This window comes from Streptomyces sp. CB03238 (assembly GCF_002099185.1).
Taxonomy (GTDB): Bacteria; Actinomycetota; Actinomycetes; order Streptomycetales; family Streptomycetaceae; genus Streptomyces.
Window position 1 is genome coordinate 1 of record NZ_NBCN01000034.1, and the last position, 50,024, is coordinate 50,024.

General features: G+C 70.6%; 48 protein-coding genes and 2 pseudogenes. 5 read left to right on the forward strand and 45 right to left on the reverse strand.

Translation table 11 applies throughout. The annotated features are described in order from the left end of the window. Window positions 1-604: 604 nt before the first annotated feature. The 3 genes from BKD26_RS35695 to BKD26_RS35705 are packed head-to-tail and all read right to left on the reverse strand — an operon-like array spanning window position 605 to window position 3,233. Window positions 605-1,327, reverse strand: a complete 723-nt coding sequence (locus BKD26_RS35695) for an SDR family oxidoreductase (protein ID WP_084906881.1) — start codon at window positions 1,325-1,327, stop codon at window positions 605-607. A 41-nt stretch (window positions 1,328-1,368) separates the two neighbouring features. Then, complete coding sequence (locus BKD26_RS35700) at window positions 1,369-1,761, reverse strand: hypothetical protein (protein WP_084906884.1); 393 nt, start codon at window positions 1,759-1,761, stop codon at window positions 1,369-1,371. A 29-nt stretch (window positions 1,762-1,790) separates the two neighbouring features. After that, complete coding sequence (locus BKD26_RS35705; RefSeq protein WP_084906886.1) at window positions 1,791-3,233, reverse strand: MFS transporter; 1,443 nt, start codon at window positions 3,231-3,233, stop codon at window positions 1,791-1,793. Between the two features lie 193 nt (window positions 3,234-3,426). On the opposite strand from BKD26_RS35705, the gene BKD26_RS35710 reads away from it, so the two are divergent. Further along, a complete protein-coding gene (locus tag BKD26_RS35710) occupies window positions 3,427-3,810 on the forward strand; it encodes a helix-turn-helix domain-containing protein (protein WP_084906888.1) in 384 nt (127 codons plus the stop codon). On the opposite strand, the gene BKD26_RS35715 is transcribed toward BKD26_RS35710, so the two are convergent. The 7 genes from BKD26_RS35715 to BKD26_RS35750 all read right to left on the reverse strand — a co-directional run bounded on the left by BKD26_RS35715 (window position 3,807) and on the right by BKD26_RS35750 (window position 12,690). After that, a complete protein-coding gene (locus BKD26_RS35715; protein ID WP_107418113.1) occupies window positions 3,807-5,123 on the reverse strand; it encodes a hypothetical protein in 1,317 nt (438 codons plus the stop codon). The two genes, BKD26_RS35710 and BKD26_RS35715, sit on opposite strands and share 4 nt — an antisense overlap. Window positions 5,124-5,128: 5 nt before the next feature. Continuing rightward, window positions 5,129-6,028: an FAH family protein gene (locus tag BKD26_RS35725; RefSeq protein ID WP_084906895.1), complete on the reverse strand. Its 900-nt coding sequence runs from the start codon at window positions 6,026-6,028 to the stop codon at window positions 5,129-5,131. Between the two features lie 56 nt (window positions 6,029-6,084). Continuing rightward, on the reverse strand, window positions 6,085-7,842 hold the full coding sequence (locus BKD26_RS35730) for a thiamine pyrophosphate-dependent enzyme (RefSeq protein WP_084906897.1): 1,758 nt from the start codon (window positions 7,840-7,842) through the stop codon (window positions 6,085-6,087). Next, window positions 7,839-9,041, reverse strand: a complete 1,203-nt coding sequence (locus BKD26_RS35735) for an enolase C-terminal domain-like protein (protein WP_084906899.1) — start codon at window positions 9,039-9,041, stop codon at window positions 7,839-7,841. Before BKD26_RS35735 ends, BKD26_RS35730 begins: the two co-directional genes overlap by 4 nt. Next, the gene (locus BKD26_RS35740; protein ID WP_084906901.1) at window positions 9,034-9,915 is read right to left on the reverse strand and encodes an alpha/beta hydrolase; all 882 of its coding nucleotides are present in this window, start codon (window positions 9,913-9,915) and stop codon (window positions 9,034-9,036) included. The genes BKD26_RS35735 and BKD26_RS35740 overlap by 8 nt, the downstream gene beginning before the upstream one ends. A gap of 15 nt (window positions 9,916-9,930) precedes the next feature. Beyond that, the gene (locus BKD26_RS35745; protein WP_084906903.1) at window positions 9,931-11,595 is read right to left on the reverse strand and encodes a GH3 auxin-responsive promoter family protein; all 1,665 of its coding nucleotides are present in this window, start codon (window positions 11,593-11,595) and stop codon (window positions 9,931-9,933) included. Between the two features lie 102 nt (window positions 11,596-11,697). Beyond that, window positions 11,698-12,690 (reverse strand): aldo/keto reductase, encoded by a 993-nt coding sequence (locus BKD26_RS35750; RefSeq protein WP_084906905.1) that lies wholly within the window; start codon window positions 12,688-12,690, stop codon window positions 11,698-11,700. Window positions 12,691-13,004: 314 nt separating this feature from the next. On the opposite strand from BKD26_RS35750, the gene BKD26_RS35755 reads away from it, so the two are divergent. The 4 genes and pseudogenes from BKD26_RS35755 to BKD26_RS35770 form a co-directional block, all read left to right on the forward strand. After that, window positions 13,005-16,877 carry a type I polyketide synthase gene (locus BKD26_RS35755; RefSeq protein ID WP_143662761.1) on the forward strand — a complete coding sequence of 1,291 codons (3,873 nt, stop codon included), beginning with the start codon at window positions 13,005-13,007 and terminating at the stop codon, window positions 16,875-16,877. A gap of 240 nt (window positions 16,878-17,117) precedes the next feature. Further along, window positions 17,118-17,783, forward strand: coding sequence for a TetR/AcrR family transcriptional regulator (locus BKD26_RS35760; RefSeq protein WP_084906909.1), 666 nt, complete (start codon window positions 17,118-17,120; stop codon window positions 17,781-17,783). A gap of 382 nt (window positions 17,784-18,165) precedes the next feature. Continuing rightward, window positions 18,166-18,735, forward strand: a complete 570-nt coding sequence (locus BKD26_RS35765; protein WP_143662762.1) for a hypothetical protein — start codon at window positions 18,166-18,168, stop codon at window positions 18,733-18,735. A gap of 284 nt (window positions 18,736-19,019) precedes the next feature. After that, window positions 19,020-19,192 (forward strand): annotated as a pseudogene (locus BKD26_RS35770) (site-specific integrase); the annotation flags it as partial. Between the two features lie 435 nt (window positions 19,193-19,627). On the opposite strand, the gene BKD26_RS35775 reads toward BKD26_RS35770, so the two are convergent. The 35 genes and pseudogenes from BKD26_RS35775 to BKD26_RS35940 all read right to left on the reverse strand — a co-directional run. Beyond that, the gene (locus BKD26_RS35775) at window positions 19,628-20,155 is read right to left on the reverse strand and encodes a hypothetical protein (protein WP_084906913.1); all 528 of its coding nucleotides are present in this window, start codon (window positions 20,153-20,155) and stop codon (window positions 19,628-19,630) included. Then, the gene (locus BKD26_RS35780) at window positions 20,152-20,733 is read right to left on the reverse strand and encodes a DUF6349 family protein (protein ID WP_084906915.1); all 582 of its coding nucleotides are present in this window, start codon (window positions 20,731-20,733) and stop codon (window positions 20,152-20,154) included. The genes BKD26_RS35775 and BKD26_RS35780 overlap by 4 nt, the downstream gene beginning before the upstream one ends. 53 nt (window positions 20,734-20,786) lie before the next feature. Next, window positions 20,787-22,436: a DUF4192 family protein gene (locus BKD26_RS35785; protein WP_084906917.1), complete on the reverse strand. Its 1,650-nt coding sequence runs from the start codon at window positions 22,434-22,436 to the stop codon at window positions 20,787-20,789. Further along, window positions 22,433-22,960: a hypothetical protein gene (locus tag BKD26_RS35790; RefSeq protein WP_084906919.1), complete on the reverse strand. Its 528-nt coding sequence runs from the start codon at window positions 22,958-22,960 to the stop codon at window positions 22,433-22,435. Before BKD26_RS35790 ends, BKD26_RS35785 begins: the two co-directional genes overlap by 4 nt. Further along, the gene (locus BKD26_RS35795) at window positions 22,957-23,970 is read right to left on the reverse strand and encodes an N-6 DNA methylase (RefSeq protein ID WP_084906921.1); all 1,014 of its coding nucleotides are present in this window, start codon (window positions 23,968-23,970) and stop codon (window positions 22,957-22,959) included. Before BKD26_RS35795 ends, BKD26_RS35790 begins: the two co-directional genes overlap by 4 nt. A 91-nt stretch (window positions 23,971-24,061) precedes the next feature. Then, on the reverse strand, window positions 24,062-24,364 hold the full coding sequence (locus BKD26_RS35800) for a hypothetical protein (RefSeq protein ID WP_084906923.1): 303 nt from the start codon (window positions 24,362-24,364) through the stop codon (window positions 24,062-24,064). Window positions 24,365-24,425: 61 nt separating this feature from the next. Beyond that, window positions 24,426-25,067: a hypothetical protein gene (locus tag BKD26_RS35805; RefSeq protein ID WP_084906925.1), complete on the reverse strand. Its 642-nt coding sequence runs from the start codon at window positions 25,065-25,067 to the stop codon at window positions 24,426-24,428. 270 nt (window positions 25,068-25,337) lie between these two features. Then, window positions 25,338-25,973, reverse strand: a complete 636-nt coding sequence (locus BKD26_RS35810) for a hypothetical protein (protein ID WP_084906927.1) — start codon at window positions 25,971-25,973, stop codon at window positions 25,338-25,340. Beyond that, window positions 25,970-26,797 (reverse strand): phosphoadenosine phosphosulfate reductase family protein, encoded by an 828-nt coding sequence (locus BKD26_RS41780; protein WP_241519003.1) that lies wholly within the window; start codon window positions 26,795-26,797, stop codon window positions 25,970-25,972. Before BKD26_RS41780 ends, BKD26_RS35810 begins: the two co-directional genes overlap by 4 nt. Next, window positions 26,794-27,390, reverse strand: a complete 597-nt coding sequence (locus tag BKD26_RS41785) for a hypothetical protein (protein WP_241519004.1) — start codon at window positions 27,388-27,390, stop codon at window positions 26,794-26,796. The genes BKD26_RS41780 and BKD26_RS41785 overlap by 4 nt, the downstream gene beginning before the upstream one ends. Before the next feature lie 64 nt (window positions 27,391-27,454). Further along, entirely contained in the window at window positions 27,455-27,787 is a 333-nt protein-coding gene (locus BKD26_RS35820) for an HU family DNA-binding protein (protein ID WP_107418114.1), read from the reverse strand. 192 nt (window positions 27,788-27,979) lie between these two features. Then, window positions 27,980-28,774, reverse strand: a complete 795-nt coding sequence (locus BKD26_RS35825; RefSeq protein WP_084906933.1) for a hypothetical protein — start codon at window positions 28,772-28,774, stop codon at window positions 27,980-27,982. 30 nt (window positions 28,775-28,804) lie between these two features. Further along, a complete protein-coding gene (locus tag BKD26_RS35830) occupies window positions 28,805-29,212 on the reverse strand; it encodes a hypothetical protein (RefSeq protein ID WP_084906935.1) in 408 nt (135 codons plus the stop codon). A gap of 24 nt (window positions 29,213-29,236) precedes the next feature. Beyond that, window positions 29,237-29,959, reverse strand: a complete 723-nt coding sequence (locus tag BKD26_RS35835) for a hypothetical protein (protein WP_143662764.1) — start codon at window positions 29,957-29,959, stop codon at window positions 29,237-29,239. Window positions 29,960-29,993: 34 nt separating this feature from the next. After that, window positions 29,994-31,484, reverse strand: coding sequence for a DNA cytosine methyltransferase (locus tag BKD26_RS35840; RefSeq protein ID WP_084906939.1), 1,491 nt, complete (start codon window positions 31,482-31,484; stop codon window positions 29,994-29,996). A 210-nt stretch (window positions 31,485-31,694) separates the two neighbouring features. Further along, entirely contained in the window at window positions 31,695-32,318 is a 624-nt protein-coding gene (locus tag BKD26_RS35845) for a hypothetical protein (protein WP_084906941.1), read from the reverse strand. A gap of 86 nt (window positions 32,319-32,404) precedes the next feature. Continuing rightward, window positions 32,405-32,683: a hypothetical protein gene (locus BKD26_RS35850; RefSeq protein ID WP_084906943.1), complete on the reverse strand. Its 279-nt coding sequence runs from the start codon at window positions 32,681-32,683 to the stop codon at window positions 32,405-32,407. Window positions 32,684-32,785: 102 nt separating this feature from the next. Then, complete coding sequence (locus tag BKD26_RS39585) at window positions 32,786-33,706, reverse strand: helix-turn-helix domain-containing protein (RefSeq protein ID WP_107418115.1); 921 nt, start codon at window positions 33,704-33,706, stop codon at window positions 32,786-32,788. A gap of 87 nt (window positions 33,707-33,793) precedes the next feature. Further along, on the reverse strand, window positions 33,794-34,927 hold the full coding sequence (locus BKD26_RS35860; protein WP_241519005.1) for a PD-(D/E)XK nuclease family protein: 1,134 nt from the start codon (window positions 34,925-34,927) through the stop codon (window positions 33,794-33,796). Window positions 34,928-34,996: 69 nt separating this feature from the next. Beyond that, window positions 34,997-36,001, reverse strand: coding sequence for a phage recombination protein Bet (gene bet, locus BKD26_RS35865; RefSeq protein ID WP_179166831.1), 1,005 nt, complete (start codon window positions 35,999-36,001; stop codon window positions 34,997-34,999). A 24-nt stretch (window positions 36,002-36,025) separates the two neighbouring features. Continuing rightward, the gene (locus BKD26_RS35870; RefSeq protein ID WP_241519006.1) at window positions 36,026-36,367 is read right to left on the reverse strand and encodes a hypothetical protein; all 342 of its coding nucleotides are present in this window, start codon (window positions 36,365-36,367) and stop codon (window positions 36,026-36,028) included. Window positions 36,368-36,760: 393 nt separating this feature from the next. Next, on the reverse strand, window positions 36,761-37,333 hold the full coding sequence (locus tag BKD26_RS35875; RefSeq protein ID WP_084906951.1) for a hypothetical protein: 573 nt from the start codon (window positions 37,331-37,333) through the stop codon (window positions 36,761-36,763). Window positions 37,334-37,502: 169 nt separating this feature from the next. Beyond that, the gene (locus BKD26_RS35880) at window positions 37,503-37,961 is read right to left on the reverse strand and encodes a hypothetical protein (protein ID WP_143662765.1); all 459 of its coding nucleotides are present in this window, start codon (window positions 37,959-37,961) and stop codon (window positions 37,503-37,505) included. A gap of 91 nt (window positions 37,962-38,052) precedes the next feature. Then, the gene (locus BKD26_RS35885; RefSeq protein ID WP_084906957.1) at window positions 38,053-38,298 is read right to left on the reverse strand and encodes a hypothetical protein; all 246 of its coding nucleotides are present in this window, start codon (window positions 38,296-38,298) and stop codon (window positions 38,053-38,055) included. A 331-nt stretch (window positions 38,299-38,629) separates the two neighbouring features. Next, a pseudogene (locus BKD26_RS35890) lies at window positions 38,630-39,535 on the reverse strand (peptidoglycan-binding protein); the annotation flags it as partial. Window positions 39,536-39,701: 166 nt separating this feature from the next. After that, complete coding sequence (locus tag BKD26_RS35895) at window positions 39,702-40,142, reverse strand: hypothetical protein (protein ID WP_084906962.1); 441 nt, start codon at window positions 40,140-40,142, stop codon at window positions 39,702-39,704. Continuing rightward, complete coding sequence (locus BKD26_RS35900) at window positions 40,143-41,243, reverse strand: hypothetical protein (protein ID WP_084906964.1); 1,101 nt, start codon at window positions 41,241-41,243, stop codon at window positions 40,143-40,145. Further along, on the reverse strand, window positions 41,243-42,172 hold the full coding sequence (locus tag BKD26_RS35905) for a hypothetical protein (protein WP_143662766.1): 930 nt from the start codon (window positions 42,170-42,172) through the stop codon (window positions 41,243-41,245). Before BKD26_RS35905 ends, BKD26_RS35900 begins: the two co-directional genes overlap by 1 nt. A 13-nt stretch (window positions 42,173-42,185) precedes the next feature. Then, window positions 42,186-43,136 carry a phage tail domain-containing protein gene (locus BKD26_RS35910; protein WP_084906969.1) on the reverse strand — a complete coding sequence of 317 codons (951 nt, stop codon included), beginning with the start codon at window positions 43,134-43,136 and terminating at the stop codon, window positions 42,186-42,188. Beyond that, a complete protein-coding gene (locus BKD26_RS35915; RefSeq protein WP_084906971.1) occupies window positions 43,136-47,404 on the reverse strand; it encodes a phage tail tape measure protein in 4,269 nt (1,422 codons plus the stop codon). The genes BKD26_RS35910 and BKD26_RS35915 overlap by 1 nt, the downstream gene beginning before the upstream one ends. A 38-nt stretch (window positions 47,405-47,442) precedes the next feature. Next, complete coding sequence (locus BKD26_RS35920) at window positions 47,443-47,841, reverse strand: hypothetical protein (protein ID WP_084906974.1); 399 nt, start codon at window positions 47,839-47,841, stop codon at window positions 47,443-47,445. Further along, window positions 47,784-48,338, reverse strand: coding sequence for a hypothetical protein (locus BKD26_RS35925; protein WP_143662767.1), 555 nt, complete (start codon window positions 48,336-48,338; stop codon window positions 47,784-47,786). Before BKD26_RS35925 ends, BKD26_RS35920 begins: the two co-directional genes overlap by 58 nt. A gap of 2 nt (window positions 48,339-48,340) precedes the next feature. Next, entirely contained in the window at window positions 48,341-48,958 is a 618-nt protein-coding gene (locus BKD26_RS35930; RefSeq protein WP_084906978.1) for a hypothetical protein, read from the reverse strand. Window positions 48,959-49,090: 132 nt separating this feature from the next. Continuing rightward, complete coding sequence (locus BKD26_RS35935; protein WP_143662768.1) at window positions 49,091-49,534, reverse strand: hypothetical protein; 444 nt, start codon at window positions 49,532-49,534, stop codon at window positions 49,091-49,093. After that, a partial coding sequence (locus BKD26_RS35940) for an HK97 gp10 family phage protein (protein ID WP_206603751.1) occupies window positions 49,531-50,024 on the reverse strand: 494 nt, incomplete at its 5' end. The genes BKD26_RS35935 and BKD26_RS35940, both read right to left, overlap by 4 nt.

Below are 50,024 nucleotides of genomic sequence, written 5' to 3' on the forward strand. Positions count from 1 at the left end.
ACCCGCCGCAAACCCGCTCTGGCCTGCCCGAATACAGCCTTCTGCAACACGCTTTAGGTACAGCGCCGGCATGAGCAAGAAGCAGGCGCTGACCCGAGCCGCGGCGGAGGTACGGCCCAGGGACGTGACACCTACAACGCCTACTTCGACATCACCGTCCGGGACGAGTGCCCGGGCGACGGCTGGGCGGGCGGCCTCTACCTGAGCTACTGGAAGTACCAGAACGGCCAGTGGAGCTGGAACTCCGGCAAGCGGGTCAAGGTCAACGGAACGTACAACACCACGCTGTCCAACGTGGACGGCGTACAGATCAACGTGTGCAACTACTACCCGGAGAGGGCCCCCGCCGGCTGCAGCCGCGTCTGGTGACCTCTCGTCCCACCGGGGTGTGCGAGTCGTACACCCCGGTGGCGACGGGCCCTCGCGATACGCGAGGAACGCGATACGGGGTCGCCACCAAGGCAGGGGCGGTGACCGGCACGCGGATCACGTCGTCTGCGACGACCTCGGGCCGTCCGGAGAGATCTCCCCTCCAGCGGCCTCCATGGCCTGCCGCTGCGCGGCATTAGCCAGGGCCGGAGGAGGGTCTGAGGGGCGGGAGGCGTCAGGCGATGGTGCCGCCGCCGTCGACGTAGACCGTCGAACCGGTCGCGTACGCGTTGCCGGCCAGGAAGAGAACGGCCGACGCGATGTCGGAGGCCTCACCTACGCGGGCCACCGGCAGGCGCCGGGCGGCTGCCTCGTACATGCTGTCGCGGTCGGCCTCGGGCAGTCCGTCCCAGAGCGGGGTGCGCAGCAGGCCCGGCGACACGGCGTTCACGCGCAGGGGCGCGCACTCCAGGGCGAGGCCCCGGACGAGGGCTTCGAGGGCGGCGTTTATGGCGCTCTGGAGGGCGGAGGCCTTGCCGGGGCGCTGTGACAGATAGCCGGCCACCAGGGTGAGGGAGCCGGCGGGGTCGATACGGACGGCACGGGCGATGCGGTACGCACCCCAGAACTTGCTGTCCATGGCGGCGTAGGCGTCGGCGAGCGACAGGGTGTCGACCCGCCCCATGGGGGTTTCCCCCGCCGAGACGACGACGTGGTCGAACGTCCCGGCCAGGGCGGCGAACTCCTCGACCTCTGTGTCGGATCGGATGTCGAGGGCCTGGGCGGTGACGCTGCCGCCCAGCGGGGCGAGTTCGGCCAGGGTTGCCTGGAGTTTGTGCGGGGATCGGGAGGCGATGACGGTGTCGGTGCCCCGGGCGACGAATTCCCGGGCGGTGGCGAGACCGACACCGGAGGTGCCGCCGACGATCAGGGCGCGCCGGCCCGTGTGGTCGCTCATGGCTGAGTGTGCTCCTGTACGTAGTGGTGGGGACGTGGTGGTCAGGCCGCGGTGACGGCGCCGGGCCGGTCGTCGGACCGGGTGCGGGCGTAGGCGGTGCGGTCGAGTTCGGTGACCTGGACGGAGATGTCGCAGGCGGTCTCGCGCAGAGTCCGCGGGAAGGCGTCGGCGAGAACCGCGAGGGCGGTGCGGCAGATCGCGGCCTTCAGCTCCGGTGACTTGCCGGCAAAGGTGCGGACGTCGAGGTTGACGAAGGACTGCTCGTGGTCGCCGGCGCCGATGGCGTACGTGTCCATGCGGACGGCTCGGCTCTTGAAGTCCTGGACGCGGAATCCCGCGACGGCCGCCAGTTCCGTGTGGAGCCGGGTGAAGACGGCCGCGGGATCGAAGGGGTCGCGGGCGTTTCCCGAGTACTCGAGGACAAGGTGCGGCATGGCGTTCCTTTTCGTTGGGGGGCGTGGTGTCAGCGCGTCCCGGCCGTGTCGGCGGTACGGGCGGGCCTGCCGGCCGGGGAGGGGGTGGGGGCGCCCGCGCCCCGGATGCCGGTCGCGCTCAGTACGGCGCTGATGACAAGGGCCACGACGGCGGCGATGAGGGCGGCGCGCAGCCCGGACAGGAAGTGGCCCGAGGTCGCCTGTCCGACGAGCAGGCCCATCACGGCGACGCCTATCAGGCCGCCGAGCTGGCGGGAGGCATTGAGGACGCCGGAGGCGATGCCGGCGTTGGCCGGGTCCACCGCGCCGAGCATCGCGTTGGTCATGGAGGGCACGACGAGGCCGATGCCGAAGCCCGCGACGAGGAACTGGACGGCCATCGCGGCGTACGACGCGGATCCGACGACCGGGACGGTGGTCAGGTAGCCGACGGCGGCCAGGGTGTTGCCGGTGAGCAGCACCGTGCGCGCTCCGTACCGCTTGACGAGCGGCCCGCACGCGAGGTTGGCGGCCATGATCGCGGCGGTCATCGGGAGAAAGGCGAGGCCGGCGGTGATCGGGGAGTACGACCAGACCTGCTGGAAGAAGAGGCTGAAGACGAAAATGAGGCCGTAGAAGGCGAAGTTCAGCAGGACGCCGATGAGCGAGGTGGAGCTGAAGGCCTTCCGGCCGAAGAGGTGCAGCGGCAGCATCGGGTCGGAACTGCGCCGTTCCACCGCGATGAAGGCGATCAGAGAGACGAGGAAGACCGCCGCGCAGACGAGGACGAGTGGGGAGGTCCAGCCCTGGGCGTTCGCCTCGACGATCGCGGCGGTCAGGGTGCCCAGGCCGACGACGGCGAGCAGTTGGCCCGGCAGGTCGAGCGAGCGGCGTACGGACCGGTCGCGGGCGGGAGCGGGCAGCGCGTACATCTTGGTGAGCACGATGCCGACAAGGGCGATGGGGATGTTGACGTAGAAGATGGAGCGCCAGCCGAGCCAGTCCACGAGCACCCCGCCGACGACCGGGCCGACAGCCAGGGCGAGGCCGCCCGCGGCGGCCCACAGGCTGACGGCGCGGGTGCGCCGGGCGGGGTCGGGGAAGTTGGTGTTCACCAGGGACAGGGAGGACGGCACGATCATGGCGGCGCCGATGCCCTGGATGACGCGGGCGGCGATCAGGGCGACCAGCGAGGGAGCGGCTCCGCAGGCCAAGGACGTGACGGCGAAGAGAGCGAAGCCCCAGATGAAGATGTGCTTGGGGTCGAAGCGGTCCCCCATGGCGCCGGCCGTGAGCAGGAACGCGGCGAAGGTGAGCGTGTACCCGTTGATGACCCACTCGAGGCCGGAGAGGCTGCCGCCGAAGTCGCCGGCGAGGGCCTTGGTCGCGACGTTGACCACGCTGACGTCGAGGATGACGACGACGAAGCCCAGGCAGGCGGCGAAGAGGGTCAGGCCCGGCCGGGCGGTCGTGGGGGGTTGTTGGCGAGTCACGCTCGTCCTTTCGTCGATGCCGGGAGGGCATGGAGGCGGGAGTGTGGGAGGGCGGGCCTCGACGCGCTACGCGCTGGGCCCCGTAGACTGTTCGTCGTAGAGCGAACACGTCGGAGTGTACGCATCACGTCGAACACTCGGCAATCCGGCCCGGCGAAATCCGGGCACGGGCGAACGGGACGGAGAACCGGCCATGACAGCAGCGCACGCGCAGAGCGCGCCCGGAGGCGGGCGCCCCGCGAACCAGCCGGCGACGGCCGCCACCAGCCACCGTCTGCCGCCGGTGCACACGCATCCGCGGGACGTGCACCTGGAGAACGCCCTGCTCGCACTCGCCGACCCCGTTCGGCGCTCGCTCGTACGTGAATTGGCCGAAGCCGGCGACTGGGAGCGCTCGTGCGGGAGTTTCGACGTGCCGGTGACCAAGGCGACGCTCAGCCGGCACTTCGCCGTTCTGCGCGAGGCCGGGCTCCTGGAACAGCGGGACGCCGGCCCCAAGCGGCTCAACCGCCTGCGTCGGCCGGAGTTCGACGAGCGGTTCCCAGGCCTGCTCGATCTCGTGCTGGGTTCGAACTAGGTCGTCGCGGCGAGCGGGCCCCCGTCCGGGCCCCCGGGCGGCGCGGCGGGCGCGCCCGGCCGTACCGCGCGGTCGTGGAGTCCCTTCGCCACCGCCCGTACCGTGGCCGGGTCCGTGCTCGGCGTGCCGTACGCGAGGTCGAGGCCCAGCACGCCGCCGTAGGTGGCCACATGGAGCACCATCGCGTAGTTGGCGCCCGTGCGGTTGACCACGGTCCGGAACCCCGCCACCCGGTGCGCGTGCGGGCCGAGCGCGGGGTCGACGACCCCGACGTTCGTGATGCAGACACCCCGGGCGTCCGTCGCGGCCGCGGTCTCCTGGACCGCGCGGCGGATCGTGGCGTGATCCCGCCGGGGCGGCCGCCACAGGGCGTCCGCCCGCCGCAGCGCGGCGCCGTAATGGAGCGCGAGCGCGGCCGGGCCGCCGTCGCCGACCCGCAGCGGCACGTCGACCACGTTGATGAAGCAGCCGACGTCCGGGAGCGGGTCGGGTCCGGCGTACCGTCGGCGCAGCGAGACGGCCGTGCACAACGGGACGTCCGTGCGGCCCGTGGCTTGCGCGAACGACTCGGCCAGCGCGGCCGCCAGAAACTGATTGACCGTCACCTCACGGGCGCGGCACCACGCCTTGAGTGCCGGGCCGCGGCCGGGCGGGAGCGTGATCGGCACGAAGTCGGCGGCGCGCTCGCTCCACGGGGCGCGGGAGTGGAACGGTACGGATCCGGGCCGCTCCCCCGCCGACAGCGGCTCCGCCGGTCCGTCCCACGCGGGCGGACGGTAGGGCAGCTCGTCCGCGTTCGGGGCCGTCCGGCCCACGTCCCCGTAGGTGCCGGAGCCGCCCGGTGGTGCGGCCTCCTCACCGTCGAGGCGGTCGAGCAGGGCCCGTACGACGGCGCCCGTGGAGTGACCGTCGGAGATGGCGTGGTTGCGGGTGAAGAACAGGTGGGTGAGCCCGGTGTCCGGCTCACCGGCCACGAGCAGGCGCCACAGCGGTCCCCCGGTCTGAAGTTCGTCGTTGAGCTCACGCCTCAGCACCGCGTCCGCCGAGTCCGGCGTGGTGATCACCGCGTGCCGTATCTGCGAGGGGCCCGGCCCGGGTCCCTGCCGGAACCACAGCCCGTCGCGCCGCTCCTCGATGCGCAGCGACAGGACCGGCAGGTCGCGCGCCCACCGGCGGACGGCCCGGTCCACCCGGTCGGAAGGGAGCAGGCCCCGCACGGCGACATGCGTGGTGACCTGGGTGGTGCCGTGCATCAGGGCGTGGGTGTACGCGAAGGACGCCTCGACGTCGCTCAGCCTCCGGGTGGCGCCCATGGCCGTCATCCCTCCCCCGGCAGGGCGGCACACGGGCGGGCCCAGGCGAGCCGGTTGGACAGGAGTACCCCGTGGCTCGTCACATCGATGGTGACCCGGTCGCCGTCACGCATCCGGTGGCCGCCGTGGAAGCTGCTGCGGTCGGCCCCGAGGTACACGTAGTGCACGCGGCCCGGCCGGTGCAGGGCCTCGAACGCGAAGAGCCGGGACACCATGGTGGCCACGTCGTAGTGGATCGCGTCGGTGCCCGTCGTGAAGGGCCCCTTCCAGACCGGCGCACCGTCGCGCTCGATGGTGACCTCGCCCCGGACCGAGTGCGGCGGTTCGGCCAGGTGGAGCCAGGGGGCCACGGCGGCGTCGCAGAGCTTGGCGTACGACAGGTGGCCCGCGTCCGACTTGAAGCGCCCGATGTCCGTCAGGTCGTTGCCGAAGGTGTGGCCGACGTAGCGCGGGACGCCCGTCTCGTCCCCGACGTACACGAGGACCACCTCGGCCTCCTCGCACACGGCGACCGCGTCGGCCGGCACCGACAGCGGCTCGCCCGGGAGCTTCAGCGCGTCGCCGAGGCCCTTGACGAACCAGTTGGGCTGGTCCTGCGTCGAGGCGTCGATCTTGACGTTGTGGGTCATCATGAAGCCGCTGACGAGCGCGTCACCCACGTGCTCGGGCATCAGCGGGGGCCGCATCGTCACGCGATGGCGCTCGCTCGGCGGGACGTCGACGGCGGCCCTGCCGTCGAGCAGCGCGTCGAGGGCGGCGGCCGGGTCGCCGGCGGATGTGCGGAGCAGGAGGGCGGCGAGGTCGTCGCCGTGCAGCGGGTACAGGCGGAGTGCCTCGGCGTCACCGGGGACGCCTCGGCCGACGTACCGCTCGTCGTCGTAGGTGCATGCGAAGAGCACCGTCATGGTCGGATCTCCTGGGGAAGTGGGGGAGGGGTCGTCGGTGAGGCTGTGCCGCCCCGTCACTCCATGAGGATCTCGACGAGCACCGGCTTGCGGTGGGTCTTGAGGTGGGCCACCGCCTCGCGCACGGCCGGTGCGACACCGTCGATGCTCTCGACGCGGGGCAGGGCGTGGATCCCGTACGAGCGGGCCATCGTGACGAAGTCGACGGGGTTGTCGTAGAAGCTCGTGGCGATGTGCGCCCGGTCGATGTCCCGGTCGCGGTTGCCCGCGATGCGTTCGGCATGCTGGGTGGAGTTGAGGTACAGGCGGTTGTTCATGACCATCACCAGCAGCGGTACGTCATGGGCGGCGAGCGTCCACAGGGCACTGGGCGTGTACAGCAGGTCGCCGTCCGCCTGGAGGTCGATGCACAGGGTCTCGTCGTCCTTGTGGGCGAGCGCGGCACCGATCGAGGCGCCGAGGCCGTAGCCCAGTCCGCCGCCGCCGTTGAGACCGAGGTAGCTGCCGGGACGCTCCATGGGCCACAGCTTCTTGACCCAGCCGTCGATGGTGAGACTGCCGGTGTTGGTGAGGATCCACTCCTCGTCGCGCACGGCCCGGTGGATCTCGTCGACCGCTCCGGCCACGTTGATGTGCCGGCCCGCCTTGGTGGCCTCGGCCTGCCGGGCCCACTCGGCCCGCGCCTCGCTGTGGGCGGCGGCGAGGGCCTTGGTCCGTTCCTCGCGGCGTGCGGTGAAGGCGGCCGTGGCGAACGGTCCTTCCGGGTCCTCCGCCACCGAGCGCAGGGCCGCGATCGAGGCCGCGGTGTCGGCGGCGATGGAGCGGGTGACCGGCACGAACTGCTGGTAGTCCGCAGCCCACTTGCTGGTCAGCAGCTCGTTGAACCCGATGGTGACCACGTCGGCGCCGTTGGCCGGCACCCCCGCGTCGGTGAGCGGCAGGAAGGACCCGAGAGCCCCCACCAGGTCCTGCACCTCCAGGGCCACCACCAGGTCGGCCTCGGCGAGCACACCGGCACCGGTGTGACTGACGTTGAGCTGGTGAGTGTTGGGGAAGTTGAGGCGGTTGCCCCGGTCGACCACGGCCAGGCCGAGCGACTCGGCGAGCGCGACCAGAGGGGCGACGGTGCCGGGGTCGCGGCCCGAGAAGTCCACCACGAGCACGGGCGTACGGGCGGCGAGCAGCCGCTCGGTGAGATCACCGAGCGCCTCCTGGTCCAGCCCGGGAAGCCGGGCGGGCTCGGTGGCGTCGGCCGGCAGCAGCCGAACGCCGTCCTCCAGCGGCTGCTCCTGCACGTCGAAGTCCAGCGCGACGAAAACCGGAGCGTGCATCGGCGTGTTCATGAGCTTGAAGGCGCGGTAGAGGGACTCCACGGTGGCCCGCTGCCCGACCGGCTGGTCGCACCACTTCACGTAGTCCTTGACCACGGACTCGATGTTCTGGGAGGTGTGGATCCAGTCGATCCAGGGGCGGCGCTTCCCGGCGTCGACCGGGCCGTTGCCGCCGATGACGAGGAGCGGAACGCGGTCGCACCAGGCGTTGAAGACGGCCATCGAAGCGTGCAGCAGACCGACGTTGGCGTGGACCAGGACGCCCATGTGCCGCCCGGAGGCCTTGTGGTAGCCGTGCGCGACGGCCACCGCGATCTCCTCGTGGCAGGCCATCACGATGCCGGGCGCGATGTCGGCGTTCCCCTCGTGCACCAGGGAGTCGTGCACCCCGCGGAAGGAGGCGCCGGGATTGAAGACCACGGTGTCGATGCCCTGCTGGTGCAGGAACTGAACGACCAGGTCGGAGAAGTAGGAGGTTGTCATACGAGTTCCTCGGTACGGGACGCGGGGCGGGCGACGCGGGTCCAGGACGGGTCACCACCGGTCCGGCGCCCGGTGGCCCAGCGGTCGGCGAGTGCGTTGAGTTCCACTCCGAAGCCGTGGCCCGGAGCGGGGGTGAGGGTGTTGGTGGCCCGGCACACGGCGGGGCGCGGGGAGACGATCATGTCGGGGAAGAATCGGTCGGACTGACCCGCCTCGACGGTGAGCGCGTCCGCGTTGCGGAAGGCGAGGGCGCGGCCCGCGTTGATCAGTGGTCCCACTTCGGCGACCTGGACGCCGACCTGGAAGGCGAGCCCCTCGCGCCGGGCGAGTCCGGCGATCCTCGCGGCGCCCACCGGACCGCCGTTCTTGGCCACGCGCACGTTGAACGCGTCGCAGGCGCCGTGCTCCACGGCCCGGCGGGCGTCGTCGAGCGTACGGACCGACTCGTCCAGCATGATGCGCACGCCCGTGGCGGTACGCAGCCGGGCGAGCGCGTCCCAGGCTCCCCGGGCCAGCGGCTCCTCCACGAGGGTGAGCCCGGCGTCGAGCAGCGCCCGGACGTGGCCGGCGGCCTCCTCGGGGGACCAGCTCATGTTGGCGTCGACCATGATCGGCACCCGGTCACCGACGTGGGCACGGATCCGGGCGACCGCGCGGACGTCACGGGCGGGGTCGGAGGAGGCCTTGATCTTGACGAAGTGGAAGGGCCCCCGCTCGGCGAGGAACTCCTCGACGTCCAGGCGGAGGTCGAGCACCTGCGACACCGGCAGGGATGACGGCAGCGCGGCCGGCCGGGGCCCGGCGGGCACCAGCTCCTGGCCGCCGAGCCGGAGCAGCTTGCCCAGCAGGTCGAGCAGCGTGGTCTCCAGCAGGCACAGCAGGTTGTTGCCGCCGGTCACCCCGAAGGTGCCGGCGACACCGTCGCGGCGCAGCCCGGCGAGCAGCTCGGCCGGGTCGCCGTGGCGCAGACGGGCGACGATGTCGTCCAGGGGGACGCCGTACAGGGCCGCGGTGACCGAGTCGGTCGTCTCACCGGTCACGTATGGCCGGGGAGCGCACTCCCCGATGCCGCTCACGCCGTCGACGTCCAGTCGGAGCACAAGGCTGTCGGACCGCGAACGGCGCCGCGCCGGGTGGTCGAAGCCGACGGCCATGGGCAGTTCGACGCGGTACAGCACGGCCTCGAACGGTTCAGGCATTGCGGTCCAGCCCCTGGAGGAGGGTGAAGGTGGACGCCCAGTCCACGAGGCGCCCGCGCACGTCGGTGTAGAAGAGGTAGTGCTTGTCCGTGGCGAACCGGACCAGCGCCCCGTGGCTCTCGGTCATCCGGAGGAACGTCCGCTGCGCGTCGTCGAGGTCCACGATGGGGTCCGTGAGGCCGGAGACGAACGCCGCCGGCACGGGCGGAAGGGCCCGCCGCGGCTCCATGTAGAGCTTCTCGAGTTCCAGCAGCGTGGCCCTTGACCGGCGGGTCAGCTGCCGCAGGGCCAGATCGTCGTGGTCGATGAAGTGGCGGTGCCGCGCCTCGTCGGTGAAGTCCTCGGACCTGAGGCCCGCGTCCCACAGTTCCCGGCTCGTCTCGGCCGCGAGGGCCCGGCGCTGGTCCTGATCGAGCGTGGCGTGCAGCTTCCCCAGCCACGTCGAGCAGAACACGGCGGCGTCGTACCGGACGGTGAACTCGGGGTGGTGCATGAGCGCTGCCATGAACGACCCGCCCAGGCAGTGCCCGAAGAGCGACAGCGGCACGTCGTCGCCGATCGCGCCCCGTACGTGCTCCAGCGCGACCCGGTAGTCGGCGAGCACCGTCGCGGCGTCGGGCAGCTCGTGGCGGGTGCCGCCGCTGATGCCGCTGCCGCGGCGGTCGAGCACGTAGAAGGCGATGTCGTTGTCGGCGAACTGCGGACCCACCTCCCACAGCCACCCGGCGTGGGACTGGAGCCCGTGGAAGTAGAAGACCGCGCCCTTGGCCCTCCCCCGCGGCCGCCACAGGTGCAGCGCCAGCTCGGCACCGTCGACCGGCAGTCCGATGATCTCCCGGCGGATGTTCTGCGGTGGCCTCTTGGTCTCGATCACTTCGGTGGTCCCCCTTCAGCTGCCGACGATCGCGTCGACGAAGTCGATGTCCCGCTGGAACGGCTTGTACTTGTACTGGGTGGCGTTGCCGGCCTGGCGGCGGCTCTCGATGTACGCCGTGATGGCGTCCTGCGGCACGGTGCGGACCTCCAGCGGGGCGAGTCGTCCGCTGTCCCGCTTGGACGCGTACTCGATGTTGATCTCATGCAGGGCGCGGTCGACGGCGGCCGACAGGGTCCGGTCGAGCTCGGGTGACGGCCGCGGTACCTCCGCGACGACGACGTAGCCGGGCAGTTCGCCCCAGCGCGGCCCGCACATGTAGAGGCCGGTGGCGTGGCCGGACGCGTCGAGGCCGCGTGTGATGGCCTGGGTGACCTGGGCCTCGGTGATCTTCTCGCCGGTGAAGGAGTGGAAGATGCCGTCGCGGTGCACGAAGTGCACCCACGGGGTGCCGTCCACGATCCGGTCGACGTGGTAGATGTCGCCGGTCCACAGCCGGTAGAGGCCGTTGCCCTGGCTCATGACGAGGTGGTAGTCGCGCCCCTGCTCGACCTCGTCGACGAGCAGGGTGTCGATCCGGGCACCGGTGGCGACCAGTTCGCCGAGAGGCACCTCGGCGGGTACGAACTCGAAGAACGCCTGGCTGACGGCGAGCGGCTGGCTGTGCAGCGAGTCGTCCACCGGGATCGTGGTGACGCCTTCCGTGCCGCAGCTCATGAACGGCAGCTTCGCCACGCCCGGGAAGACGGCGTCGAGCTTGGCGCCATACAGCCCGGCGGAGGCGGAGAGCCAGCACGTGTAGAGCGTGAGCGAGGGCCACACGTCCGAGAGAGTGAAGTCCGGCTTCCGCAGGACGTCTTCCAGGTGGGAGGCGGCGGCCTCGTCCGGGGCGGTGTACGGGCGGCCGTCGAGGGTGCCCTCGCGCAGGTCGCGCACCAGGCTCTCGCCGTACTGCGCGAGGAGGTCGCGCAGCGAGATCAGGGTGCTGGGGTTGATGGAGGAGATGTGGTGCAGGTCCTTGCCGACGAGGTGGCGTATGCGGTGGTACATGCGGCCCTCGTGGTTCGACGGCACCTGCGGGCCGAACCACGGTGACTCGTACCACGGCGGGTTCCAGTCGCGGCTGTTGATCTGCGGGTGGCGGTTGCTGATGGCCTGGTGCTCGATGCCGTGTACGAAGTCGTAGACGTCCTCGCGCACGGTCTGCGTGTCGAGCGTGGCGTACGGGTGGGCGAGCAGCTCGGGGTGGTGCTCCAGGTAGGTGCCCCACATGGCCTTCATGGCCGGTATGCGGTACGTGAGCAGCCAGTGCAGGGTGTACGGCACCCGTTTGGGGACACCGGTCGTCCCGCTGGTCTTCAGCCATCTCATCACCGGGCTGCAGGTCAGGATGCCGCCCTTGGTGCGCGTCTCGCGCTCGATCTCGGGGACGAAGTCCTCGTAGCGCATCACGGGCAGGACTTCGCGGAAGCGACCGTGGTCGGCGGCGACGGAGTCGTAGCCGCGCTCCCGCCAGTGGACGGATCCGGCGCTCGTCTCGATGACGTCGGCGAGCACGCGCCGTTGTGCGGTGAGGGGGTCCTTCAAGTCGGCCAGCAGGGCGTCTCTGGCCTGCCGGCACTCCTCCATGAAGGGCTCGCGTCGTGCGTGCCAGTGCTGCTGCCAGCGCGGTGTCTCCATGAGTGCTCCTGTGAGGTCCGGACGGCGAAGGTCCGGAAAGCGGGGATCCGGTAACGGCGACGAACGTCGTGTGGCGTTCTGCGGAGGGGGACCGGGCGCGGCTCAGCGGTCGATGTAGGCCATCATCCGCTCGTTGTAGCGGGGCCCCGCGACCAGGTCGGCGCGGACGGCGGCCTCGATCTCGGCCAGGGTGTCCGCGTCCAGCGTCACGGTGGCGGCCCGGGTGTTCTCCTCCAGGTAGGTGCGCCGCTTGGTGCCGGGGATCGGGACGATGTCCTCTCCTTGGTGCAGCGCCCAGGCGATAGCGAGCTGGGCGGGAGTCAGGCCCCGGAGCTCGGCGAGCCGGCGGACGGTGGCGGCGATCGCCATGTTCTGGTCGTAGTTGGCGCCCTGCAGGCGCGGGTCGTGATGGCGGAAGTCGTCCTCGGGGTACTCCTCGGCGCGCTTGACGCCGCCGGTCAGAAAACCCCTGCCGAGCGGGCAGAAGCCGACGAGGCCGATGCCGAGTTCCCGCAGGAGCGGCAGGACGCCGTCCTCCAGGTTGCGCTCCCAGACGGAGAACTCGCTCTGCACGACGGAGAGCGGGTGGACGGCGTGGGCGCGGCGAATGGTCCTCTCGCCGGCCTCGCACAGGCCGATGTAGCGCACCTTGCCCTGCTCGACGAGGTCCGCCATGGCCCCGACGACGTCCTCGATCGGCACCTTCGGGTCGACGCGGTGCTGGTAAAGCACGTCGATGTAGTCGGTGTCCAGCCGCTTCAGGGACGCCTCGACGACCTCGACGATGTGCTCGGGGCGGCTGTCCGCCTCGGCCGTGGTGCCGTCCTTGAGCTTCATGGGGAAGCCGAACTTGGTGGCTATCACGGCTCGTTCGCGCCGTCCCTTGAGGGCGCGGCCGAGGAGCTCCTCGTTGTCGTACGGACCGTAGGCCTCGGCCGTGTCGAACAGCGTGTAGCCCAGCTCCAGTGCGCGGTGCACGGTGGCGATGGACTCCTGGTCGTCGGTGGCGCCGTACCACTGACTCATCCCCATGCATCCCAGGCCGAGTTCGGAGACCTCCAGGCCCTGGCTGCCCAGCTTCCTGCTTTCCAGCATGCGCACTCCTCGTGCTGCTCATGGGTGGTCGGTGGTGAGGGGCCGGGCGGGGGAGCCGAAGCCGGCCCCTCACGGCGGGCAACTCAAGCACAAAGATGAACTGGAGTTCAAGCAAGGACTGGAGGATAGTTGAATCTTGACGCGTTCTTGGGACTACGGGCCGTACCGCAGGCCCAACGAAGGTAATAAGGCTCTGCTCGGAGCAGCTTCTCGTCGAAGCAAGGAGTTCACGCTGACGTAATGATGTTGACCTGAAGAACAAACTTGTTCTGGGATGTATTTTTGAACCGCTCAACGAATAGGGAGGGGCTGCAGTGGAGACCGTTGACGCATTGGCTGTCGTGGGCATGGGGTGCAGGTTCCCGGGCGCTTCGGGGGTGGAGGAGTACTGGAGACTTCTGGAGGGCAACACCGACGCCGTCACGCCGGTCCCCCGGGAGAGGTTCGACGTCGACCCGCTGTACGCCGGCAAGCCCGGCACCCCGGGAAGGCTGACGTCCCGTCATGGCGGGTTCCTCGACGACCTCTGGGCGTTCGACTCGGGATTCTTCGGTATCGCGCCGCGCGAAGCCCTCACCATGGACCCGCAGCAGCGCCTCTTGCTCCATGTCGTGTGGGAGGCACTGGAGGACGCCGGCATCCCGCCGTCCTCCCTCGCCGGCAGCGCCACCGGCGTCTTCGCGGGCCAGGCCACGGCGGAGTACGCCGACGCCCTCGGACCGGCCGGCTCGGCCGACGTACGCATGCTGGCTGGCAGCGGGCTGCGTGCCGTCACCTCGGGACGCGTCTCCTACGCCCTCGACCTGCGGGGCCCCAGCGTCACACTCGACACCGCCTGCTCCTCATCGCTGGTCGCCGTCCACACGGCCCGCCAGAGCCTGCTGGCCGGGGAGTGCGACCTGGCCATCGCCGCGGGCGTCAACGTGATCCTGTCCCCGCGGGACGCCGTCGCCTACTCCCAGGCCGCGATGCTCTCGCCGGACGGCCGCTGCAAGTTCGGTGACAGCGCGGCCGACGGCTTCGTACGCAGCGAAGGTGTGGGCGTGGTCGTGCTCAAGCGGCTGTCGGAGGCCCTCGCCGACGGGGACCCGGTCCACGCGCTGCTGCTCGGCAGTGCGGTCACCAACGACGGGCGTGGCAGCGGGCTGCTGCTGCAACCCGCGGTCACGGGACAGGTGGAGATGCTGCGCGCGGCCTGGCGCAGCGCCGGGGTCCGCCCTTCGGAGGTCGACTACGTCGAGGCCCACGGCACCGGAACCACGGTCGGCGACGGAGTGGAACTTCGTGCGCTGGCCGAGGCGTTGCGGGACGGCCGCCCGGCGGACCGCCCCCTCCCCGTGGGCTCGGTGAAGAGCAACATCGGTCACACCGAGGCCGCCGCCGGAATCGCCGGATTCATCAAGGCGGTGCTGGTGGCCCGGCACCGTACTGTCCCGGCATCCCTCCACGTCACCTCCCCGCACCCCCTCCTCGCCGAGGACGGCCACCCGGTGGAAGTGGTGCGCGCCAACACACCGCTCGAGCCCGCTGGGGAACGGGCGGTCATCGGGGTCAGCTCCTTCGGCCTGTCCGGCACCAACGCCCATGCGGTGATAGCCGAGTACGCCCCGCACCCCGAGCCGGTGCCCGCCTCGGGCGGCGCCGGGGACACTGGTCCGCACCTGCTCGTGCTCAGCGCCCGCACCCCGCTCTCGCTGCGCCGGCTCGCCACGCGGTACGCCGCCTACCTGGAGCCCGGCGGGCGCGGACGCGACCACACCCTGCGGGACATCTGCCGCTCCGCCGCGACCGGGCGCGACGCGCACCCCTTCCGGCTGTGGGCCGTGGCAACCGGCCACGACGACCTGGCCCGTACCCTGCGCGCCCTCGCCTCGGGCGAGCCGACTCCGGACGGAGGCCTGGACGAGGCCGGCTTCGGCGCGCGGCGGGTGGCCTTCGTCTTCCCCGGCCAGGGGTCGCAGTGGCGGGGCATGGGGCGCGAGCTGCTGGAGACGTCCGCGGCCTTCCGCGAGGCACTCGGCGCGTGCGACCGGGCCGTGTCGGAGGAGCTGGGCTGGTCGGTCGTGGAACTGGTACGTGACGCCGGGGAGATGCCGGATGCCGTGGAGGTGGTGCAGCCGGCGCTGTGGGCCGTACAGGTCGCCCTCGCCGCGCACTGGCAGTCCCTGGGTGTCGAGCCGGACATGTGCATCGGCCACAGCATGGGCGAGATCGCGGCGGCGACCGTGTCGGGCGCGCTGTCCGTGCGCGACGCGGCTCGCGTCATCTGCCGACGCAGCACGCTGATGCAGCGGCTGGCCGGCCGGGGCGCGATGCTCGCCGCCGAGCTCGCCCCCGAGGAGGCACGCACGCTCGCGGCGGCGTACGGCGAGGAGGTCTGCGTGGCGGTGGAGAACTCCCCCACCGCGACCGTGCTGGCCGGAGACGCCCGAGCCCTCACCGCGATCGGTGAGGAGCTTCAGCGGCGCGGTGTTTTCAGCCGACCGGTGAAGGTGAACGTCGCCTCCCACTCCCCGGTCATGGACGAGATACGCCCTGAGTTGCTGGAACGCCTGCGGGGAGTGTGCCCGGAGTCGGCCCGCACCGCGATGTTCTCCACTGTCCGCTGCGCACCGGTCCAGGGCGCCGAGCTGGATGCCGCGTACTGGATCGACAACCTCCGCCGCCCGGTGCGGTTCGCCGAGACCGTCCGGCAGGTCGCCAAGGCCGGGGACGTCATCTTCATCGAGGTGGCTCCGCACCCCTTGCTCGAGCAGGCGGTCAGGCAGTGCCAGGAGGCGCTCGGGGTGCCGGCGGCCGTGGTGCCGACCCTGGTACGGCACCAGAGCGAGGCTCCGGCCGCGCTCCGCAGCCTCGGCCGGGCCTTCGCCCTGGGAGCCCGAGTCGACTGGAGCCGTCCGTACGGTCCCAGGTGCCGGCACGGCCGCGTACCGCTCCCGCTGTACGCGTGGGACACCGAGGAGCTGGTAGCCGCGCCGGAGATCCCGACGGTGCGGTCGGGGGCATCGCGGCCGCACCAGCGGCAGATACGCCTGACCCGGCTCGGGATCGAGGACTTCGGCGAGGGCGTGTCCGTGCACGGGGTGACAGCTGTGCCACCGGTCGTCCACCTGACGGCCGTCGCCGAGACACTGCGTGACCTCGCCGGGGACGGGCCGGTCACCCTGGAGGCGGTACGCCTGAGCGGCCCGCCGCTGCGGCTCGCCCAAGCGGCGGGGACGACCCTGCGGATCGAGCTGGAACCCTCGGCCCGTGAAGACGCCTTCCGTTTCGCCGTGCACGCGTTCGTCGACGGCCGGCCGCAGAGCGTGCGGTGCGCGGAGGGCCTTGCACGGCTCGGCGCACCCGAAGCGGGCACGGAGACCGCCTCGTTGGACGGGCCCCTGACCCGGTGTGCCGAGTTCGTACCGGCCGCCGAGTTCTACCGCAGGACGGAGGCGCGGGGGTTCACCGTCGCCCCGGCCCTGCGCGGGGTGCGGCAACTGTGGCGGCGCGACGGAGAGTCGGTGGCCCGCCTGCAGGCGACGTGTGCCGGTGTGACGGCCACGCGTGCGGCCGGGCTGGAGGCCGGGCTGCTGACGATGGTGGGCGCCTGGCCGCACGGAGGAGACCCGTGCGAGGCCGACCGGTCGTATCTGCCGGTCTCCTTCGATCGAGTCGTCCTCGCAAAGGGGAACGGCGACGCGTCGGCCGGGGAGTACTGGAGCACCTCACAGTGGAGGCGTGAGCCGGGCGAGGAAGACGCCCGGTGCGACGTGCGCATCTGCGCCCCGGACGGCGCCCTGATCGCGGAGTTCCAGGGCGTCTCCCTCCTTCCCTACGAGGGTCCAGCCGTGACCGTGACGGGACCGACCGCTCGTGAGCGGGACGCTCGGGAGGCCGAGGAGGGCCGGGAGGCCCGGGGCGGTCGGGTGCCTCAGGTGCCGGTGGCGCCTCAAGCGGCGACCGAGACGTCCAGGAGTCGGGAGGAACGCTTCCTGGCACATGTCGCGGCGGTTCTCGGCACCACGGTGGAACGCCTGGACCCCCGGCGCCCGTTGTGCGATCTGGGCCTGGATTCACTCATGGCCGCCCAACTGCGCCTCGTCCTGAGGGACGACTTCGGGGCCGATGTCGCGCTGAGGCGTCTGCTGGGCGGCGAGAGCGCGGCCGGAATCATGGCCGCAGCCGTGCTCGCTCCGGAGTGACGGGGCATGCTGCGACGCGCGATGCTGCGACGGCCGACTCAGGCCAGGCAGGGAAGCATCATTGAACCACGATCCATGAATGCACTATGGTGCAGAAAGGTCGGGCGGGGTCTTGATGCCCGCGCGGCCTTCGAGATCCGCCGGCCGCCCATGCGCTCTTCCGCGCCAGGCCGCGACGGGCACACTGCCACGGGGTCCATGGGACGTGCCTCTTCGGGGCCGTAAGAGAAGAGAGAGCCGATGACGGTTGACCACACCCAGCATGCACCGCCTGCCAGTAGGCGCGAGCGCAGCAGGCAGCGCGTCCATGACCGCCTCTACACATCGGCTCTCGAACTCTTCGCCGAGCAAGGATACGAGGGCACCACGATCGACCACATCACCGAGCGGGCCGACGTGGCGCGGGGCACCTTCTTCAACCACTTCCAGCGCAAGGAGGACCTCGTCACCACCTGGGCGGAGCACCGCCGCGAGAAGCTCCGCGCCTTCATGGAGGAATCCCTCGCCACCCAGGACGACGACACCACGGTCCAACTGGAACGCTGCATGGCGGCGCTGGCGGAGTTCAACGAGGCGGAGCACGACCTGACGCGTGTGATGCTCACCGCCTGGGTGAAGTCGGGGCAGCCCCTGCTGGAGGAGCCGGACTACGCCGGCCACGTGTTCACCAAGATCGTCTCTGTGGGCCAGTCGCGCGGGGAGGTCGCCCTCGACATCGACCCGGTCCTGGCCGGCAACATGCTGCGCGACGCCTACCTGGGCCTGCTCTACCGGTGGTCACAGACCCCCGGCGACAAGGCCCCGCTCCACGTCGAACTCCGGGCCCTGCTGAGGATCACCCTCACCGGCGTCCTCTCCTACGCCCAGCGGGGCTGGTCCTCACAGAAGACCCCCGAGGACATGTGAGATCCGACCTCGCCGCAGCGAGCGCCTGACGGCCGGACCACGCCGGCAACCGCGCGCCGCCGAAGGCACCGCGAGGCGCAGGAACCCGCACAGGTGACCGCCCGGGAAGTAGGTCCGGGCGGTCTCCTCTTTGTGGTCCTCTTTGTGGTCCGCGCACATTGGCGCACCCTCTGACCCCGCTCGAGCGACCAGAGCCATCGGTGGCTGACCCAGGAGCCAGCCGGTTGTGCACTGGCCGTTGAAGAGGTCTTCCGGCCTGGTGGCGTCGGCGACTGCCTGCCACCCCGCGGCCGGAGCCCCGACAGAGCCACCCTGAGGATGGCCGATGACGTGCCGTACGCTCGCCGGATTCATGTGAGTGTGACCAGTGGGGGGAGCCGCGTTGCGGTTGGAACGGAACAGGCGGGTCGCGTCGGTATGGCTGCTGGGCGGGGCCGTGGCGGTCTTGGGGCTGGGGGCAGGCGGTTGGTACCTGTATGCCGGGGATGACGGGTACCGGATGGACCGGTCTGTGTGCCAGAAACCGGGCCTGCCCGCAGTGACCCGTACGGTCGGCGACCTGCGCTTCGACGGTGGGCCGGAAGGGCAGCCCCCTTCCGGTGCAGAACAGCTCACGTGCACCTACAGCGCCCTGACCGGAACAGGGGATGCGGCCAAGGACGTCTCGGCGGTCGTGAAAATCCACGTAGGTGAGGAGGGCGCAGCACAAGACCCGGGTGACCTGATGGCGCCGCCGGAGAGCCGGCGTGTCGCGGTGGACGGTGTCGGCGAGAAGGCGTACGCGGTGAGTGCCTTCGGCAATGACTACCAGGGGCTGGTGGTCCTCGACCGCAACGCGGCGGTGACGGTAGAGGTGACCGGGCGTACGGTGCAGGGTTCGCTGGACCTGTCCACGGCCCGCCCGGCCATGATCGACGACGTCCGCGCCTTGCTGGCGGCATTGGAAGGCTGATCGCTGCTCACGGTGCCCGGTTACATTTTTCCCTCAGCGTGTCATTTAGCCGTGGAGCCGACCGGCCCCAGCCACAGCGGGTTTCCGCCCATCGCCCGCAGCACGAGGCGCGGCGCATGGCGCGGCCAGCCGGGCGAAGACAGAGGCAGGCCGCGCCGTCGGGCGGCGCGCGCCCGCGCCGTGCGCGGGCCTTGATGAAGTAGAGAAAGTCTTACCTCGATGAAGTAGAGAAAGTCTTACCTCGCTCGTGGGCACAGCACTTACCGAACGTGCCGGCATCCGCGGCAACGGGCCTGTTCACCGCGGCCGGTGCCCCACAGCGCGTCGTGATGGGGATGCCTGGGCACAGCCAGATCGGCTCACCATGGACGTGTACACGCACGTCATCCAGGACACGCGGCGCGAGGCGATCAGTTACATGGACCGGCTGCTCAAGAGGCGGCCCGGCCGTGAGTGACCGCCGCCGTTGATGTCGGACCTGGATGTCAAAGACCCCGGACCTTGATCGGTCCGGGGTCTTTTCGCTGGTGCCCCCGGCAGGATTCGAACCTGCGACACCCGCTTTAGGAGCATGATCATAAGCTCACTCGTCTTGCCTGATCTTGCTTGATGCTTCGCCGTTTTCGCAGGTCAGCGGACTGATGAGGGAAGGCGGGGGAGCGATCTTTCACGATCCTTCTTGGGCCTTCGTTGTCTTGCTGTTCCCATCAGGTTCCCAGCCGAGGGCACGGAGACGGTCTTTCGAGAGTTGGCAGAGACATCCACGCAGGTGCGTCGCCCAGCCCGGTTCTGTTGAGCACCGCAGATGCTTTGGGAGGGGCGGCAGGCTCGCTCCCTTAGCCCGGGAGTTGAGCCGGTGGCCGTTTTCGCAGGTCAGCCGCGTGACTACAGGCTAGCTCGTCCTTGTTCCGTTCGGAACCGGAACCGCTTGGCCTGGGTCGCCTCCCAGCTCCTCCAGCTGCCGCACGGCGTCGACTTCTGCGGCCAGGCGCTGTTGGGCGTGTCGGAGTTGTGCCCTGTGGTTCTTCAGGGCGCGGCGGGTGCTGGCGAGAGTTGCGGCCTGCCGCGCCTCGAGTTCGGTGAGGCGATCGATTTGGCGCTGGGCGTGCCTGATCTCCTCGGCTCGGAGCGTTGCCGCTGGGCGGCGCGGTGCCGCTGGGCGGCTTGGGCCGCCGCGCTTCTTGTTGAGCTGGGCTCGGGCGAAGTCGAGGAATTCGGAGCGCGGGACGTATTTCGTGCGGCGGTCGCCGATGCCCGTCAGCAGGGCGATCTTGGGGAAGTTGGCGTGGCGTTTTGCCCAGTTGCTGACGGCGGAGCGGGTGACGCCGACGAGGGCTGCTGCGGCGGCGAGGTTGATCAGCTCGTTCTCGCGGCCTTTGTACTCGGGGCGGAGCCAGGTGACGGATGCGGGGCCGCTCATGCTGCCTCGCTCACCTCGTGTTCCAGGGGCAGCGTCTCGTTGATCGCTGTTCGGTGCTCGGTTTTCGGAGGCTTTACGGCGAGGTCGTAGCCGCCTCCCGGCGCCTTGCCGGGCAGGTGTCGCTTCTCGATTCCTGTGCGGAGGGTGCGGACGGGTCCGCCCTGGTCGAACCAGCCCTGGGGGTAGAGGTGGGTGGCGTGGGTGAGCCAGTGCCGGCCTCGACGTTCGGGGAGCGGTGGCAGGTCTCGCCAGCCGGGATGGGTGTGGTCGTGGGCGTCCTCGACGGCTTCGTCGGTGCGGCGCCGGTCGGGGCCTTCCCAGGTGCAGCCGAGGCAGGCGCCGCGGTGAAGGTACGGCCAGGTCTCGTCGGGGTGCTCGGGGGCGGGGCGGTCCCAGCGGCGTACGAGGACGGTGGGCTGATGGTCGGTGGTGGGCTGGGGTGGGGTGCGGTGGGTGAAGCCGGGGTGTCCCCAGTCGATGCGCCAAACGGTGCGGCTGTCGTGGTCCTTGTCCCAGAACTTGGGGAGGTAGGCGATGTGGCGTGCGACGGCGCCGAGGGGTTCGGTGGGTGTGGTCATGGGTGGTCTCCGGGGCGTGGTGGCCCCGGCGGTTGCCGGGGCCACCGTGTCGGTCAGGGGGTGTTGAGGTCCGGTCGGCTTGCGGCGAACTCCGCTGCCGCGTCGCGGTACATCGCCAGGAGCCGGGCCGGGTCGCACTCGTTGCGGATGCCGTCGAGCAGCAGCTTGGCCATCGTGTAGCCGGGGTAGATGTCGAGGGCTTCGGCGAAGGCGTGGCTGGCGGTGACGGTGTCGCCCTGTCGCCAGGCGACCCAGCCGAGGAGGGTGAGGAGCGGCGGCGCCTTACCGGTGTGCGGCGGGACGCAGCGCCGGGCGAGGTAGCCCCACAGTTGCCGCTCGTAGGGAAGGTCGCTTTCCTCGCCGGTGGACAGCGCGGCGTCCCTGGCGTGCGGGTCTTGTAGGCCGAGGATGATGCGGGCGGCGATCTCGTCCATGAGCTGGGGACGGCCGTTGCGGAAGTCGGCCAAGGCTCCGTTGATGATGTCGATGGTGCCGTAGCGATCGAGGAGCCGTTCCTCTTCGCTGAGGACCTGGTCGTAGTGGTGGCTGGTGGCTGCGTCGAGTGCTTCGCGGAAGCGCACCGCGGTGGTGTCGGTGGTAGGGCGGTACTCGCTGGCGACCTTGACGGCGTGCTGGAGGTGCGTCAGGCGGTGGGCGTGGGCCTCGCGGGCGGAGGCGAGCCAGTCTCGGGGGTCTTCGCCGTCGATGGTGGCGAGGTGTATGCCGGTGGCCAGCTCGTACTCGGGGTCGGTGGTGATGGCGTCGCGCAGGGCGAGCCGGGCGGCGATGAGGTCGCCTTGCCGCCAGGCGACGAACGCGAAGAGCGTCAGGATGGGCACGGCCTCTTGCGTGAACGGTTCGGCGCAGTGCCGTGCGAGGTAGGCCCAGAGGCGTCGGGCGTGGGGAAGGTCGTCGTCCTCGGCGTGCGCTATGCCGGCCTCCACGGCGGCGTCGTCCTGTAGGCCGACGATGAGCTGCGTGGTCAGGGCGCGGGTGAGGGCGGTCGCCCCGTCACGGAACCGGCTCATGGCGGCGTCGATCTGCTCCAGCGTCAACGCGAGCGTGGTGTCGCGTCCGGCGGTGGTCGCGCACAGCGAGTTGAAGTGGTCGGCGGCGGTGTGCAGGTCCGTGAGGAACGCGGGGTCCGCCGTGGCCGCCCGGAACTCCTTGATGATGTCGCGGGTGCGAGGGCCGGGAGCGCGGCCGAGGCGGGCCATCTGTGCGGCGACGCTGGTGGGGTCGTCGGGCGATGGGAGTGGCTGGCCCTCGCAGCACCCGTCGATGTCGCACTCGTAGGCCCACCACCGGTCCGCGACGAGGCCGATCGTCTGGAGGACGTTGGCGCGGTGCTCCATGAACTCGTTCGTGAGCCAGGTGCCGACGGGGGCGAGGAGCGCGGCGGTGTCCTCGGGGCTCTGGCCGGGGCGCGGTTCGCGGCAGAGGTAGATGATGACGCCCTCAGCGAGGTCATGGCCGCGGTCGTGGGCGTAGGCCACGAACTGGCGGGCAGCGTGTTCGGCGGTGGCCTGCCACTCGGCGGTGTCGTCGGGGAGGGGGCACGTCATGGTCGGCCCGTCGTGGAAGTTCGGGCCGGGGGCGTGGAGGGCGATGCTGTCGTCCGGGTAGTGGCCGAGGAGGTACGGCAGGATCTGGGCGAGGTTGGGCAGGCTGGTGACCTGCACGGTGTTGTCGGGGGTGCTCACTTCTGGGTTCCTTCCTTCTGCGGTGCGGTGTCGGGCTGCCCGATACGGGCGGGCGGCGCTGGGGCGGGCATGCCGCGTGGCTTGTTCGTCAGGGCGGGGAGCAGCCGTTCGCGGACGAGCGCGGCGAGGTCTGCGGCCAGGGCTTTGCTGGTGCGGGTGGTCAGGACGGCGTGCCAGGTGCGGCCGGGCTGGAGCCGGGCGTCGTTGGCGGCTTGTGCCTCGGCCTGTTCTTCAGGCGTGCCGTCGGGGATCGGCGGCAGGTCCGGGCCTGCGGTGATCCAGGTCTGAATGGCGAGGCCGCGGGATTGGACGCGCAGGCCGATGCGGTGACCGTCGGGGTGCTGGTAGGCGGCGGTGCGGTCGGGGGTGTCGGTGTCCTCCTTGCTCCACGGCGGGTCGAGGGTGGGGGCAATCTGGTCGAGGGGAGGCAGGTCGATCTCGTCGCGGGGTCCGGCGAAGGCCGGGCGTCGGCGGCGCGGTGCCGGTGTGGTGCCGGGTCGGTCGAAGGGATCTGGTTGGGTCACGCGGCGTTCTCTTTGCTGGGCATGAGCTGGTCGACCAGGTCGAAGGCGCGGCGCCAGGCGACGATCGTGCTGGCGGTCTCCATGTACCGGTCGCGCTGCTCGAAGGCTTCTTTGGCTTCGGCGCGGGTCTTGGCGTAGTCGTCTTCCGGTGCGAGGGAGTCGGCGCAGCCGATGAAGCAGCGCGGGCCGAGGTCCCAGATGATCGCGTTGACGGCGGCGCACCCGGCGGACAGCGAGTCGATGTCGTTGCCGTACCAGTGGAAGTCGTGCGGGTTGAGGCCGAGGTCGCGCAGGCGTTGGGCGACGGAGCGGAACATCGTGCCGGAGCCGACGGCGGGTTCGCGGAAGGACATGCCTGGCTTGGCGAAGTCCTTGTCCACGGTCATGTTGGCGAGCAGGTCGGTGACGCACGCCGGCGTGTGGTACTCGCCGCGCCACTTCTTGTCGCTCTTGTGGCGGAGGCCGGTGAGCAGGGGGCTGAGGACGTCGGCTTCGGAGCGTTGCCCGGGGTCGTCGTGGCCGGTGAGGTCCATCAGGCCGGTGTTGATGGCGGCGCGGGTGACGGCGTGGACGGCGCGGAGCTGCTGGGTGTCGGGGTTGGGGTTCCAGGCCCAGTCGTGGAGGCGGATGGCGCGGTTGATCAGGTCGGGGCGCTTGATCCAGTGGCCGAGGTAGATCTCCTTGAGGAGCTGCGGGAGTTGTTCGGGCTGGAGGTTGAGCACCCAGTCCGCCAGGCCGGGGACGTTGCGCAGCAGGGAGAGCCCGGCGACGGTGCCGAGGGGGACGTCGATGCTGCTGCCGCCGAAGGACTGGTACCAGGCGTCGAGGACGTTCTCCGCGATCTTGCGGGCGTGCTCGTGCGGGTCGCGCGGGGCGGCGTAGCGGCGGGCGGTGATCTTGACGCGGGGGCCGGTGGTGGCCTTGGTCTTGGGCGGCGGCTTCTTCGCCCAGGACGGGGCGGGCCGCTCGGTGGCCGAGGTCGCGGCTCGGGGCAAGAAGTCGTCGGACACGGCTGCGGATTCCTTTCTGCGGGCGCGCATGGGGCCGCCCCGGTGCGCGGTGCGCAGCCGGGGCGGCGTGTGGATGGGGTGGGGGGCGGGATCAGCTGGTCTGCTGGAGGTCCCGGAGGGTGGCGAAGATGCCGCGGATCTCGACGGCGTAGGCGGCTTCGGGGTGTCCGGCCTGGCGCAGGCCGCTGATGAGGAACATCAGGGCCGCCTCGTCGGCGTCCATGTCGCCGACGAGCTGTTCGAAGGTGGCGTCGCGCAGTTCGTCGGGCCGGTTGTCGTAGCCGACGCGGAGGGTCTGCTCGATGTCGGCGAGGGTCGCGGCGGTCTGCTCGTCGGTGAGGCCGAGCAGGGCGGACCAGGAGGCCAGGGTGGCGTCGTCAACGGGGAGCTTCACGGGCTGATGCCTTTCTGGTGGGCCGTGCCCGGCCGCGCTGGGCGGCCGGGCACGGGCGTGGTCAGGAGGTGGGTGCGGTGGGGAAGGGGTTGTCCCGGTGGTCGGGGTGGCAGGCGGCGTACAGGCCGCCGGGGAGGCGTTCGGTGATGACGCCCCATCCGGCCCAGCGCATGACGGCGAGGTAGCCGAGGTCGCCGCCCGCGAAGCCGGTGCGCTCCTGGCAGGCGGGGTCGGGGTTGATGAACACCCAGCCGGGCAGCTCGTCGTCACAGCCGGGCATGACCTGGAAGCCGGGGCGCAGTTCTCGGGTGCCGTCGGTGACGATGGGCGGCAGGTTGGCGGCTTGCAGGATGCGGATGGCCTGCTGGACGTGGGGGTGGTCGTGGTACTCGGGCAGCGTGCCGACGCCGGGGCGGATGTGGAGGCGGTGTTCGGTGGCGTTCTCGCTGGCTTTGTAGACGTCCATGAGGAGCAGCGCGTCCTCGATGCGGCCGGCGGAACGCATGGCGAGGTTGGCGACGACGGCGATGACGTACCTGTCCTGGCCGATCAGGCGCCGGAATTGGTCGTCGGTGAGGTGGCTGTAGCGGCTGGCGCGGATCGCTGCGTGGGTGGTGGAGGCGATGCGGAATGCGCGTGCAACGTGCTCGACATCCACGCCGATCTGTTCTGAGAGGAGTTGGACTCCGCGGGTGTGGGTCATGGTTGTGGTCTCCAAGAGATGCGCTTGCGCGTAGGGGTGCACCCCCGGCGTTGGGGCCGGGGGCGCGGGTGAGCTGGGTGGTTAGCGGCGTCCGCCGCATCCGGCGTGGCCGCAGCCGCCGCAGAAACCGCCGCGGTTGCATTCACAGGGGCAGCCGTGCATTTCCTCCTCCATTCCGTCCGGCATTTCCGAACTTGTTAGTTATATCTTATTCGCATACGCCGCGAATTCAAGGTTCACATCTTTTGAATTCAAGTTAATTCCGGAAATTCAATTCCCTGAATTCGCGGCGGCGGGGATCAGTTCCGGCCACCGCACCGCCTCCAGCGCCCGCCGGTGGGTGTCTGGCACCGGCACCGTCGGATAGCCGAGCCAGTCCAGGCCCATCGCGGCGAGGATGGTGGCGTCCGCCTGGTCGTAGCGGCCTGGCCCCTCGCACTCCACGCCGTACCGCTCGACGGCGACGCTGCGGACCATCCCCTTGGCCACCCGCGACCGCTCCTTGCGCGGATGGTCCTGGGCCGGGTTCGCCCGCCCGGTGGCGTAGATCGTGCGGTGATGGGGGTTGGCCACGGCGTACGGGATGCGCCGCCGCCACAGGTACTGGGTCACCAGCCACCACAGCCCGGCCAGTTCGTGGTGCCCGGCCTGCCCACCCTGGGCGTAGGCCGCGCCTTCGACGACCACCAGATCTGCTCCGTCCACGCCGACGGCGATGTGCCCGCACAGCCACTCCATCCGCTCATGGCTGCGCCGCCTGCCGGGACGAGCCGCCCGCGCCCAGTCGGTGCCCGCGATGCCCGTCGAGGTCAAAGACAAATCCAGGCCGATGACCCGCGGCTGCCACGCCCCCTTCTCCTGGACGCTGGGCAGGGTGACCGGGGCGCTTTGGAGCTCCGCTGTCATGCCGCGCTCCCGGCGCGCTGGATGATCTCGGCCATCGGCAGCTCACGCCGGAACGGAGCGCCCATCTCCGCCTCCAGGTCCGCGTACTCCTGGGCAAGGCCGGGCCGCAGCCGCGCGGCGCAGGTGAGGTCGGCCGCTGCGGCCAGTGGGCACAGACTGCACGAAAGACGGGACATGCCCTCGCGATAGGCCCAGTGGTAGGGGACACCGGATTCCTGGATGCGCTGCCAGACCTCGGCGGTGCTCCAGCGCAGCACCGGATGCCACAGGGTGATGGTGCGCCGTCCGCTGCTGGCGCGCTGGTCGATCTCCACGGCCGGCTTGCCCGCACGCGCCCGCGATTCCTCGGCACGCAGGCCAAGGACGAGAACGACGCGGGCCGGTCGGCCGGTGATGCCCAGTGCCTTGACCTGCTCGGTGATGAACTTCCGCGACACGTTTCGCTTCATCTCGGCCGTGCAGAACCGATTGAAAAAGTTGGGGAATTGGCCCCGGGCGCGGATGCGGTGCAGTAGCGATGGCCACTTCGCCGAGCGGCGCACCTCGAAGGGCAGGCCGTAGTGCTCGGCCTGTTGCCGGGCCAGTTCGAGCGTGCCGGGCCACTCCACGGTGTGCCCCCGGGGCGTGCGGCCGAGATCGATGTGGAGGACGACGATGCGATCGCGCACGCCGGCCGCGTCCGCCTGGCGCACCGTCTCGTCCAATGCCGCCTGGCTGTCCTTGCCGCCGCTGCTGGAGTCGATGATCAAGTCCGCGGCGGCAAGGTCCGGCGCCGGGTCAGGCCCGTGGGCGTCGCGGGCCGTGATCAGTTCGAGCTGGGTCACGGCTTGACCTCCGCCACGGCGGCAAGGTGCTTGGTGATGAGCCGGTCGGCCTCGGTCATCGCGGGCGTCTTCAGGTGCGCGACCCACTCGCCGAAGTAGCTCTCCGCCGGGCCCCACAAGTACCAGCCGTGATCGCGGTAGCCGTCCTTCGTGTTCTTCTTGCGGTAGGCCAGTTCCCACCAGCCTTCTCGCCAGCGCCACATGCGCCGCGCCTGGGTGTCGGGTACCCAGCCGGCACGCTCGGCCAGAACTTGAAGGCGCGCCATGTCTGTGCGCAGCATCGCGTTGATGCGGGTGTGGTCCTCGTTGAGTGCCGTCAGGCGGCGCACGTCCTCGCCGAGCAGCTGCTGAACGCCGTCGGCCAGACGTGCCAGGTACTCGGTGTTGGCGTTGGCATCGCGGGCGCGCTCGCGGGCGGAGTGCCAGGCCAGGGGGTAGCGGTTGTTCCGTGTGCGCTCGACGGCCAGTTGTTCGCGTGCCTGGTCGCGCTGGCGGGCTACGCGGCGCAGGACGGTTGCGGCGCCGGGGGCTGCGTGTTCCTCCAGCCATTTCGCGGTGGCTTCTATCTCGGTTCCCACAGGGGGGTGGTGCATCGTGTGTTCCTTCGGACGGGAGCCGCCCCGGCGCCAGGCCGGGGCGGCACTCCTGGCGTACGGGTTACGGGCGGGGCGTCTTGGGCGCCTTCTGGATGGAGTTGCCGGAAGGGGGCAGAGGCGTGCGGCGCGCGACGAGGTCCTGAAAGCGCGTGCCGGGCCGGAACTTCACGATGCGCGTGGCGGCGACCTTCACCTCGCAGCCCGTCTGAGGGTTGCGACCGACGCGGGCCGGGCGGGCCTGCGGCACGAGGGTCCCGAAGCCGGTGATCGAAACAGCGTCTCCGGCGACGACGGCGCGCACCATGGCGTCCAGGACGGCTTCCACGGCAGCTTTGGCCTGCCGTTTGCCGCCCGTTCGAGGAGCGACGGCTTCGATGAGCTGGGCCTTGTTCACACGGATTCCTTTCAACTCAGTTGTGGGGCAAGGGGGATCAGGGCGGGGCGGTCGGTTCCGGAGCGCGCCACGCGGCCGGGAGAGGGCTGAGGCCGACGCCCGGGTCGTCGGGGGCCGGGGCGCTCAGGCGATGGGGCGGCACACCCGCCCTGCCGTCTGCTTTCAAGGATGTCTCCTATCTTCTGGGTGTGGTTACGCCGGGAGGCGCAGCAGGGGTCCACCCGCCTTGAGCACGACCTCCAGCGGCAGGACGGTGCCGGGTCGGTCGACGGAGACCACCAGGGGCTCCTCGCCGGGTGCGGGCCGTGCGGCCACCCACCACACCGCACCCCAGTGGTCCAGGTAGCGGGCTCCGACCTCGAAGGGCAGGCCCTCGTAGAGGAAGCACCGGGAGCGGATGGAGGCCGCCCACCCGAGCAGGGGGTCACCGCCGGGGGTGCCGGGGCGCGGCATCTGCACACCGATGAAGTCTCGGCCCGCGGTGACGACCAGTGCCGCCAGCCCGGCGCCGGGCCGCACGTCGACCTCCTCGCCGGCGTTCTCCCACAGCGCGAGGTCGGCGGTGCCAAGGCGCACCGGCTCAGTGGTGTGGTACGAGGGCGGAGCCTCCAAGCGCAGCAGGTTTCGCCAGGGCAGCTCGGCCATGCTGGTGGCGACGGGCACCGTCAACTGGGCTGCGCCCTCGGTGAAGCGCAGCAGGGGCCCGCCGCGTTCGAGGAGGTGCTCAACGGTGATGTGGTCGGAGGATTCCAGCCACTCGCGCAGTGCGGTGGCGTCCTGGAAGGCGATCGGGGCCGTCCAGTGGCTGCCGGTGACGGGCGTGCGGGCAACTGCCAGGGTGCGGTCGCCTCCGGCGGCGGCGTGCAGCCAGCGCCGCGTGCAGTCGAGAACGATCACGTCGAGGTGTTCCATGCCGTCCCCGGTGGGGCGGTGCGGAGCGACCTTGTCGAGGATGGCGGACAGGGCGTCCGCCCTCATGCTGATCATCGTTTTCCTTCGGGTGAGTAGGTGCGTGATTCAGGAGCCTGAGGCGCGCTTGCGGGCCCGGCGGGCCTGCTGGGCGAGCCGTCCGGCTTCCCGGCACAGTGAGCAGGCCGTCTCGCCGCGCCGGTTGTGGGCACGGGCACCGGCCTCGGTGCCGTGGGTGATGGGGGCGGCGCCTTCCTCGAGCTCGTCGTGGTGGGCGCCCTCGCAGGTGGCGCGGACCGTGCCGTCGATCCACAGCCGTCCGCCGCAGATGCCGTCGAACAGTGACTGTCTCGGCAGCACCAGGTCGATACACCGCGCCCGGAAGGGGCAGTCCTGGCACACAGCCAGGAGCATGCGGATCTGCGGCGCCCTGAAGGAGTCCTCGTTCGCGTCGTCGGGGGTAAAGCGCCGATCCCCGGCACACGGCGCCTCGTTGACCCACCAGGTGCCGCTCATCAGGTGCTCTCCGATGGACGGCGGCTACGCGGTCGGCGGCAGCGGCATCAGGCGCACCTGGTCGCTGGTGCTGACGCCGTACGGGTGGACGTAGTCGCCGGGCAGGGGCATGAGGTGCCGGTCGGCCAGGGCCGGGAGGGCGAGCACCTGGCCGAGGAGCCGGGTGAGGGTGGTGTCGCAGGCGGACGGCCACCGCGGGCGCGGCGTGCGCACAGGCGTGCCGTCGTCGGCGGCCCCTTCGAAGATCTCGATGATCCGACCGGCGGCGCGGCCGTCCACGACGAGCGCGGTCGCCTCCGGGTGGTGCTCGCGTACCAGCTCGGCGACGCGTGCCGCCCGATCGGACGGAGGCATCTCCAGCAGCCAGCCGGTGTCGGCGGCCGTGTTGCGGTGGACCGACGCCCACGCCGGAGAGGAGTAGGGGGCCAGGGCAGTCTGGACGTCGAGCTCGATGTCGGTCGGGATGGTGCTGAGCGGGTGTTCCTCGTCGCCGTACTCCCACAACCAGGGGCAGGCTCCCAGAGGGCTGGGCTGTACGCCGAGCACGCCGTGAAGGTCCAACGACCGCTGCTTACTTTCGTAGTCGAAGGCGACGTAGGCCGCCTCCGGGCAGGCGGCGCGGATCTTCGCGGCGATGTGGTCGAGCACCGCGAGGCAGTACGCCTTCTCGATCCGCAGGCGCTCAGCCTCCAACTCCTCGCGCTGCTCGGCGAGGATGGCCAACTGGTCGCGTGTAGCCGGTGTCATGACAGGGGTGTCCCTTCTTTCTTCGGGGGTGGGGTCAGGCAAGGACGGGCTTGAGGCGCTCACCGATCCAGCGCGCGACGTTGACCGACACGGCGTTGCCGGCCTGCTGGGTCTGGGCGGCCTTGGAGCCGACGACCTCGTACGTCTCGGGGAACCGCTGGGCCGATAGCTGCTCGCGGGGCTGCAACATGCGGAAGTAGCAGTCCTCGATGGCGGGGGCGCTGCGCACGACGGCTGCCGAGTCACGGGTGGACAGGGTGTGCAGGGGCTCGGCCGCGGTCTTCGGTGCGGCCTTGCGGTACGGGATGACCAGCGTGTTGCGGGCCCGGGTGCGGGCGTTGCCGTCGGGCACGACCAGGCCGTGGTGGCGGGCCGTGGCGATGGTGCTCAGCGGGGCGTCGATCGGCGCGGCGTCGCAGTTGTTGCGGAACTCCACGATGAACGGGTCCACCGTGACGAGGGCTTCGCTCTCGCGGGTGGTGCGGGTGCGCATCGGCTCCTCGATGGGCGAGGCCGTGTCGTTCCACGAGCCGCCGACCGGCACCAGCAGGGCTTCACCGAGCTTGGCCGTGCGGGTGGGCAGCGGCCGGGTGTGTGGGGCGAACGCGCGGTCGGTGCCGTCCTTGCCGTGCGTGAGGGTGACGACGGACGGCTCGTAGGGGAACTTCGCCAGCCCGGCCTCGATCCGCCGCATGGTGTTCGGCACCAGCGGCTTGGAGCGGTCCCCGATGCGCTGGCCGATGTCGTCCCACATGATCACGTCGGAGGCGGGCCGGACGTACGGCTCCACCAGCGCGTGGCCACAGCGGCTGTTCGGGCAGCGGTAGTCGTACTGCTGCTGGTACTTGCCGACCTTCACCCGCGGGTCGCGCCAGCTCTGGCGCGCCTTGACGTCCCGCCGACACTCAAAGCAGTACGCCAGCGGGCGCGGCGCGAGATCCGGGCGCCGGATACCCGTCAGGGTGAAAACCACATAAATCCTGTCGCGCCACTGCGGCGCATACGGGTTGGTCTCGGAGCCGATGTGCGCGGAGGACACGGAGACGATCTGGACGCGGTAGCCGAGTTTCTTCATGGCGCGGATCCACTCGGGGAACAGCAGCCAGTCGGTGATGAACTCGACGACGTTCTCCACGACGACGCACGGGAACCGCTTCGCCTCGGCGGCGCGCAGCACGCACCAGGCGGTCACCCGGGTCATCTCGAATGCCTCGGGCGGCAGTTCGCGCCACTGCTCCTCTTCTTCGAACAGCGCGTCCTGCACCGGGTCGGGCCGTTTCTTCCCGCCGGCGGGGCTGACCTCGGTGCAGATGACGCTGGCCCACAGCACGAGGGCCTTGGGGAGCCAGCGCATGGGGTAGTTCTGGATGTTGGCGCAACGCGCAGTCGCCTTCGGGTGGTTGAGCTCGAACGTGTCGACGGCGGTCTGCCAGTGGTTGATGCCGAGGATGGGGTCGAAACCGGCTTCCAACAGGCCGGTGGCATCTCCGCCCGCTCCGCAGAGCAGGTGGATGGATCGGGGCACGGTCTTAGGTCTCCAAGAGGCGGGGCCGCCCGGCCCGGCTTGTGGGCCGGGCGGCCGTGGTCAGGACTCGTCGGAGGCGCGTAACGCGCGGTGGTGGCGGCTGTCCTCGATGCCGAGGGCGGTGAACCCCAGCAGGCCGAGGGCGCACACGATCAGCAGCCAGATCACCGGTCCGCGCCCCCGGTGGGGCGCGGTGCGCGGCGCGGCCGGTCAGTCATCGCTGCGGGTGACGCGGACGGTCGTGATGTGTCCGGCGCACTCGAACAGCGCCAGCGGGTAGCCGTCCGCCTGTGGCCGCTGCCAGACGCGGCGGTAGCCCTCATGGTCGGTGAGCCGCTGGGACCACTCCGAGAAGCGGGCGATGGCGGTGGCCGCGCCCTCGATCCCGGCGGTCTGGTTGTGGCTCGCGCCGTACGGTGCGGTGTGCGTGGCCGAGACGATCAGCTGGGGTGCGCGGCGGGGAACGTCGAGGCTGTCGATGCGGGCCAGCAGCGGGATCAGGCTGTTGCCGTGGTGGCGCTGGGGTCCGTTGGGGGTGGAGTCGTACAGGACGGTGTGCTTGCTCGGATCCTGCACATCCCGGCGGACGACGCTCCAGCCGTTCACCTCGGCGGGGTCGGAGGGCAGGCTGTGCTCGGAGGCGATGATCAGCTCCGTGCCGTCCCGCAGGTCGGCGCGTACGAAGAACTCGCCTCCTCCGGCGGTCTCGATGTCGGTGACCCAGCCCGCGTAGCGCAGCGGGGTGATGACGTGGCCGTAGCCGTGGAACAGCCGCTGCCACAGCGGGTCGGCGGTGCGGTTGTGGTCGGGCAGAGCCGCGATCGTGGTGGACATGTGCTGGTCTCCAAGAGAGTGGTGCGGGGAGAGCGCCCAACAAGGCACTCTTTGAACAATGTCGTCTATTTCTGGTGAAGCGGATATCAGACGGTGGGCAGTTCACTGCGGGCGAGGATCTGCACCGACCACATCCGGCGGCCACGGGTGACGACGCAGCCGATCGCGCGCCCCTCGTGGGGCAGCACGAAGCCGCTGCCACCCTCCTCCTGGCTCAGGTCGCTGACGAGCTCGCGCACGCCGCGTTCGGCACACTCGGCCGAGCAGTACAGGTGGCCGCCGAGGCGCGGTGCGGCCGGTGAGCCGTGGATCACTTCGGCGACCACGACGTAGACGTCGGGGGCCGGGGTGAGCGTGTCACTCAAGATGGTCTCCAAGGGGTCGGTGGGTTCGGCGAGTTCCGAACTTTCTACTTATATCTTATTCGTACACGCTGGGGCGTCAAGAATGGTGATCTAGCAAGCCGCCTATCTGGACCGCGAGTTGCGGCCGAGTTCACGTCCCAGGCGGGCCAGCTCTCGCACGCGTTTGCGCGCCATCTCCTCAGCCTGCGGATCCGACCGGGCAACCCGCCGCGCCCGCTCGGCGAAGAACTCCCGCAGCCACTGCTGCTGCGAGGCATGCTCGCTGGCCGCAGCCTCACGCCGCGCCTGCTCACGACCGGCCCGAGGGTTGGTGCCGCATCCCCGGCAGTTGCCGACCGGCTCCGGGTGCTTCGGGCAGCCGCCTGGCTGCTGGTCCTCCCCGGCCGCGCCTGGCTCCCCCGCGGCGTCAGCCGTGGGGGTAGGGGGGTTAGGAAGGAGATAGGAAGGAGAAGGAAAAGAAGGGGTTCCCCTGGGGGAACCCTCTTGGTTCCCGTGGGGGAACCCACTGGGTTCCCGTGGGGGAACCCTCCCCTCTCCGTTGTCAGGGTTCCCCTGCGGGAACCCTCCTTCCTCGGCAGCGGCCTGCACCGCGGCGCGTGCCTCCTCCCGCGCCGTCACGTCGTCTTGGGTACGTGCCGCCGCAGAGGGCCGCCTGCGGCGCTCGATCTCACGCGCCAGCCGAGGGTTCTTCGGGGCACGCCGCGCAGTGCGGCGCCGCTCGATCAGCTCCTCGGTGCTGGGGATGGGAGGAACACCGTCGGGAAACACCCGGTACTCAGCCCGGCGGCCGACGCGCCCAACTTCCACCCGCTCGACCAGGCCGAGCCCGACCAGCTCGGTGACGACCGCGATGACCTGCTTCTCGCCCACGCCGGCCCAGGCCATCAGCCGCTCCAGGCCCGGCCGCGCCAGCCGCGTCTGATCGTCGGCAGAGTCCGCAATCTTCATCAGCACGAACTTCTGCGTCTGGTTGATCACCTCCTTGGGCAGATAGGCCGCCACCAACATCAAGTGGATGCTCACCGGCACCTCTCCGTGTCACGTCCGATTCGGGCCGCACTGAGGTAGGGGCAGGGCCAACGGTGGCTCTGCCCTTACCGGTTCGCGGGTTCAGGGCTTCTTGCGCGCGGTGACGTTGATGCTCACCGACGTGCGCCGGTCGGGGTCAAGCCGTACCGGCACGGGGATGCCCGCAGCCTTGAGCTGCGCCTTCATCGCCGCCGCGTCGGGAGCCATCGGCACCTCCAGACCCGCCCGCTGGTAGAGCGCGACCATGGCGTCCACGTCCTCGACCTTCGTCGGGTTACCGCCGCTCCAGGTCAGCACGTTGTCGCCGTAGACGCCGGGCTCCGAGCCGTCCAGCTTGGCCCGCAGGAACTTCTGCCGCTCCTTGAGCGGCTTGATCTGCTCCGACACCTCGGCGTACTCGGCAAGGGCCGCTGCCCGCTCGGCGTCGTCGTGGATCAGGATGCTCTGCGGTCGGCGCCCGGCCGCGACGGAGCCCCAGCAGGCCGTCTTGAACGGGCAGTGGTCGCAGACGACGGACAGGCCCGGCCCCTGGAACGTGCGCGGCAGTTCCTCCGGCGTCTCGGCCGCCCTCACCTGCTGCACCCACCACCGTGCCCCGCGGGCCCGATCGGCGCTGAAGGCCATCTCCTGCACGTGGTCGTCGCCGCTGTCGCGGTTGATGAACCGGAAGCGGATGCGGCCGACCGGAACGGGGCCGAGGCGGGCGAGCTGCCGCTGACCCTCAACGTCGGCGAACCCTTCGCTGCGCAGCAGGTCGGCGTACAGCAGGACCTGGCGGATCTCCGCGTCGCTGGCGCCGTACCGCAGGACGTTGTCCCACTGGTAGGTGGACTTGGTCTTCACGTCCTCCACGGTCGTCTCCTCGGCCGGGAGGAGGGGCCGCAGCCGCTTCGGCAGGCGGGCGGCGGTGTGGCTGTCGAGCTGGACGGCGTCGATGTGGCCCTTGATCGTCTGGTCCTCGACGCTGCGCTCGATCACCCATCCGTACTCCTCGCGGGCGGCGGCCAGGATGCCGGCGTGCAGCCAGGTGCCCAGGATCGCCTTGCGCTTCTCCCCGCCGTCGGTGGGCGTTCGGCCGTGCAGGAGGTATCCGGCGCGGCGGGCGCAGACGGTGTCGGATGCTCCGATCTTGGTTTGCAGGGAACGGGGTCGACGTGCGTCGACCTTGTGGGCTGCGGGCCACAGGCTGACGGGACGCTCGGATGTGATGGTCAATTCGGTCTCCAAGAGCGGGGTGCCGCCCGCCGCGAGGCGGGCGGCACCCGGTCGGATCGGGGAGTGAGGTCAGGAAGCCGGGCGGTTCTTGGCCGAGGCGGCCTGCTTGCGGGCAGCGGCGCGCTTGCGCTCGGGCTGCGGGTTGTCCTCGGACGCAGGGGTCTGCTCGGGCTGAGATTCAGGCTCCGGCCGCTGTCGGGACCGGGTCCGCTTCCTCGCCGGGGGCCGCTCCTCTTCCCGCGGCCTTTGGCCGTCGGGGGTCTCAGGTTCCTGGTCGGCCGACTCGCCGGCGTCCTCGCGGCCCTGCTCGCCGTCCTCCAGGCCCGCGGCGGCCCGCAGCCGCTGGGTGGCGTCCTCGGCGACGCCGGCCACCACTTCGGCGTCCGCCTGCGCCATCTCCTCGTCCACGTACACGCCGGACAGGTCCTGCGGGGCCGCCATCCTCAGCGCACCGGCCTCGGCGCACTTGCGCAGCATGTGGGCGGGCATGGTCCGCCACATCTTCGCGATGACGTACTGGTTCTGCTTCGCGTCCCAGTAGGTCGGGGCGAACTCGCCCCAGCGCGCGATGAACGGAAAGCGGCTGGTGCCCCTGAGCACCGTGACCTTCACGGCGGCCGGAGGGCCGGGCGCGAGCCAGACCTCATGCGCCTTGCCCTCGGCGTCGTAGTAGACGGTGTCCTCATACGAGATGCGCTCGCCGGTGCGCTCCGCTGCCCGGTGCGCGATCGTACGGAACCCGTCGATGCCGGTCTGGATGGTCCAGTTGACCGGATTCTCCTCACGGTCCTCGCCCCGGTTTTTGCGGCCGATCATGTAGATCTGCCGGGCGAACGGGTCGAGACCGCTGCGCACGCAGTAGTGGAAGAACACGGCCAGCTGCGCACGTGGAGCGAGCTGAAGGCCGGGGCTGATCAGGGCCAGGGCAGCTACCTGCCGCTGGTCGAACTCCTCCTGGTCGGCGCGCAGCACGATCGCGCTCTGGGCGATGGTCCGCGCGGGCGTGGCCTCCGTGCCGGAGACGGCGACGGGTGCTGCGGTGTCGCCGGGCTGTTGCTCGTCGGGTTGGTTCACGTTGATGTCTCCAAGAGATTCGGTTCAGTCGGCCCGCAGTGCGCGGACCTCGAACGCAGGGGCCCACTCCGGGTGGCGCTCGATGAGCAGCCGGACATACCGGGAGCGGAAGTTGTTGTTGAGGCGGAACTCGTCGCCTTCGGTCGCGGTGGCGTAGCGCCAGCGCAGGACCTCAAAGAGCATCCCGATGCCGACACGGGCGGCACCGCGCTCGAGGTAGTCGGCGGTCAGACGCTCCAAAGCCGTAAGGACCCACGGGTTGAGCCGATGGAACGCCTCGAACTGGCCCTGGATCGTCGCCTGACCGTCGGGCTGCCGCACGGTGTGGATCACCAGGCCCGGAATCTTGTCCTGGATGACCGCCATACCCCACCCCCTGAAGAACGATTTCAACAGTGTCGTCTATCTTGAGGGTTGGGAGCCGGATGATCAACCCCGCTATGAAGGGGCGCGAGTTCACGACTGCGGCGTCAGGCCGACGCTGCAGCCCCGGCGGCCCCTTCGCTGCGCCGCCCAGCCAGTCCGCTGGTGGTGGCGAAGTCCTGCGCCGTTCGGGCCGCCAGATTGGAGTCCGGATTTCCGGCCGTGTACTACATCAGCGCCGTCTCGGCCTCCTCCGACTGCATGACGGCGACGGCATCGCTGCCCGGTGTGTGGGTGATCTGCACTGCTGCCTCCTTGCGCGAGTAAGGGCCACCCCTGAAGGGGTATGCATATATCTTAGTCGCAAGCTGGGTCTGCGTACAGTATTTGTGCAGGTCAGGGGCTTTTTCGGGCGTGACGGCCGCGGGTCAGCACCTTCGAGCCGGGCCCGTCGTAGGTGCCCGCGCGCAGGGCTGCGATGACCTCTTCGTCCACGTCCCAGGGCAGGCTGCGGGCGCTTTCGCGAAGCGCCGGCACCGCGTCGAGCACGGTGTCGAGCAGCCACAGACGCGACCCGGACAGCAGCCAGTCCTCCTCCGGGAAACGGCCCGACGCGATCGTGGTGGCGAGGTTGCCCTGCGCCGGCAGGTGGAACATCTCGATGATCTCCTGCTGGCCCACGATGGGGGGCAACTCGTCGCCGAGATCAGCTTCCCAGCCCTCGCCCTGCTCGGCGATGAGCCGTTCCTTGACCCGGATGTGCAGGGTCTTGGGCCTGGCAGTGGTCTGGCCGAAGCGGCATGCGAAGCCCAGTGGCCAGTACCGCACGCCCGAGACGACAATGGCGGTCGCCGGATCCAGGACACCGCGGCTGGGAGCCAGCCACTGCCCGACCATCTGCGCCTCCACCCCATACAGGGCAGCGAACTCCTGGTGCCCGACCAGATACGGCTTCTTCAGCCCGTGCATCGCCCCGTCCCTCGCTGTGTCGCCTCTCGCGTGCCACCGGCAGGGTAGCCGCGCACCGCTCGGCGCGCTCGGCGGTGCTATCGTTGACGGCGGTCTTCCAAGAGACCTGAACGACCCCCGCTGCGCGGGGGTCGTTCGCGCATCTGGACGGAAGCCCGCCATACGGCCCTTACGCGGGCGCTGCGCTTTCCTCGCCGGGCTGGGTACGCGCGACAAGCTGGGGTCGGCCCGTGCTGCGGTGTCGGCGCGCCTGCCCGGTGAAACGCAGAGCGTGCACGCTCTTGCCCGTGATCTGCCGGAACTGCGCCGCCACCTCGTCCTTGCGCACACGACGCGAGCCCACGGTGAATACCGGCCCGCCCGGCCGCGAGCCGATCAGCTCAGCCAGCAGCTCGGCGGTAGCGGCAGTGATCCCCGCTTCGAACGTACCGCCCTCCTTGGTGTCGTCGAGTACGACGAGGCGGTCGGCGAGCTCCACGTCCTGCACGTCCAGCGCGATGGCTTCGTCCAGCCGTACATCGGATTCCGACAGCAGTTGCCAGACGGCGCGGACGGCCGGCGGGACCGTCAGGTCCGCCAGCGCGGTGTCCACCTCCAAGTCGGTCACGATCAGGTGCTCGGTATCCATGAAGACCCCCAGGCCGCAGGAAGACACGTGTGGTGCCTCAACGCTAGCTGCCTGGTCGGACAACACCCGAACCGCAACGGGGACTTCGGCTTCAGCCCCTGGCCACGCCGTACAGCGTCAGCGCCACCGCGGTGATGCTGGCGAGGACGGCGATCGTCGGCAACGGCCACCGTCCCTTCTCCAGGGATGTCACCCTCGCCTCAAGGTCCTCCACCGCTTTGTCGGTCTGGTCAGACCGCTGCACCAGCAGCGCGAGTTGCCCATCGATGCGGGCCAGCCCCACTTCGAGCGCGCTGCGCAGCTCGGCGAGGGCCAGTGCGACCTCTCCCTCCGGCACGGTGCCTCTCCTTCTCTCGTGTCGCAGGTCAGCGGGTGGGCGTGGCCGGGTCGCGCTTCAGCGGCAGCCACGAGGCGGTTCCCGGCCGCCCGAGCACGGTCCCGACGGTGGACTTCAGCGCCGACAGGGCCGCGGGTATCGCGGAGACGGCCGCGGCCTGCCACGCGGACAGCGACACCATGTCGGTCGTGCTGGAGGCGGCCATCAGGCCCAGCAGGGACTGGAGGTAGGTGGCGATCGTGCGCTCGGCGACGTCAGCGAGGGCCTGCGGCATGGGGTCGTGCTTCTCCTGGTCGGGCTTGCTCGGGGTCGGCTCGGCAGCGCCGGCCTGGTGCGGGACGCGCAGCTTGGCCCAGGTCTCCGGGCCAGGGATGCCGTCCGCGGCGGCTCCGTGGTGGCCGCACTTGATCTGGTAAGCGGCGTAGGAGCGGCGGTGCGCGTCGTTCCACACCGGGCCGGGTGGGGTGTCGTAGGAGTCGCAGCCCTCGCCGATCAGCCGCTTCGCCATGGCCGCGATCACGGGCGAGGAGCGCCCGTCACGGAAGAAGTCCTTGCCCGGGTACGCGGCGTACTTCGGTACCGGCTTCGGCTTCGGCCTGGGCGTGGGGTCTGGCTTGGGCTTCGGCTTGTTGGGCGGCTTACTGTCGCCCTTGAGATGCTTGGCGACGCGAGCGCGGAAGTCGTCCATGTCGATGCCGCCCGGGTCGGACTTGGACGGCTTCCACTCCTTGTGCCCGATGACGCTGTGCTCGTTCCATCCGTGGGCACGGCAGATCGCGGCGGCGGCGCGCGCCATCGCGTCCAGCTGCGCCGAGGGCCACGGCTGGCTACCGGTGTTGATGCACTCAAAGCCGTAGAAGTGCCGGTTGCCGTCGGTGTCTTCCTCGTTGGCGCGCGGCAGCTCGTTCTTCTCCTCGATGACGGCGAGCAGCACGTCGGTGTCGCCCTGGCCGGCGTGGTTCGTTCGCCCGTACCCAACCAGGTGCACCGTGCCGGACCGGTCGATCACGCCATGGCACAGCGGGCCGGGAAGGGCCTGGTAGCCGACACGGCACAGCTCCACCATGTCGGCTTCGGAGCTGTAGGAGCCGGTGTGATGGATCATCACCCCGTTCATCGGGCCCCAGTTGCCGTGAGTGTTGCGGTTGTGGGTGCGCCATTTGCCGTGCTCGACGACGCCGAGGCCCGCGTGCTTCAGCACGGACAGAAACCTGTCCGCGCTCAACGGTGTTGCCACGCTCGCTTCGCCCTTCTCCCCTGCGCCGTATGGCAATCGGCCGGGCCCTTGGTTGGGTCCGGTCCCTCGGGAGTTGGCTGCGAAGCGTTGGGTGGAGGGTCACCCGGTCGTCATGGTACCCACGGCGTGCATGAGTGAGCCGCGGTGATCCCGCTGGTGGGCGCGGCTATTCCTCGTCGTCGCCGTCGATGCGGCAGGAGGCGCTGTCGAGGCTGAGCCAGGTGGCCTTCACGCTGCCGCCGTCCTGCACCCGCAGGATCAGACGGCCCTTGGGGTCGATGTCGAGGTGGAGTGCGCGGCGGGCCGCGTCGGAGGCCACGGGGACGGTGCGGGGTACCGCTGGCCAGTAGCCGTCCGGCAGCAGGCCGATGACCGTCCCGTCCACCGCGCGGCCGTCCGGAAGTCCGATCCGGCCGCTGAACTCCAGCGTGTCCCACAGGTTGGCGCGCATCTGCGGCGGCTGCGCCGGGTCGGGCACCGAGGTGTCGCCGGTCAGCGGCACGTCGCGCCACGGCGGATACGGCGCGCGCCGGGCCCGCTCCAGCGCGGTCACCCGCCGGTCGAGTTTGGCCAGGCGGCGTGCGAGCGCGGCGATCGTGTCCGGCATCTACTCCTCCGCCTCATCGCCGCTGTCGGCGGGCTTCACGCTGCGCTCCAGCTTCAGCGTCACGCGCTCCGGGCTCTCGCCTTCGCCGGGCCGTACGGTCCAGCCGACGATGCGGTTCCATCCGTCGTAGGCGGTGTGCGGCTCATGCAGCCGGATGCGGACGTGATCGCCGATGCGCAGCGACTCGATCGGCGCCGCCGGGTGGTCGGTGATCTCCAGCTCGGTGAGCGTCGGCAGGACCTGCCGGGCCAGGCGTTCGCGCCGGGTGCGCTGCTTGAGCCGGGTCTCGTCCTTCTCGCTGGTCTCCAGCTTGTGCTCCAGGCGCAGCCGCCCGTTGCGCCCGCCATCGACCACGACCTTGCGCTTCTTGCCCTCGCCCGCACCGAGGCCGATCACCCACTGGGCGTAGGAGTCGGCGTCCTTGATCACGTGCGGTTCGCCGACCACGTTGGCGCCGGTGGTGAACGTCAAGTCCTCGCGGCGCCGGCCCAGCTTCGGGGCGCCGAGGATGATGCGCCGCTCGGCGCGCCGCCCGCGCCAAGCCACGGTCTCCGACCACTCCAGGCCGTCATCGATCTCCGCCATCTCGTCCACGATCTCGCCGAGGTTGCGGGCATCCCAGCGCGGGATGTCGTACGGGTCCTTCGCCGTGCCGGTCTTCGCTGAGGATTTGGTGTCGTCCACGACGACCTCGAGGTCGCCGTCCGGCTGCTCCTGCGCGTAGGCCCACACGTCACGGATCACCTCGCACGGGTCGGCCTCGACGTAAGGGCCGCGCCCTGCGAGGTTGCCGTGCAGATCGTGGCGGCGGTGCAGGTAGCTGGTGAACCCGGACGCTTCGACGGGCAGCTTCGGGCCTTCCGGCTCCGCACGCCAGATGAGCCCGCCCCACAGCAGCTTGGAGTTCCGCTCGACATAGATGACGGCGTCGCCAGCGTCGAGCATGTCGCCCAGTGAACGGGCGAAGGTCGGGGACAGCGTGGCGCTGAGCGATCCGGGCCCGGATATCTCCGGCCCGAACTCGACCTCGGTCAGCGGCAGGTTCCAGTGCAGAACGTCGCCGGTCGCGGCTCGGGCGACGATGTAGCGGTAGTCGGGCATCACACCGGGCTTTCGGTGAACTCGATGTCGGCGGTGACCGTGGTGCCCTTGGCCACGGACAGGTCGCCGTCGCCGTACTTGTCGATCTGGTTGATCTGCACGGCCAGGTGCTGACGGGTGCCACGGTAGGCGGGCGGCACGGCGAGGGTGTCGGCGAGCACGACGGTTGCGCGGCGCGTGGTCGTGCCGTCGTCGTCGACGACGGTGGGCTTGGAGCTGCGCTCGCCCAGGCGCGTGCGCAGCTCGGCGTAGATGCTTCCCGCCTCCGCGCGCAGGCCGGACAGGGTGATCACGATGGTGGCCTTCGTCGCCCAGCCGGGCACGTCCACGTCCCAGGCCGCGTCCTTGGGCCAGGCTGCCCAGTGGCCGTGCTTGCCCGGTACCTTCTCCGTTCCCTGGGGGTGCACGGTGCGCAGGGTCCGCTCGGTGCGCGGGTTTGCGAGCCTTCGCAGGTCCGTGATCATCTCCGCGGTGACGGCCGCGGTGTTACGGGGCAGGTTGATCCGCGCGAGCGGGATGGCGGTCATGCCACGCGGCGCAGGGGTCGCCTCGTTGCCGATGTCCTGGATGAGGTGGAAGTAGCCGATGTCCTGCGTGCGCGGGTCCCGCTCGCCCTCGAACTCCGGGTCCTCCACGCGCAGGACGAGCAGGTCCGTGCGGGCGAACGGGCCGGTCGGCGGGACGTCGACCACGGCGTCGCCGATGTTGGTCTGGGTGTAGGCGCCCTGCCAGGGCCGTGCGCCGTGGATGAGCGCCGAGCCGTCACCGACACGGACGCCGGGGCCCGGGGCCTCCAGGGGCCGGACCTTCAGGTCGCCAGCTTCGGCGACGCCCTGCCGGCCGCGCGCCAAGTCGCGGATCATCAGCCGCATCGCGCGGGCGGGGTGCTGGCCGCCGTGCACCATCATCGGGGGCTGGACAAGGGTCACAGGTGTTCTCCGTTCACAGGGCGGTGTACGCCGACCGCCACGCCACTTCGAGCCGCGCGGTGCCGGTGGGGTCCTCCGCGCTCCAGCCGATCTCCGAGCGGCCCCGCGGGATGGCGAACAGGTCCAGGCGCGACTCAGGCGTGAGGTCGTTCGCCACGTTCACCGTGCCGTTGCGCAGGACCCAGCAGGTACCGGGCCGGGTCTCCATCTCCACCCACTCCCCGGCACGCAGCGACAGGTCGGGTTCGAGGACGCGGCCGGTAACGCTGTTCCAGATGCGCGGGCGGGTGACCGGGCCGTGGATGCGGATGCTGGGCCACGAGGCGACGTTGCCGTGGTTGGTGATCCATCCGGGCCGGTCGTCTCCGGGCTTGTGGTCCGGGTCGTCGCTGGCGCGGCAGGCGGGCGGGCACAGCGCCTCGTCCACGGTGCGGTCGCCCAGGGTGTGCTTGGCGGCCTGGTCGAGGCCGAGGGTCAGCTTCGACAGTTCGTCGTCGTACCAGCGCGGGTCCGTGGCAGCGAACTCGATATCCAGCGGGATCCACCCGTTGATCGCATTGGCGGTGCTGGTGGCCTCCATGCGGCGCAGCCGCCCGTACAAGCGGCGCATCCGGTGGCCGGGCCAGCGGCCCCGCAGCACCGCCCGCCCCTCGGGCCGGGTGCGGGCGGCCGGGTCATCGGCGGCCAGCTCCAGACGGGCGAGCAGGTCGGCCGCAGCGGTCGGATCGCCCGGGGTCTTGATGCCGGCCTCGATGCGTACGGTGCGCGGCCCGTAGAAGTCCTGGCCCGGGTAGGTGCCGTCACCGGTCGGGTTGTCCACATCCTGTGCACGGACCGTCGGCGAGCCGAGCCCTTCGATGTTGCCGATGGGGATGCGGGTGCCCTTGCCGAGGACGACGCCGCCGATCTCGAACTGCCACGGGGCCAGCTCGATGGGTGGGGACTTCTTCAGTGGTGTGGTCATCAAACCCTCCCGCCACGCTGGGCGTTGCGCAGGTTGCGCATCATTTCGGTGCCGATCTGCTCGGGGGTGGCGGAGCTGTCGGTGACGGTGACCGGCATGGTGCCGATCAGCGGCTGCTGCTCGCGCACGACGACGACCTGGACGCGCCCGCCCGCGCGGCCGTCGACGACCCGTGTGCGGGCGCGGTCCGAGCCGGTGCGTACGTCGAAGGCACGGACAACGCCCGCCATGACCTCCGTGCTCCTGGCCCGCTTGAAGGAACTGGCCAGCGTGGGGCTGTAGTCACGGCTGCTCCGGCCACGTACGCCGCCGTTGGCGTACCACTCGACCTGGCCACCGAACCGGTCGACCACGGTCTCCACGATCGCCTTGCTGCGGTCGCGCTTCGAGGCGGCCATGGGCACGTACGCCTCCCCGCCGGTCTCGGGCTCACCCCAGATGCGCCAGCTCCCGGCCGGGGCGATCTGCGCGACGTGCCGCTCGCGGCGCCGGGGACCGGTGATCCCGCCGTCGGCGAAGTAGTCGACAACACCGCCGTCGGCCTGCTTCTTGGCAGCGCGGGCCTGGGCGTCGGCCTGCTTCTGGATGGCGTCAGCGATGGAGGCGTTCGACTCCTGAAGCTGGTCGAAGATCGTCACGTGGCGCGTGGTGACGGTCACCTCTTTGCCGCGCAGCGCGTTGATACGGCCCTGGATCGTGTCGGCCGCTTTCTTCGGGCCCCCGGTGGGGACCGTGACCTTCACGTCCTTGGAGCCGGGGATCTTCTCGATGCGGAAGCCGAGCGACTCCAGCTCCTTGCGGGCACCCGCGGTCGGCGCGCTGACCCGGACGCTCTTCGCGCCGGGCGTCGCCCGGATCTTCGCCTGTACCGCCTCAAGGCTCTTGATCGCCGCGGCGGTCGGCGCCGACACCTTCACGTTCTTCGCGTTCGGGGTCTGCCCGAGCTTGTCGATCAGCACGTCCAGGTTCTTGCGGGCGCCCGCGGTCGGTGCCGTGATCTTGATCTGCCGCGTGCCCGGCACCGTCTTGACGGTGAAACCGAGGCTGCGCAGCTTCTTCTGCGCGCCGTCGCTCAGCGAGTCGACCTTGATCGTCTTCTGCTTGGGCAGCCGGTGGAACTCGGCCTGCACCGCGATCAGGTTCGCCAGCGTGCTGTCCATGCCCTTGGTCTGGAGCAGCAGCGACACCTTCGACGGCAGCAGGCCGAGGCTGTCGGCGACGCCCTCGGCCTGGGCCTTGGCCAGCCCGTAGCCGCGTGCGGCTCGGATCGCCTCCGCGCGGGCGCGGCTCATCTCCCCGCGGGCCTTCGCCAGCGCCGCGGGCAGCGCCTCGCCGTTGCGGATGGCCAGGTCGTAGGTGGCCACCGAGGCGTCGGCCGCCGCGTCGGACAGGGCGGTGAGCTGGGTGTAGAGCTGCTGGCCGTTCCTCGTCGTGGTGTTGAGGGTCTTGTCCTCGTTGACGAGCTGCTTGCCGCCGTAGCCCTGCCCGCGGTTGACGCTCTTGCTTCCCTCCTGCAAGTCGAGGACGGCGGAGTTCACCTTGGCCTTGGCTGCCTGAAGAGAGATCTGGCCGCCCGACAGCAGGTCGAGCGCCGACTTCAGCGAGCGCGTGCGCGTGTCGGCGTCGGCGGTCTCGTCTGCCAGACCGCCGACGGCCGCCTTCAACCGGTCGTATGCGGAAGTGCCGTCCCCGGCCCCCTTGGTGGCCTTGGCGAGCTCCTTCGCGTTCTTCACCGACTCGGCCATCTCACCCTTGACGCTGCCGAGCGCGTCAGCGGCGTCCTTGTACCGCTGCCCGAGGGGCGAGTAGTCCTGGACGGTCGCCTTGCCTCCCGCCCTGTCTTCCCACACCTTGTGCTTGTCGGCGGTCGCCTGGAGCTGCTTCTGCAGCGCCTCCAGTGACGTGCCCTGGCCCAGGTAGGCGTCTGTGAGCGACGCGAGCGGCACGCCGGCCTGCTCCATGACCTTGGTGAGCTGGCCCTGCTCAGTCTTGGTGTCCAGCAGGGACTGGGCCGCCTGCTGGCGGACGTTGCTGTCGATCTGCCCGCCGGATTCGCGCAAAGCCGAGGTCAGTGAGGAGATGCGCTGCTGGTGCTCGGCTGCGGCCTGCGCGGCCTTCTGCTGGCGGGCGGCGAGCAGGCCCAGGCCGACGGAGACACCGGCCATGGCGATCCCGAACGGCCCGCCGAGCGCGTTGCTGACGCCGCTCACAGCGGAGCGCAGTCCCGAACCGGCCGCACGGCCGATGCCGTTCAGCGTCCCCATGAAGGTCACACCGGCGCCGTTTGCGCTGCGGAACGCCGCCGTCATGTTGCCGAGGAAGCCGACCCGGGCCTGGACCGTGGCCCAGGCCGCTCCGTACCGCGACAGCGCCACTCCGGCGGAGGCGGCGAGGGTCTGCTGCACCCGCATCTGCTGGGCGAAGCTCTGGAACCCGGTGCGCACCGGGCCGGTGACCGTGTTGGCCAGGCTGGTCAGGCCGGGCTGCACGCGGCGGAACAGCAGCATGGCCAGGGCCGCCGACTGGATGGGGCCGGGCAGCGCGCCGAAGGCGCTGACCAGCCCGCCCACGACGTGCCCGATCGGCACCAGGACGGCGGACAGGCCCGCCACAGCGTCCATGGCCGCGTTCGCGACGGTGGCGATGATGTCGAGCGTGCCAGCAGCAGCTCCCCCGTCTTCGCCCAAGCCCGAGATGGCAGCCAGTAGCGGTTCCGCGCCGTCGGCCGCGTTGTCCAGAACGTCGCCCAGGGTGCTTGCGGCGTTGATCAGCAGGTTCAGGCCCGTGGCGAGTGCGTCCTCGCCCAGCTCCTTCAGTGGGCTGAGCAAACGTTTCGCCTCGTCGATCAGCCCGCCGAGGCCAGAGCCCGCCTTCGCCTTCAGCTCAGGCCCGTACAGGATCGCGAGGTTGCGGCCGTACTCCAGCGCCGTGGTCAGGTACGGGGTGGCCCCGGCCATCCCGCGGGTAAGCAGACGGGTCACCCACTCCAGGCCGGGCGCCATCCCCTCATACAGGGCGATCCCAGTCTGTTTGGCCTGGGTGCGCAGCTGCGTCATCGCACCGGCGAGACCCTCGCCGCGCGAGGCGGTGATGGACGCTGCTGAGCCGGTCTGCCGTACCGCCATCGACAGGGCGTCGAAGGACTCGGTGCCCTGGTGGGCGAGCGCCACCGCGCCGGACAGGGCGGGCTTGCCGAAGGCGCGGGTCACTCCGGCCGCGAAGTCCTTCTGGCTGATGGAGTGTTCGGCCTTCGACAGACCGTCGATCACCGTGCGCAGGCCCTTGAAGCGCCCCTGTGCGTCCCAGGCTTCGATGCCGAGGTCCCGCAGGGCGTTCTTCATGATCGGCGTCGGCGCCGCCAGGTTGGCGAAGATCCCGCGCAGGCTCGTGCCCGCCGTCTGACCGAGGATGCCGCTCTTGCCGAGCATGCCGACCGCGGCGGCGGTGTCCTGGAGGCTGACGCCGAGCGCGTTCGCGACGGGGCCCGCGTACCGCATCGAGTAGTAGATGTCGGTGATGGAGCCGGAGGCGTTGTTCGCCGTGGCCGCGAGGGTGTCCGACGCCCGGGACGCCTGATCAGCACCGAGGCCGAACTGATCCATGATGTCGCCCAGGTACTTGGCCGACGTGGCGGCGTTGACGTCGGCCGCCGCCGCGAGCTGGAGCGAGGCGCGTACGGCGTCGATCGACTGATCGGCGCGGAAACCGGCCTTGCTCAGCTCGACCATGCCCTCGGCGGCGTCCGCCGACGTGGAGGTGGGCAGCGTCAGGTCGTTGCCGAGTTCCTGAGCGACGACGGCGGCGCGCTTCATCTGCGCCGCGGTCGCGCCGGTCACCGCCCGGAACAGGTTCATCTGCCGCTGGTAGCGGTTGCCCTCCTCGATCATCTCGCCAGTGCCGAGGACGAGGGCGCCGCCGCCGAGCATGTTCGTGGCGGACAGTCCCCGCCGACCGGCCCCGGCGGTCGCCCGCTGGAGCCGGGACATCGACCGCGCTCCGTCATCCCCGGCCGCGCGCAACGCCGCACGGGCCGCCCCGGCGCGGGCGGTGATCCGGTTCAGCTCCCCGACGGCCGCACGGGACGAACGATTCAGCGCAGCGAACTGCGCAGCGAGCCGCGCCCCGTTGACGTCCAGCCGGGACAGAGACCGGTTCACGGCCTCGGTACGGTCCCCCAGGGTCCGCATCTGGGCGGAGGCAGCACGGGTTCCCGCGATCAGGTCGCGGACCTCGGCGCGCATCGCGACCGTGAGGGTGAACCCGGCCACCTCGGGCGGCCTCCTTACTTACGTGGTGCGGGGGTGGATCAGGGGCGCGGCTCGTACTGCTCGCGCGGCAGGAGCTGGATCTTCACGCCATAGCCGGACCGGTCCTGGGGGACGTGATCGCGCTCCTGCTCGATCAGCTCACAGCCGGGACAGCGCAGCGTGTCGGTGACGTAGGCGTGGGGGTCGCCGCCGCGTTCGCGGTCCCACTCCTCCAGCCGGGTGTGACACTCCGGACACACCGACCGCTGCCACTCCGCCCAGGCCAACGCCTTAGCCCGGTCGAGGGCGGACCAGCGGCCGTCGCCGCCGAGGAACTGCGAGTGCGGAATGCCGTACCGCTCGCACAGCTCCAGTTCGGCGCGCAGGCCAGCGTCACGGCTCAGCCTTTTCCCAGCTCGACCCGGCTCTCCTGCTGGATCTGCCAGGCCGCGTCCCACAGCGCGTTGGCGTCCGGCGCCGACCAGCCGTTCAACAGCTCCTCGGCCTCCTCGCGGCTCATGCCGTCCACGGAGGCCGCCGCCACCAGCGCGGCGGGGAAGGTATCGGCGTTGAAGATCGCCCCCTCCTCCGCCTGCTGCTCGGTGGGCGGATGCTCGCTGATCAGCTCCTCCAGCACCGGGCGCGGCAGCGCCCGGAAGGTCAGGAACTCCGAGGCAGCGTCCAGCTCGGCGCGGGCCTGCTTGGCCGCTGCCTCCGCCTCGGCGGCGCGCTGCTGTGCGGACTCGTCGTCCGGGGACGCTTCGGCGAAGATCCGGGCGCGCTGGGCACGCTGGGCGGCTTCCTCCACTCGCTGGCGAAGCTGGTCGTCGTCGCAGATGCGGAGCCGATTCTGCGCCTTGCGCCTACGGCGGAGCCGTTCCATCTTGGCCGACCACGCCCCCTCCGCCGCCGTGGCGGAGGGGGACGGGCGCTTAGCCTGAGCGGGGCGCGACACGCTCAGTCCTCGCCGTGCTCGGTGATGGTCGCGGCCGTCTTGGTGGTGCTCACGACGGTGACGTCAACGTGCTCCTCGTCCGGGTGACCGTCGTCGTCGCAGTCCTCGTCCGGCTTGGGGAGGGTGTGGAACGCCTCGGGCACCGGGCGGTCGAGGCACGGCTCGTCGGTGATCGTGAAGTCGACCTTGAACTTCGCGGCCTCGTTGCCGGTGCTGTACGTCGCGGCGCGGGTGGCGACCTGCACGGGGAACACGTCCACCGAGCGGGAGCCGGGCAGGTCGCCCTTGCGGAGAAGGATGACGTAGCCCTTCGCGCCCTTGGGGAGCTGCTGCTCGATCGCGTCGGAGAACCGGTCCTCGTAGAACGTCAGGCTGGAGTTCTCGGCCTTGTCGTTGCCCGGGATCGAGGAGTTGAAGGTCGAGCCCATGTCGGGGGTCTCGATGGGGTCGTTCTCCAGCGCCCAGCCCTCGATGTCCGAGACGGCGTCGGTCAGGGCGAACGCGCTGTTGATCTCCCGGCGGCTGGGGTACTTCGGGTCATTGAGGTCCTTCGCCCAGAGGATCTTGGAGATGCCGCGCCGCAGAAACCGGGTCTGGGTCTTCTTCGTGCTCGTGGACACAGGTCCGCTCCCACTTCTGGGGCAGCGCACCGGTGCCGAGGCCCTGCCCCTTGAGGTTCAAAGGGGGTTCGCCTGGCCTGGGGCCTAGCGTCCGCGCGGGCCTCCGCGGTGAGGATCAGAAGAAACGTTCCTTCATGCTGGGGTCACGGTGATCGTGACCCGCTGCACGTAGGACACGATAGCGCCTGCCGCCGACACCGAGGGCTCTCCTCCGGCGTCGTAGGTCAACTCCCGGTCGATGACGCGAGCTTCGGGAACGTGCAGGTCGTGGGTCCAGCTTCCGTCGGTCCGGCCGACGACACCGGCGCGCACGCGGTCGGCCAGCCACTCGACCTGATCGGCTCGTTCCCCGACCGAGGTGACCTGGTAGGACCAGGCGGCATCGGCGTGCCAGTCCCACAGGGGCGGGCCCGCGAACTCGGCGGGCAGCGAGTCGAGGATCGTGTACGGGACGGGCGCGGGCTCCCACCCGGACTTCCCCTGAACACGCGGGAGTTCACCGACACCACAGGGGCGGCCCGTGACGTGCTCCAGGAGGGCGGCGAGCGCGCGGGTCACCGGAAGACGAGCGGTCACGGCAGCACCCCGTCCGCCAGGGCCTGGATGAACGCCGGTTCGGTCTGCCGGAACGCGGGCTCGACGTGCGGGAACGGCGGCTGCCGGTAGTGCCGCCCGAGGCTGTCCACGCCGACGAAGCCGTACTCCAGCCGTCGCGCCTGCGGGGCGTCGGAGAACACCTCGGCGGTGACCTCGCCACCGCCGGTGCGCATCCGCACGTCCCAAGAGGCGCGGTACTGCCCGGTGATCACGTTCGGTCCGGGCCTGCCGCTCGCGTTCCGCTGAATGCGGACCCGAAGCAGCATGGCGTGGTGACGCGTGATCGTCCGCGTACGGGCGCGGGCGGCCGGACCCATCCGGGCCAGCGCGGCGGCCAGCGCAATCGGATCACGGAACGCGGTCGCATCCGGGTGAGCGTTGGGGTGCGGGTTCGCCGGCGCCATCAGTCGACCCTTAAGAATGTTGGCGGTCCGGGAGGACCGGGTGTGGCTGATCAGTCGATGCCGCT

Excerpts from the sequence above, each read along its gene's own strand:
- BKD26_RS35835 (WP_143662764.1), bottom strand. The coding sequence starts at position 29,959 with ATGACACCGGCTACACGCGACCAGTTGGCCATCCTCGCCGAGCAGCGC.
- BKD26_RS35710 (WP_084906888.1), top strand. The coding sequence starts at position 3,427 with ATGACAGCAGCGCACGCGCAGAGCGCGCCCGGAGGCGGGCGCCCCGCG.
- BKD26_RS41785 (WP_241519004.1), bottom strand. The coding sequence starts at position 27,390 with ATGCACCACCCCCCTGTGGGAACCGAGATAGAAGCCACCGCGAAATGG.
- BKD26_RS35910 (WP_084906969.1), bottom strand. The coding sequence starts at position 43,136 with ATGACCACACCACTGAAGAAGTCCCCACCCATCGAGCTGGCCCCGTGG.
- BKD26_RS35700 (WP_084906884.1), bottom strand. The coding sequence starts at position 1,761 with ATGCCGCACCTTGTCCTCGAGTACTCGGGAAACGCCCGCGACCCCTTC.
- BKD26_RS35760 (WP_084906909.1), top strand. The coding sequence starts at position 17,118 with ATGACGGTTGACCACACCCAGCATGCACCGCCTGCCAGTAGGCGCGAG.
- BKD26_RS35730 (WP_084906897.1), bottom strand. The coding sequence starts at position 7,842 with ATGACAACCTCCTACTTCTCCGACCTGGTCGTTCAGTTCCTGCACCAG.
- BKD26_RS35775 (WP_084906913.1), bottom strand. The coding sequence starts at position 20,155 with ATGAGCGGCCCCGCATCCGTCACCTGGCTCCGCCCCGAGTACAAAGGC.
- BKD26_RS35715 (WP_107418113.1), bottom strand. The coding sequence starts at position 5,123 with ATGGGCGCCACCCGGAGGCTGAGCGACGTCGAGGCGTCCTTCGCGTAC.
- BKD26_RS35805 (WP_084906925.1), bottom strand. The coding sequence starts at position 25,067 with ATGACCCACACCCGCGGAGTCCAACTCCTCTCAGAACAGATCGGCGTG.
- BKD26_RS35725 (WP_084906895.1), bottom strand. The coding sequence starts at position 6,028 with ATGACGGTGCTCTTCGCATGCACCTACGACGACGAGCGGTACGTCGGC.
- BKD26_RS35695 (WP_084906881.1), bottom strand. The coding sequence starts at position 1,327 with ATGAGCGACCACACGGGCCGGCGCGCCCTGATCGTCGGCGGCACCTCC.
- BKD26_RS35810 (WP_084906927.1), bottom strand. The coding sequence starts at position 25,973 with ATGACAGCGGAGCTCCAAAGCGCCCCGGTCACCCTGCCCAGCGTCCAG.
- BKD26_RS35750 (WP_084906905.1), bottom strand. The coding sequence starts at position 12,690 with ATGCTGGAAAGCAGGAAGCTGGGCAGCCAGGGCCTGGAGGTCTCCGAA.
- BKD26_RS35745 (WP_084906903.1), bottom strand. The coding sequence starts at position 11,595 with ATGGAGACACCGCGCTGGCAGCAGCACTGGCACGCACGACGCGAGCCC.
- BKD26_RS35780 (WP_084906915.1), bottom strand. The coding sequence starts at position 20,733 with ATGACCACACCCACCGAACCCCTCGGCGCCGTCGCACGCCACATCGCC.
- BKD26_RS35895 (WP_084906962.1), bottom strand. The coding sequence starts at position 40,142 with ATGCCGGACACGATCGCCGCGCTCGCACGCCGCCTGGCCAAACTCGAC.
- BKD26_RS35875 (WP_084906951.1), bottom strand. The coding sequence starts at position 37,333 with ATGCACGGGCTGAAGAAGCCGTATCTGGTCGGGCACCAGGAGTTCGCT.
- BKD26_RS35900 (WP_084906964.1), bottom strand. The coding sequence starts at position 41,243 with ATGCCCGACTACCGCTACATCGTCGCCCGAGCCGCGACCGGCGACGTT.
- BKD26_RS35880 (WP_143662765.1), bottom strand. The coding sequence starts at position 37,961 with ATGGATACCGAGCACCTGATCGTGACCGACTTGGAGGTGGACACCGCG.
- BKD26_RS35845 (WP_084906941.1), bottom strand. The coding sequence starts at position 32,318 with ATGTCCACCACGATCGCGGCTCTGCCCGACCACAACCGCACCGCCGAC.
- BKD26_RS35830 (WP_084906935.1), bottom strand. The coding sequence starts at position 29,212 with ATGAGCGGCACCTGGTGGGTCAACGAGGCGCCGTGTGCCGGGGATCGG.
- BKD26_RS35825 (WP_084906933.1), bottom strand. The coding sequence starts at position 28,774 with ATGATCAGCATGAGGGCGGACGCCCTGTCCGCCATCCTCGACAAGGTC.
- BKD26_RS35735 (WP_084906899.1), bottom strand. The coding sequence starts at position 9,041 with ATGCCTGAACCGTTCGAGGCCGTGCTGTACCGCGTCGAACTGCCCATG.
- BKD26_RS35870 (WP_241519006.1), bottom strand. The coding sequence starts at position 36,367 with ATGGCGGTCATCCAGGACAAGATTCCGGGCCTGGTGATCCACACCGTG.